The 56952-nt window shown below is 71.2% G+C and carries 52 protein-coding genes and 1 pseudogene (1 of these 53 running past the window's edge); 13 read left to right on the top strand and 40 right to left on the bottom strand.

Going from position 1 to position 56952, the window contains the following annotated elements; all coding sequences use genetic code 11:
• Positions 1–49: 49 nt before the first annotated feature.
• Complete coding sequence (gene metG, locus FHX80_RS12595; RefSeq protein WP_145764278.1) at positions 50–1771, bottom strand: methionine--tRNA ligase; 1722 nt, start codon at positions 1769–1771, stop codon at positions 50–52.
• Between the two features lie 648 nt (positions 1772–2419).
• Here metG and FHX80_RS12605 point away from each other — a divergent pair.
• Entirely contained in the window at positions 2420–4036 is a 1617-nt protein-coding gene (locus FHX80_RS12605; RefSeq protein ID WP_145764279.1) for an adenosine deaminase family protein, read from the top strand.
• A 287-nt stretch (positions 4037–4323) separates the two neighbouring features.
• On the opposite strand, the pseudogene FHX80_RS12610 reads toward FHX80_RS12605, so the two are convergent.
• Positions 4324–4905, bottom strand: a pseudogene (locus tag FHX80_RS12610) (NUDIX domain-containing protein); the annotation flags it as partial.
• A 231-nt stretch (positions 4906–5136) separates the two neighbouring features.
• Between FHX80_RS12610 and FHX80_RS12615 the strand changes: the two are divergent.
• Positions 5137–5763 (top strand): precorrin-8X methylmutase, encoded by a 627-nt coding sequence (locus tag FHX80_RS12615; protein WP_145764280.1) that lies wholly within the window; start codon positions 5137–5139, stop codon positions 5761–5763.
• Positions 5764–5778: 15 nt separating this feature from the next.
• Here FHX80_RS12615 and FHX80_RS12620 read toward each other — a convergent pair whose 3' ends face one another.
• Positions 5779–6534 (bottom strand): cobalt-precorrin-6A reductase, encoded by a 756-nt coding sequence (locus FHX80_RS12620; RefSeq protein WP_145764281.1) that lies wholly within the window; start codon positions 6532–6534, stop codon positions 5779–5781.
• Between the two features lie 11 nt (positions 6535–6545).
• On the opposite strand from FHX80_RS12620, the gene FHX80_RS12625 reads away from it, so the two are divergent.
• Both FHX80_RS12625 and FHX80_RS12630 read left to right on the top strand, forming a co-directional pair.
• A complete protein-coding gene (locus FHX80_RS12625; protein WP_145764282.1) occupies positions 6546–7661 on the top strand; it encodes a cobalt-precorrin-5B (C(1))-methyltransferase in 1116 nt (371 codons plus the stop codon).
• 279 nt (positions 7662–7940) lie between these two features.
• Positions 7941–8735: an SGNH/GDSL hydrolase family protein gene (locus FHX80_RS12630; RefSeq protein WP_145764283.1), complete on the top strand. Its 795-nt coding sequence runs from the start codon at positions 7941–7943 to the stop codon at positions 8733–8735.
• Positions 8736–8880: 145 nt separating this feature from the next.
• Here the strand turns inward: FHX80_RS12630 and FHX80_RS12635 are convergent, their stop codons facing one another.
• Positions 8881–9720 carry a class I SAM-dependent methyltransferase gene (locus FHX80_RS12635; protein WP_145764284.1) on the bottom strand — a complete coding sequence of 280 codons (840 nt, stop codon included), beginning with the start codon at positions 9718–9720 and terminating at the stop codon, positions 8881–8883.
• Between the two features lie 62 nt (positions 9721–9782).
• On the opposite strand from FHX80_RS12635, the gene FHX80_RS12640 reads away from it, so the two are divergent.
• Positions 9783–11648, top strand: a complete 1866-nt coding sequence (locus tag FHX80_RS12640) for a S9 family peptidase (protein ID WP_425281682.1) — start codon at positions 9783–9785, stop codon at positions 11646–11648.
• A gap of 125 nt (positions 11649–11773) precedes the next feature.
• Positions 11774–12733 carry an SURF1 family protein gene (locus FHX80_RS12645; protein WP_145764285.1) on the top strand — a complete coding sequence of 320 codons (960 nt, stop codon included), beginning with the start codon at positions 11774–11776 and terminating at the stop codon, positions 12731–12733.
• A gap of 138 nt (positions 12734–12871) precedes the next feature.
• Here the strand turns inward: FHX80_RS12645 and FHX80_RS12650 are convergent, their stop codons facing one another.
• The 7 genes from FHX80_RS12650 to FHX80_RS12680 form a co-directional block, all read right to left on the bottom strand.
• The gene (locus FHX80_RS12650; protein ID WP_244318237.1) at positions 12872–14281 is read right to left on the bottom strand and encodes a hypothetical protein; all 1410 of its coding nucleotides are present in this window, start codon (positions 14279–14281) and stop codon (positions 12872–12874) included.
• 185 nt (positions 14282–14466) lie between these two features.
• Entirely contained in the window at positions 14467–15042 is a 576-nt protein-coding gene (locus FHX80_RS12655; protein WP_145767258.1) for a SigE family RNA polymerase sigma factor, read from the bottom strand.
• 359 nt (positions 15043–15401) lie between these two features.
• The gene (locus FHX80_RS12660; protein ID WP_145764286.1) at positions 15402–16466 is read right to left on the bottom strand and encodes an aspartate-semialdehyde dehydrogenase; all 1065 of its coding nucleotides are present in this window, start codon (positions 16464–16466) and stop codon (positions 15402–15404) included.
• The gene (locus tag FHX80_RS12665) at positions 16463–17734 is read right to left on the bottom strand and encodes an aspartate kinase (protein WP_145764287.1); all 1272 of its coding nucleotides are present in this window, start codon (positions 17732–17734) and stop codon (positions 16463–16465) included. The genes FHX80_RS12660 and FHX80_RS12665 overlap by 4 nt, the downstream gene beginning before the upstream one ends.
• A 283-nt stretch (positions 17735–18017) precedes the next feature.
• Entirely contained in the window at positions 18018–18989 is a 972-nt protein-coding gene (locus FHX80_RS12670) for a hypothetical protein (RefSeq protein WP_167523515.1), read from the bottom strand.
• Between the two features lie 267 nt (positions 18990–19256).
• A complete protein-coding gene (locus FHX80_RS12675; RefSeq protein WP_145764288.1) occupies positions 19257–19502 on the bottom strand; it encodes a DUF397 domain-containing protein in 246 nt (81 codons plus the stop codon).
• The gene (locus tag FHX80_RS12680; protein WP_244318239.1) at positions 19499–20299 is read right to left on the bottom strand and encodes a helix-turn-helix domain-containing protein; all 801 of its coding nucleotides are present in this window, start codon (positions 20297–20299) and stop codon (positions 19499–19501) included. The genes FHX80_RS12675 and FHX80_RS12680 overlap by 4 nt, the downstream gene beginning before the upstream one ends.
• Before the next feature lie 84 nt (positions 20300–20383).
• Between FHX80_RS12680 and FHX80_RS12685 the strand changes: the two genes are divergently transcribed.
• Positions 20384–20788 (top strand): hypothetical protein, encoded by a 405-nt coding sequence (locus FHX80_RS12685; RefSeq protein WP_145764290.1) that lies wholly within the window; start codon positions 20384–20386, stop codon positions 20786–20788.
• Here the strand turns inward: FHX80_RS12685 and FHX80_RS12690 are convergent.
• The 3 genes from FHX80_RS12690 to FHX80_RS12700 form a co-directional block, all read right to left on the bottom strand.
• Positions 20781–21440: a DUF5063 domain-containing protein gene (locus tag FHX80_RS12690; protein ID WP_145764291.1), complete on the bottom strand. Its 660-nt coding sequence runs from the start codon at positions 21438–21440 to the stop codon at positions 20781–20783. The genes FHX80_RS12685 and FHX80_RS12690 overlap by 8 nt on opposite strands.
• Before the next feature lie 125 nt (positions 21441–21565).
• Positions 21566–22165, bottom strand: coding sequence for a recombination mediator RecR (recR, locus tag FHX80_RS12695; RefSeq protein ID WP_123460165.1), 600 nt, complete (start codon positions 22163–22165; stop codon positions 21566–21568).
• A 93-nt stretch (positions 22166–22258) separates the two neighbouring features.
• Positions 22259–22594 (bottom strand): YbaB/EbfC family nucleoid-associated protein, encoded by a 336-nt coding sequence (locus tag FHX80_RS12700; protein WP_145767260.1) that lies wholly within the window; start codon positions 22592–22594, stop codon positions 22259–22261.
• Between the two features lie 382 nt (positions 22595–22976).
• Here FHX80_RS12700 and FHX80_RS12705 point away from each other — a divergent pair, with 382 nt between their 5' ends.
• Positions 22977–23750: an SLATT domain-containing protein gene (locus tag FHX80_RS12705; protein WP_145767261.1), complete on the top strand. Its 774-nt coding sequence runs from the start codon at positions 22977–22979 to the stop codon at positions 23748–23750.
• Between the two features lie 154 nt (positions 23751–23904).
• On the opposite strand, the gene FHX80_RS12710 is transcribed toward FHX80_RS12705, so the two are convergent.
• From FHX80_RS12710 to FHX80_RS12725, 4 genes are all read right to left on the bottom strand, one after another.
• Positions 23905–24555: a hypothetical protein gene (locus FHX80_RS12710; RefSeq protein WP_145764292.1), complete on the bottom strand. Its 651-nt coding sequence runs from the start codon at positions 24553–24555 to the stop codon at positions 23905–23907.
• A 152-nt stretch (positions 24556–24707) separates the two neighbouring features.
• Complete coding sequence (locus tag FHX80_RS12715) at positions 24708–25475, bottom strand: GntR family transcriptional regulator (RefSeq protein ID WP_145764293.1); 768 nt, start codon at positions 25473–25475, stop codon at positions 24708–24710.
• 90 nt (positions 25476–25565) lie between these two features.
• Positions 25566–26921: an aspartate aminotransferase family protein gene (locus FHX80_RS12720; protein WP_145764294.1), complete on the bottom strand. Its 1356-nt coding sequence runs from the start codon at positions 26919–26921 to the stop codon at positions 25566–25568.
• A 105-nt stretch (positions 26922–27026) separates the two neighbouring features.
• Positions 27027–27494, bottom strand: coding sequence for an NUDIX hydrolase (locus FHX80_RS12725; protein ID WP_167523517.1), 468 nt, complete (start codon positions 27492–27494; stop codon positions 27027–27029).
• A 288-nt stretch (positions 27495–27782) separates the two neighbouring features.
• On the opposite strand from FHX80_RS12725, the gene FHX80_RS12730 reads away from it, so the two are divergent.
• Positions 27783–29942, top strand: a complete 2160-nt coding sequence (locus FHX80_RS12730) for a serine/threonine-protein kinase (protein WP_145764296.1) — start codon at positions 27783–27785, stop codon at positions 29940–29942.
• A gap of 189 nt (positions 29943–30131) precedes the next feature.
• Here the strand turns inward: FHX80_RS12730 and dnaN are convergent, their stop codons facing one another.
• The 6 genes from dnaN to FHX80_RS12765 form a co-directional block, all read right to left on the bottom strand.
• Positions 30132–31271, bottom strand: coding sequence for a DNA polymerase III subunit beta (dnaN, locus tag FHX80_RS12735; protein WP_145767262.1), 1140 nt, complete (start codon positions 31269–31271; stop codon positions 30132–30134).
• 546 nt (positions 31272–31817) lie between these two features.
• A complete protein-coding gene (locus tag FHX80_RS12745) occupies positions 31818–32711 on the bottom strand; it encodes a glycoside hydrolase family 19 protein (RefSeq protein ID WP_145764298.1) in 894 nt (297 codons plus the stop codon).
• A 326-nt stretch (positions 32712–33037) separates the two neighbouring features.
• On the bottom strand, positions 33038–33739 hold the full coding sequence (locus FHX80_RS12750; RefSeq protein WP_425281702.1) for a chitinase: 702 nt from the start codon (positions 33737–33739) through the stop codon (positions 33038–33040).
• A complete protein-coding gene (locus FHX80_RS12755) occupies positions 33718–34278 on the bottom strand; it encodes an RICIN domain-containing protein (RefSeq protein ID WP_145764300.1) in 561 nt (186 codons plus the stop codon). The genes FHX80_RS12750 and FHX80_RS12755 overlap by 22 nt, the downstream gene beginning before the upstream one ends.
• Positions 34279–34466: 188 nt before the next feature.
• Positions 34467–34727, bottom strand: coding sequence for a helix-turn-helix domain-containing protein (locus FHX80_RS12760; RefSeq protein ID WP_341874017.1), 261 nt, complete (start codon positions 34725–34727; stop codon positions 34467–34469).
• A 226-nt stretch (positions 34728–34953) separates the two neighbouring features.
• Entirely contained in the window at positions 34954–36237 is a 1284-nt protein-coding gene (locus FHX80_RS12765) for an adenylosuccinate synthase (RefSeq protein WP_145764301.1), read from the bottom strand.
• Positions 36238–36423: 186 nt separating this feature from the next.
• On the opposite strand from FHX80_RS12765, the gene FHX80_RS12770 reads away from it, so the two are divergent.
• Entirely contained in the window at positions 36424–37284 is an 861-nt protein-coding gene (locus tag FHX80_RS12770; protein ID WP_145764302.1) for a diacylglycerol kinase family protein, read from the top strand.
• Between the two features lie 97 nt (positions 37285–37381).
• Here the strand turns inward: FHX80_RS12770 and FHX80_RS12775 are convergent, their stop codons facing one another.
• The gene (locus tag FHX80_RS12775) at positions 37382–38005 is read right to left on the bottom strand and encodes a GbsR/MarR family transcriptional regulator (RefSeq protein ID WP_145764303.1); all 624 of its coding nucleotides are present in this window, start codon (positions 38003–38005) and stop codon (positions 37382–37384) included.
• 101 nt (positions 38006–38106) lie between these two features.
• Between FHX80_RS12775 and FHX80_RS12780 the strand changes: the two genes are divergently transcribed.
• The 3 genes from FHX80_RS12780 to FHX80_RS12790 are packed head-to-tail and all read left to right on the top strand — an operon-like array spanning position 38107 to position 41027.
• Positions 38107–39021 (top strand): ABC transporter ATP-binding protein, encoded by a 915-nt coding sequence (locus tag FHX80_RS12780; protein WP_145764304.1) that lies wholly within the window; start codon positions 38107–38109, stop codon positions 39019–39021.
• On the top strand, positions 39018–40649 hold the full coding sequence (locus tag FHX80_RS12785) for an ABC transporter permease (RefSeq protein ID WP_145764305.1): 1632 nt from the start codon (positions 39018–39020) through the stop codon (positions 40647–40649). Before FHX80_RS12780 ends, FHX80_RS12785 begins: the two co-directional genes overlap by 4 nt.
• Positions 40650–40697: 48 nt before the next feature.
• Positions 40698–41027, top strand: a complete 330-nt coding sequence (locus FHX80_RS12790; RefSeq protein ID WP_145764306.1) for a hypothetical protein — start codon at positions 40698–40700, stop codon at positions 41025–41027.
• Between the two features lie 45 nt (positions 41028–41072).
• Here the strand turns inward: FHX80_RS12790 and FHX80_RS12795 are convergent, their stop codons facing one another.
• The 15 genes from FHX80_RS12795 to FHX80_RS12865 form a co-directional block, all read right to left on the bottom strand.
• On the bottom strand, positions 41073–42308 hold the full coding sequence (locus tag FHX80_RS12795; protein WP_145764307.1) for a cytochrome P450: 1236 nt from the start codon (positions 42306–42308) through the stop codon (positions 41073–41075).
• Between the two features lie 255 nt (positions 42309–42563).
• A complete protein-coding gene (locus tag FHX80_RS12800) occupies positions 42564–43241 on the bottom strand; it encodes a response regulator (RefSeq protein WP_145764308.1) in 678 nt (225 codons plus the stop codon).
• Positions 43238–44539: a sensor histidine kinase gene (locus FHX80_RS12805; protein ID WP_145764309.1), complete on the bottom strand. Its 1302-nt coding sequence runs from the start codon at positions 44537–44539 to the stop codon at positions 43238–43240. Before FHX80_RS12805 ends, FHX80_RS12800 begins: the two co-directional genes overlap by 4 nt.
• A 332-nt stretch (positions 44540–44871) precedes the next feature.
• Positions 44872–45747 carry an alpha/beta hydrolase family protein gene (locus FHX80_RS12810; RefSeq protein WP_145764310.1) on the bottom strand — a complete coding sequence of 292 codons (876 nt, stop codon included), beginning with the start codon at positions 45745–45747 and terminating at the stop codon, positions 44872–44874.
• Between the two features lie 150 nt (positions 45748–45897).
• Complete coding sequence (locus FHX80_RS12815) at positions 45898–46485, bottom strand: SUKH-4 family immunity protein (protein WP_167523519.1); 588 nt, start codon at positions 46483–46485, stop codon at positions 45898–45900.
• 103 nt (positions 46486–46588) lie between these two features.
• On the bottom strand, positions 46589–47785 hold the full coding sequence (kynU, locus tag FHX80_RS12820; protein ID WP_145764312.1) for a kynureninase: 1197 nt from the start codon (positions 47783–47785) through the stop codon (positions 46589–46591).
• On the bottom strand, positions 47778–48626 hold the full coding sequence (locus FHX80_RS12825) for a tryptophan 2,3-dioxygenase family protein (RefSeq protein ID WP_145764313.1): 849 nt from the start codon (positions 48624–48626) through the stop codon (positions 47778–47780). Before FHX80_RS12825 ends, kynU begins: the two co-directional genes overlap by 8 nt.
• A 184-nt stretch (positions 48627–48810) precedes the next feature.
• Positions 48811–49224, bottom strand: coding sequence for a DUF3151 domain-containing protein (locus FHX80_RS12830; RefSeq protein WP_145764314.1), 414 nt, complete (start codon positions 49222–49224; stop codon positions 48811–48813).
• Between the two features lie 164 nt (positions 49225–49388).
• Entirely contained in the window at positions 49389–50912 is a 1524-nt protein-coding gene (locus FHX80_RS12835) for an MFS transporter (protein WP_145764315.1), read from the bottom strand.
• Positions 50913–51111: 199 nt separating this feature from the next.
• A complete protein-coding gene (locus tag FHX80_RS12840) occupies positions 51112–52281 on the bottom strand; it encodes a MalY/PatB family protein (RefSeq protein WP_145764316.1) in 1170 nt (389 codons plus the stop codon).
• A 93-nt stretch (positions 52282–52374) separates the two neighbouring features.
• Complete coding sequence (fbaA, locus tag FHX80_RS12845) at positions 52375–53406, bottom strand: class II fructose-bisphosphate aldolase (protein WP_145764317.1); 1032 nt, start codon at positions 53404–53406, stop codon at positions 52375–52377.
• A gap of 200 nt (positions 53407–53606) precedes the next feature.
• Positions 53607–54146: an orotate phosphoribosyltransferase gene (gene pyrE, locus FHX80_RS12850; RefSeq protein WP_145764318.1), complete on the bottom strand. Its 540-nt coding sequence runs from the start codon at positions 54144–54146 to the stop codon at positions 53607–53609.
• A 154-nt stretch (positions 54147–54300) separates the two neighbouring features.
• Complete coding sequence (locus FHX80_RS12855; protein WP_145764319.1) at positions 54301–55095, bottom strand: aldose epimerase family protein; 795 nt, start codon at positions 55093–55095, stop codon at positions 54301–54303.
• 21 nt (positions 55096–55116) lie between these two features.
• Positions 55117–56136, bottom strand: a complete 1020-nt coding sequence (locus FHX80_RS12860; protein ID WP_208764644.1) for an SRPBCC domain-containing protein — start codon at positions 56134–56136, stop codon at positions 55117–55119.
• 94 nt (positions 56137–56230) lie between these two features.
• Positions 56231–56952, bottom strand: partial view of a polyamine aminopropyltransferase gene (locus FHX80_RS12865; RefSeq protein WP_145764320.1) — the end only. 877 nt of this gene lie beyond the right edge of the window; the window shows 722 of its 1599 coding nt (coding positions 878–1599); the start codon falls outside the window, past its right edge; its stop codon occupies positions 56231–56233.

Genomic DNA, 56952 nt, shown 5'->3' on the forward strand with positions numbered 1-56952 from the left:
CCGCACCGCCGACCCCAGGCCGCCGTCGGTACGGGCGCGGAAGGCGCTGTCAGGTGTCGGCTCCGCCGAAGCGTTCGCGGTAGGACTCCAGATCCTCTTCCGTGATCTTCGCGAAGAGCACCGGCGGCACGGTGAACGCCGTACCGGCCGGAACAGCGTCCAGGGACTTGGCCTGTTCGGCGGTCACCCAGGTCGCGGTGTCGGCTTCCAGGGTAAAGGCACCCCGCATGGCGGCGGCCGAGGCCGGGATGAACGGTTCGGAGACGACCGCGTAGAGGTGGATGAGGTTCATCGCCGTACGCAGGGTCAGGGCCGCGCCCTCCGGGTCGGTCTTGATCTCCAGCCAGGGGGCCTTCTCCTCCAGGTAGGAGTTGCCCGCCGACCACAGGGCGCGCAGCGCCGCCCCGGCCTTGCGGTACTGGAGGGCCTCCATGTGCTCCTCGTACTCGGCCAGGAGCCGCGCGATGTCCTCGCCCAGCCGTGTCTCCACCGCGCCGGGTGCCGCGCCCGCGGGGACGTCGTCGCCGAAGCGTTTGCGGGAGAAGGACAGCACGCGGTTGACGAAGTTGCCGAGCGTGTCGGCCAGGTCCTTGTTGACCGTGGCGGCGAAGTGCTCCCAGGTGAAGGAGGAGTCGTCGGACTCGGGGGCGTTGGCGATCAGGAAGTAGCGCCAGTAGTCGGCCGGCAGGGTTTCCAGGGCGGCGTCGGTGAAGATGCCGCGCTTCTGAGAGGTGGAGAACTTGCCGCCGTAGTACGTGAGCCAGTTGAAGCCCTTGACGACGTCGACCTTCTTCCACGGCTCCCGGACGCCGAGTTCCGTGGCCGGGAACATCACCGTGTGGAACGGAACGTTGTCCTTGGCCATGAACTGGGTGTAGCGGACGGTGTCGTCGGCCTCGTACCACCACGACTTCCAGTCGCGGGTCTCGTCGCCCTGTGCGGCGTCCGACCACTCCTTCGTCGCGCCGATGTACTCGATCGGGGCGTCGAACCAGACGTAGAAGACCTTGCCGTCGGCCGCGAGTTCCGGCCAGGTGTCGGCCGGGACGGGGACGCCCCAGTCGAGGTCACGGGTGATGGCGCGGTCGTGCAGGCCCTCGGTCAGCCACTTGCGGGCGATGGACGAGGACAGCTGCGGCCACTGCTCCTCGTGCCGGGCCACCCAGGCTTCCACCTCGTGCTGAAGCCTGGACTGCAGCAGGAACAGGTGCTTGGTCTCGCGGACCTCCAGCTCCGTGGAGCCGCTGATCGCTGAACGCGGGTTCAGCAGGTCGGTCGGGTCCAGGACGCGGGTGCAGTTCTCGCACTGGTCCCCGCGGGCCTTGTCGTAGCCGCAGTGCGGGCAGGTGCCCTCGACGTACCGGTCCGGCAGGAAGCGGCCGTCGACCGGCGAGTACACCTGGCGGATCGCCCGCTCCTCGATGAACCCGTTCTCGTGCAGCCTGCGCGCGAAGTGCTGGGTGATCTCGACGTTCTGGTGCGAGGAGCTGCGTCCGAAGTAGTCGAAGGCCAGCTGGAAGCCGTCGTACACGGCCTTCTGCGCGTCGTGGGCCTGCGCGCAGAACTCGGCCACTGACAGCCCGGCCGCCTTGGCCGCCAGTTCGGCCGGTGTCCCGTGCTCGTCGGTGGCGCAGATGTAGAGGACGTCGTGACCGCGCTGGCGGAGGTACCGGGAGTACACGTCCGCCGGAAGCATCGACCCGACCATGTTGCCCAGGTGCTTGATCCCGTTGATGTAGGGAAGCGCGCTGGTTACCAGGTGTCGAGTCATCCCTGGATGCTCCATTTCGTACGGCGCCGGTGGCAGTGCCACGGCGGGCCCCGGTCGGGAGGGTGCGGCGGGCGCGACCGTTCAGATCGGTCATCCGTGTCACGCGTGGTGACGGTCGGATCTGCGAGCCGCCGCAATCGTATGGCACCCGGGTGTCACCTCGGCGAGCCGTATCGCCCCTCGGCCGAGCCCGCACGGAGCGCGCCCGGCCGTCCTGGCAGCCGTTGGGCGAGGCTGTCTCGGCGCCGGAATCAACTGTTCGGCAGACCTGTACGCACGCGCCGCCAGACACCCGCCGCCTCCGGCGAGGGCGGCGGTGCCGGAGGTCGCGATGCCCGGGTCGTGGTGAGCCGTGACGGCGGTGACGACGGTGGCGAGCCGGGCGAGCCGCAGTGGGTGGGCGATGCCTGTGCGCCACGGGGTGCCGGGGCTGCCCGGCCTGGCTGCGGAGCTGGACGTCGCCGCCTCGGCCGCCACCTCCGCCGTCCGCGCGGATGCACGGATGCACGGATCCGCAGATCCGTAGATCCGCAGATCCACGGCCGCTGTGACCCATCGTGGTTGGTCAGCCACTCGATCGGGTGGAGATTTCAGGCTATATATGTGGTTTCGGGGAAAAATACTCCCCCCGGGCGCGATCATTCGGCCGTGATCACAACATTCCGGACGGAACACCATCCCAAGTCCCGCCTGCTGGCCGGGCTCGGCGCACTCACCGCATTGGCTCTGCTCCCGGCAGCCCCGGTCGCCGCCGCACCCGTGACCGACGCGTCGCCGCAGAGTGCCCGGCAGGTCGCGCCCCGTGTGGTGACCGCCGCAGAACGCAGGACCGCCGCGTACCTCGATTCGTTGCGGAACAGGCCCGCACGGCTGAAGGCCTTCTTCAAGGACCTGCCCAAGGGGGGTGACCTGCACAACCACCTGTCGGGCGCGGCCACCACCGAGTACCTGATCAAGCTCGCGGCCGAGAAGGGCCTCTGCATCGACGCCACGATGACGGCTGTGGCGCCGCCGTGCGGGCCGGGCACGCGGCCCGCCGCCGATGCGAGGACGGACGTCGCCTTCCGGGAGCAGATCGTCAGGGCCTGGTCCATGCAGGACTTCCCGGCCAATCAGTCCGGGCACGACCACTTCTTCGACACGTTCGGCAAGTTCGGCCTGGCGACCTGGGACCGCGGCAAGCTCCTCGCCAATGTGGCCAACACCGTGGTGAAGCAGAACCAGTTCTATCTGGAGACCATGGTCACCCCGGCGTCGGACAGCGCGAAGCAGCTCGCGGACAAGGTGGGTTACGACGCCGACTTTGCCGCGTTCCACCGCAAGCTCCTGGCCGGCGGGCAGCTCGACCATGTCGTGGACGAGGCGGTCAAAGAGGCCGACGACGGCGACGCCGACTTCCGGGCGACCGCGCACTGCGGCACCGCGCGCCCCGAACCGGGCTGCCGGCTGCCCGTCAGGTGGATCTCCCAGGTCTCCCGGGGCGGCACCCCGGCACGCGTGTTCACGCAGATCGCGGTCGGGATGCGGCTGGCGGAGCGCGACCCGAGGTTCGTCGCGGTCAACCTCGTGCAGCCCGAGGACTGGGACACCTCGCTGGCCAACTACAGCCTCCAGATGCGGATGCTGAAGTACCTGCGCAGCCAGTACCCGGGTGCCCACGTCACCCTGCACGCCGGTGAGCTGGCCCCCGGCCTGGTCAAGCCCGAGGACCTGACCTTCCACATCCGCGAGGCCGTACTCGTCGCCGGTGCCGAGCGCATCGGGCACGGCGTGGACCTGGTCCACGAGGACAACTGGCGGCAGCTCGCCCGGACGATGGCGAAGCGCAAGATCGCCGTCGAGGTGCCGTTCACCAGCAACAAGCAGATCCTCGGCATCTCGGGCGCCGCCCACCCGTTCAACGCCTACCGCCGCTACGGCGTCCCGGTGGTCCTGGCCACCGACGACCCGGGGGTCTCGCGGATCAACATCAGCCACGAGTACCAGTACGCCGCCAAGACGTACGGCCTCAGCTACACCGAGTTGAAGGACCTGGCCCGCGCCTCGCTGGAGTACGCCTTCCGCGACGGCCGCAGCCTGTGGGCCGACGGCTCCACCCCCTCCGGGTACCACCTGGTCCCCGCCTGCCGCAGCGACCGGCCCGGCACCGGGCACCTGAGTTCGCGCTGCTCCCGCTACCTCGCCGACAGTCCGAAGGCGGCGACACAGTGGCGTCAGGAGACGGCCTTCGCCGCCTTCGAGCGTGACAACGGCGGCCGACGCTGACGTAACACCGACATACCCGGCACATAATCGTCCGGGTGCGGGGATCGGCCCCCGCACCCGGACGTTCTGCTGACCGCGTGCGGGGACCGCCCCGGCGGCGCAATCACCGGGGCCGCCCGCTTCGGCGGGGCCATGCCGCCGCCCTGCTCGGACGTGAACCCCTCACCATGAGCACGGTGCCGCGTGAGCGGCTCACGAGCGATGACGGACGCCGAGCGATGACGGATGCCGACCCGCCTACCCGAGGACGGGACGGGACGGGGAAGGGTGGAACGGGGTGGGGTCGTACTGAGCGGACCGTCGAGGGCTGCCCATTGGAGCAGCATGATGGTTTTGGCGTCGGCGATGTCCCCCGTGCGGACCATCGCGAGCGCCTCGTCGAAGGGCAGTTCCACGGTCGCGATGTCCTCGCTCTCCTCGGCCACCCCGTACCCGTCCCCTTCGGCCACGGTGGTCGCGGGATCGTAGGGAGCGGCGTAGAAGTGCAGGCGTTCGGTCACCGACCCCGGGCTCATGTAGACGGTGAAGACCGGCTCGGGGACGCCGATGACGTGTCCGGTCTCCTCGGCCGCCTCCCTGCGGATGGCCTCCTCCGGGGCGTCGCCGTCCAGGAGCCCGGCGGCGGCCTCGATCAGCATCCCGTCAGGATGCCCGTTCACGTACGCGGGCAGGCGGAACTGGCGGGTCAGCAGTACGGTGCGGCGTTCGGTGTTGTGGAGCAGGATCGTCGCGCCGTCGCCCCGGTCGTACGTCTCGCGCTGCTCCCGGCTCGCGGCGCAGCTCGTCGGCCACCTCCTCGTAGAGATTGCGGTCCTCGCACGGACCGGCCCTCCACGCGGCAGTGAGGTGGTGCGCTCGATGTCTGGAACCGTTCCCGCGTCAGTTCACGAGGTGGGCAACCGTGCCGCAGAGGTCCGCGACGGTGGGCAGGGCTGCGGTCCGGAGGGTGGCTGCGGGCAGCGTGCCGCCGTCGGGGCGGGCGCAGGACTTCGGGTTCGTGCCGACAGACGCTCCGGAGATACTGACGGTGCGTCGTCCCGCGCAAGCAACGAACGACGAAGCCACGAAGCGACGAAGCGGCAAGAGAGAGCGAACGCACTGTGCACCAGTACGAGAAGGACGGACCGGCGATCTACCGCCAGTCCTTCGCCACGATCCGCGCGGAGACGGATCTGTCGGGACTGCCCGCCGATGTGAGCCAGGTCGCGGTCCGGATGATCCACGCGTGCGGCATGGTCGACCTCGTACGCGATCTCGCCTTCACCCCGGACGTGGTGAGCCGCGCCCGTGCGGCGCTGCGGGCCGGAGCGCCGGTCCTCTGTGACGTCTCCATGGTCGCCAGCGGCATCACGCGCAGGCGGCTGCCCGCGGACAACGAGGTGGTGTGCACCCTGTCCGACCCGGCGGTGCCCGGTCTCGCGGCGGAGCTCGGAACCACGCGCAGCGCGGCCGCCCTTGAGCTGTGGCGCGACCGGCTGGACGGTGCGGTCGTCGCCGTCGGCAACGCGCCCACCGCCCTGTTCCGGCTGCTCGAGATGATCGAGGAGGGCGCACCGCGGCCCGCCGCCGTCATCGGGGTCCCGGTCGGGTTCGTCGGCGCCGTCGAGTCCAAGGACGCCCTGGCCGCGCACCCGTCCGGGCTTGAGCATCTGATCGTGCGCGGCCGTCGCGGCGGCAGCGCCATCGCTGCCGCCGCGGTCAACGCGATCGCCTGCGAGGAGGAATGAGCGGGGCGGCGGCCCTCAGGCCCCGTGGCCCAGGCGTTCGCGCAGCAGGCTGACGGCGAGTTCCGGCGTCGCGGCCACCGTCACGCCCGCAGGGACCGGCGGGCGACGCACCACGACCACCGGGATCCGTGCCTCGCGGGCCGCGGCGAGCTTGGGGGCGGTGGCCGCGCCGCCGCTGTCCTTCGTGACGACGACGTCGATGTGGTGCCGGCGGATCAGCTCGCGCTCCCCGTCGAGGGTGAACGGACCGCGGTCCAGCAGGACCTCCAGCCGGGCCGGGTACGGCGGCTCCGGGGCCTCCACCGACCGCGCCAGGAACCACAGCGCGTCCAGCCCCGCGAAGGCGGCGAGTCCCGTCCGGCCCGTCGTGAGGAAGACCCGCGCGCCCAGCGGGGGAAGCGCCTCGGCCGCCTCGGCCAGGGAGGCGACCGGGTGCCAGTCGTCGCCGTCACCGGGCACCCAGTTCGGGCGGCGCAACGCGAGCAGAGGAACATGGGCGGCGGCGGCACCGGCGGCCGCGTGGAAACTGATCGTCCCGGCGAAAGGATGGGTGGCGTCGATGAGCGCGTCCACCTGGTGCGTCCGCAGCCATGCGGCCAGGCCCTCGACGCCGCCGAAGCCCCCGATGCGCACCTCGCCGGGCGGCAGCCTCGGGCCCGTCACACGGCCGGCCTGCGAACTGGTCACCCGGGCCCCGGCGGGCAGCGCCGCCACCAGGAGCCCGGCCAGCCGACGGGCCTCCGTCGTCCCGCCGAGTACGAGTACGTGCATCGGGTCCCTCCATGGGTGAGCCGTCGGGCGGGCGCGCCGCCCAACTCAAACACACCGGTTTGCGGCCCGGCTGGACCACCGGTGCCTGTGCGACCGCGGCCACCACCGCCGCGTACACGGCCCTGCTGACCGGCGACTTCCCCGACCCGGTGACGATCACCCTGCCCGGGGGGCAGACCCCCGCCTTCGCCCTCGCGGTGGAGAAGCTGGCCGCGGACCGGGCGACGGTCGGGGTGGTCAAGGACGCGGGCGACGACCCCGACGTGACGCACGGCGCTCTCGTACGGGCCACCGTGCGGATACTGCCGCCGGGCTCGGGTGTGGTGTTCCGGGCCGGGCCCGGTGTGGGTACGGTCACGCTGCCCGGCCTGCCGCTCGACGTCGGTGAGCCCGCGGTCAATCCGGTCCCCCGCCGCCTGATGCGCGAGCACATCGGGCGGGTCGCCGAGGCGCACGGGGGCCGGGGGGACGTGGAGATCACGCTTTCGGTGGACGACGGCGAGGAGATCGCCCGCTCCACCTGGAATCCGCGGCTCGGCATCCTGGGCGGTCTGTCGATCCTGGGGACGACCGGAGTGGTGGTGCCCTACTCCTGCTCGGCCTGGATCGACTCGATCCGCCGCGGCGTGGACGTGGCCCTGGCCGCCGGGCAGACACATGTGGCGGGTTGTACCGGATCGACCTCGGAGAAAACCGTGGTGTCCGAGTACGGGCTGCCGGAGATCGCCCTGCTGGACATGGGTGACTTCGCGGGCGCGGTGCTCAAGTACGTCCGCCGTCATCCGGTGGAACGGCTCACGGTCTGCGGGGGTTTCGCCAAACTGTCGAAGCTCGCCGCCGGCCATCTCGACCTGCACTCGGGCCGGTCGCAGGTCGATCCGTCCTTCCTCGCCGGGCTGGCCGGGCGAGGCGGTGCGGACGAGGCGCTGGTGGCCGAGGTGGCTGCCGCCAACACCGGTCTCGCGGCTCTGCGTTCCTGCCTCGCACGCGGAGTTCCGCTCGGCGACCTGGTGGCCGTGGCGGCGCGGGACGAGGCCTTGTCGGTGCTGCGAGGCGCACCGGTCGCCGTCGACGTCATCTGCATCGACCGGGCGGGCACGGTCGTCGGGCGCAGCGACGTGCGCTGAGGTCGCGGCCGGGATCTCGGTCCTCCCCTTCCCACTGATGAGCATGCGCCGAGCCCTCGCCCGGCTACCTGCGAAGTGACGACCGGATCACCGTAAACCCCTTGTTCTGGGTGGAGTTCAAGGATTATCTACGCGCGGAGCTACGGCCCCCGAACGATCATTCGGGCAATTCCGACAGGTTCTCTCCTGGCTATTACCGACTGGTACCCGCAGCTGCTAAAACAGGTGACGCTTCATCAACCCCCCACCCACCCCCCACACTTCGGAGGGCTGACAGCCATGTCAGTACGGAGATTCTGGGCGTCCGCATCCACTCTGCTCCTCGCCGCCGCGGCCGCTCTGGGCATGGCCCAGCCGGCCTCGGCCGCAGCCGGCGGGTACGTCGCCCTCGGCGACTCGTACTCGTCCGGCGTCGGCGCGGGGAGTTATCTCTCCGACAGCGGTGCCTGCCGGCGCAGCACCAATGCCTACCCCTACCTCTGGGCAGCGGCGAACTCGCCGTCCTCGTTCAACTTCGTCGCCTGTTCGGGCGCCACGACAAGCTCGGTGGCGAGCAGCCAGCTCGGCGCGCTGAGCTCGTCCACCTCGCTGGTCAGCGTGACCGCGGGCGGCAATGACGTCGGGTTCGCCGACGTCATGCAGGACTGCGTGCTGTCCGGCGAGGCCACTTGCCTCGCCGGCGTGAAATCGGCCGTCTCGCAGGTGAACAGCGCTCTGCCGTCCCGCCTGAGTTCGCTCTACGGGTCCATTCACGCGAAGGCCCCGCAGGCACATGTCGTGGTGCTCGGCTACCCGCGCTTCTACAAGATCAGCGGCAGCTGCTTCGCCGGGCTCACGGAGGCGGAGCGCTCGGCCATCAACAACGCGTCCGACGTGATGAACGGTGTGATCGCCAAGCAGGCGGCCAACGCCGGATTCACCTTCTCCGGCGTCGCGGACAAGTTCACCGGGCACGAGCTGTGCTCCGGCGACCCGTGGCTCCACAGCGTCTCGATCCCCGTCGAGAACTCGTACCACCCCAAGGCTGCCGGACAGTCGGGCGGCTACCTGCCCGCCTTCCGCTCAGCCGCGTAGGCGCCGCGGGACGGCAGAGGCGCGGCAACGGCACCGGAGCCCCGGCTCCTAGGCCCTGCCGCGCCTCTGCCGTGTCTCTGCCGTGTCTCTGCCCTGTCTCTGCCCTGGGCGAAGTCGTTCCGGGGACGCCGTCCCGGGGACGCGGTCAGGGAAGTCGTTGCGGCCGGCTCGCCCTGATCGAGTACATCAGCGGGATGCGCGGCCGCTCCGCCGGGAAGCGGTAGCAGCCGTCCGGCCGGCGCTCCAGTACGGGAAAGCGCGGGAAGAGCGAGACGTCGTGCTCGTGCAGGAACTCGATCCGCAGCCCGGCCGCGGCCAGTGCCGAGACCACGCTGCCCACCGGGTGCTGCCATTCGACGCTGCGGTTGTGGACGGTCGGCGCGTCGAAGTCCGCGTACGTACCCGGCGTCTCGTCCACCCAGGCGTCGCGGCTGAAGTAGTCGTGCACGATCCGCGAGCCGGTCGCGTCGTCGAGGCAGTCGGTGAACGGATGGAACTCCGCCAGGTAGAGGAAACCCCCGGGCGCGACGAGCGAGGCCGCGGTCTCGGCCCAGCGGTCGATGTCGGGCAGCCAGTTCAGCGCGCCGACGCCGGTGTAGACGATGTCGTACGAGGAGTCCGGGACGGCCTCCGCCGCATCGTGGACGTCGGCGACGACGAACGCCGCCCGGTCCGGGGCCAGACCGATGTCCCGGGCCATCGAGCGGGCGGTCTCGACGGCCGGTTCGGAGAAGTCGAGGCCGACGACCTGGGCGGCGCCGTGCCGGGCCCAGGACAGGGTGTCGAGTCCGATGTGGCACTGGAGGTGCAGCAGCGACCGGCCCGTCACGTCCCCGACCTCCGCCAGCTCGAAGGCCCGCAGGGAGTCCTTGCCCGCGCGGAAGGAGTCCAGGTCGTAGAAGTCACTGCCGGTATGGATGGGCACACGTTCATCCCACATCGCGCGGTTGGCTTCGCGCCAGTCGGCGGGTATCGGTGCATGCATGCCCGCGAGGTTATCCACAGGCTGCGGACGGGGCGAACGGATTGTCGGCTGCCCGGCGCAGAATGGGGGGCATGACTGAGAGCACTGGTTCGACACCTGATCCGACGACCGATTCCGTTCCGGAGTGGGAGCAGCGTTTCCGGGCTCCGCGGGTGTCCCTGCCCGACTGGGCGGAGGAAGCGCCGGACCGCTCCCTGTTCGTGTCCAACGCGACGGGGACGTACGAGCTGTACGCCTGGGACCGGGCGACCGGTGAGCAGCGCCAGGTGACCGACCGGCCCAACGGGACGACGGACGGCGTGCTGACCCCGGACGGCGAGGCCATCTGGTGGTTCAGCGACACCGACGGCGACGAGTTCGGGGTGTGGATGCGCCAGCCGTTCCGTGCCGGTGAGGACGAGGGTGCGAAGGACGAGCCGGCGGCGCCCGGTCTGGAGCCCTCCTATCCGGCCGGGCTGGCGATCGGCCGGGACGGTACGGCGGTGATAGGCCGTTCGACGGACGAGGACGGGACGACGGTCCATGTCGTACGGCCCGGCGCGGCGCCCGTCGAGATCTACCGCCACCGCGAGTCGGCCGGGGTCGGCGACCTGTCGCACGACGGGACGCTGATCGCGCTGGAGCACACCGAGCACGGTGACGCGATGCACTCCACGCTGCGTGTGGTGCGGCCGGACGGCACCACGGTCGCCGAGCTGGACGACACCGAAGGGGGCACGAAGGAGCTGGGGCTCACCGTTCTCGGCTTCGCCCCGGTGGCGGGGGACACCCGGCTGCTGGTCGGGCATCAGCGGCGTGGCCGCTGGGAGCCGATGATCTGGGACCCGGTGGCGGGCACGGAGACGGACCTCGCCATCGAGCTGCCCGGCGATGTGGGCGCCGAGTGGTATCCGGACGGCTCCGCGCTGCTGATCGAGCACGGCTTCGAGGCCCGCAGTGAGCTGTGGCGGTACGAGCCCGCGTCCGGCGACGGAACCCCGGTGCGGGTGGAGACGCCCACCGGTTCGGTCTCGGGGGCCACCGCCCGCCCGGACGGCACGGTGGAGTACCTCTGGTCGTCGGCCGCCGAGCCGCCCGTCGTGCGGTCCACGACCGGTGCGGTGGTGCTCGATCCGCCGGGTGCGAAGGCTCCGCGGTCCGTGCCGGTCGAGGACGTGTGGGTGGAGGGCCCCGGAGGCCGCGTCCACGCGCTCGTCCAGCGTCCCGCCGCCCCGGCCGAGGGACCGTTCCCGACCGTCTTCGAGATCCACGGCGGCCCGACCTGGCACGACAGCGACGCGTTCGCGGGCGGGCCCGCCGCCTGGGTGGACCACGGCTATGCGGTCGTCCGGGTCAACTACCGCGGCTCGACCGGCTACGGGCGGGCCTGGACGGACGCGCTCAAGCACCGGGTCGGCCTGATCGAGCTGGAGGACATCGCGGCGGTGCGGGAGTGGGCGGTGAAGTCCGGCCTCGCGGACCCGGAGAAGCTGGTCCTGGCCGGCGGTTCGTGGGGCGGCTACCTGACGCTGCTCGGCCTCGGTACGCAGCCCGACGACTGGGCCCTGGGCCTGGCCGCGGTCCCGGTCGCGGACTACGTCACGGCGTATCACGACGAGATGGAGGCCCTGAAGGCGATGGACCGCACCCTGCTGGGCGGGACGCCGGAGGAGGTGCCCGAGCGCTTCGAGGCCTCGTCGCCCCTGACGTACGTGGACGCCGTGCGCGCCCCGGTCTACATCTCGGCGGGCGTCAACGATCCGCGCTGCCCGATCCGCCAGGTGGAGAACTACGTGGACCGGCTGAAGGACCGCGACGCGGTGCACGAGGTCTACCGGTACGACGCGGGTCACGGCTCGCTCGTCGTGGAGGAGCGGATCAAGCAGGTGCGCCTGGAGCTCGACTTCGCCGCACGCCACTTGGGAGCGCCGGACGGCCCCGCCGAGTAGGAGCGCGTCCGGGCCACGTGTCGGGCTGTAGCGGGCTGTACCGGGCCGCGTAGGGGGCGGATAAAGGGCGGCTCCACGGGTGCCCCCGCTCCGGGCGGCCGGAGCGGGGACCGTACCGTGGAGGGGTGTACCGGTTCCTGCTGACCCCGCGATGGTGGGGGATCAACCTCTTCGTCGTGCTGGCCATCCCGTTCTGCGTGTTCATGGGCACCTGGCAGCTCGGCCGCTTCGAGGACCGCGTGCAGACGCACGAGGCCGCCGACAAGCAGCCCGCTCCGGGCACGAGGGCCGCCGAGCCGCTCGATGATCTGCTGCCCGTCGACACGGTGACCTCCGGCCGCCCCGCCACCGCGACCGGCCGGTACGCCGACCAGTTCCTGGTGCCCGGCCGGAAGCTGGACGACCGGGACGGCTTCTACGTCGTCGGCATGCTGCGCACCGACAGCGGCAAGGCGCTGCCCGTGGTGCGGGGCTGGCTGCCCGGGAAGGCCGGACACACCTCGGTGCCGGCCGCACCGACCGGCACCGTCACCGTGACCGGCGACCTCCAGGCCTCGGAGAACCCGGGCACCGCGGGGGTCGACGCGAAGGGCGGGCTCCCCGACGGCCAGGTCGGCATGATCAGCGCCGCGTCACTCGTCAACCTCGTGCCGTACGACGTGTACGACGCGTGGGTCACGCTCCAGCAGACCGACGCCCGCTCGGGCGGCACGTCCTCCGCGGAGGCAACGGACTCGGCGGAGGCAACGGACTCGGCGGACAGAACTGATGCGGCCGCTGGTGCGGCGAAGGGCGCCGCTGCCCTGCGCCCCGTACCGGCCGCCGCGGCACAGGGCACCGGGCTCGACCTGAAGGCCTTCCAGAATCTCGGCTATCTGTGCGAGTGGTTCGTCTTCGCGGCGTTCGTGCTCTTCATGTGGTTCCGGCTGGTCCGGCGTGAGGCCGAGGCAGTCCGGGACGTGCGGCTGGGCCTCGTCACCGCCACCGACGCACCCCCGTCCACGGGAACGACCCCGGGGACGGCCCCGGCCTCGACCTCCGCCCCGGAAACGGACAAGGCCCCGGACACACCCACGGGCCCCTGAACGCCAAGCCGAACCACGCCAAGCCGAGCCGAACCACGCCAAGCCGAACCAAGCCGAGCCACACGCGCCACAACACGTCTCAGCACGCCAAGTCCGGGGCGGACCCGTAGGGCCCGCCCCGCTCCTGCGACGCGGGCCCTACGACGTGGGCTCCAGCGCGCCTGTCCGGTAGATCGTGCCCGCGCAGGCGTTGGCGATCTCCGTCTCGGCGACCGGCGCTCCCGGTTCCGGGGTGTGCATCACGGAGATACTGCCCGGCGCCGTGCCGGGGCCGTCCTCGCTGCCGAACTGCGTCTCCGTATTCGCTTCGGTGTCCCCGGTTCCGCTGCCCGTGTCGGTCCCGGCCGGGCCGCCGACGCCGGTCGCCGCACCGTCCGTCGGCGACGGTGAAGGTGAACCGCCGGATGCCGGACAGGTGTCCTTCGGCACCCAGGCGAACTGCACCTCGTAGGTCATGGCCGGCTTCAGCAGCACCGTCGCCTCCTCGCTGGCGGGATCGGGCAGTCCGGACGCCGCGTCCCCCTGGGTGTGCCGGACGACCACGATCTTGGTCGGGTCCGCCGCGCCCATCGCCTCGAAGCCCACCGTGCCGCCGCTGCTCACCGTGCAGTTCGTGCTGGAGACGTTGGCGATCCGGAACGTTCCGTACACCGTGCCGTCGGCACCGGCCGCGCCGGTCGTGGCCGAGGCGACACCGAGCTGGTCGGGGTTGCAGACCGGCATACCGGCCGCAGCGCTGGCGGCCGGGCCGGCCGAACCGCCGGTCGCCGCGCCCTCCAGGCCCTGGCCCCTGCTGGCGCTCGGGCTGGCCGAGCTGTCGGGAACACCGTCGCCGAAGTCCTCCCGCCCGTCGCTCCCACCCGCGCCGCTCACGCCGCCGGAGCCCGGACCGGGCTCCTCGCCGTTGCCGCCCTGCGCCCGCTCGCCGTGACCGGCGATCGCGGGGCTGGCGACGTTCGAACCCTCGGAGTGGGCGACGTGGACGAAGGCGGGGATCGCGGTGCCGATGAGCAGCGCCGCCGCAGCCGCGCCCACGAGCGCCTGCCGCCGCCGGGCCCGCCGGGCGGGCACCGCACGGCACAGATGGTCGAGGCTGCCGTCGCGGGGTTCAAGGCCCTGCACGGCGCCGCGCATCATCCGGCGCAGCATCTCCTCGTCGACGCCCGCACCATCGCCGGAGTCGGAGCCGGAGCCGCTACCACTGCCACTGCCACTGCCGAAGCCGAAGCCGGAGCCGCTGCCACTACCGGAGCCGAAGCCGCTGCCGGGGCCGAAGAGGTCGGCCGGCCGCTCGGCTGCCAGGGTGTCGGCGGTCCCGCCGCCACCACCCCCCAGGGGCGTCGGCCCCCCGACCGCGCCCAGCCGCACACGCGGTCCCGCGTCGCGGTCCGCGTCGCGGTCCGTGTCGCGGTCCGTACCCTGTTCCGTTTCGCGGTCCGCGCCCTGTTCCGTTTCGCGGTCCGTGCGCGGTTCCGTTTCGCGGTCCGTGCGCGGTTCCATGTCGCGGTCCGCGCCCTGTTCCGTTTCGCGGTCCGTGCGCGGTTCCATGTCGCGTTCCGTGCGCGGTTCCGCTTCGCGGTCCGTGCCCGGGGTGCTGTCCGGCCCGTGGTTCACAATTCCGTTTCCAGTCCGGTCAATTCCGTTTTCAGTCCGGTCAATCCGATGCCCGATCGAGGGCCCGCGCCGGTGTCCGTCCCCGCCCTCTTGCCCGTGCTCGTGGCCGTCGCGCCGCCTCATGCCTGCGCCTCCATCACCACGCGCAGCGCCGCGATACCGCGGGAGCCGTACGCCTTCACCGAGCCCAGGGATATCCCCAGGGTCGTGGCGACCTGTGCCTCGGTCATGTCCGCGAAGTAGCGCAGCACCAGTACCTCCCGCTGACGCCGTTGCAGCCCCCGCATCGCCTTGATCAGCGCGTCCCGCTCCAGCTGGTCGTACGCCCCCTCCTCCGCGCTCGCCATGTCCGGCATGGGCTTGGAGAGCAGCTTCAGCCCGAGGATGCGGCGACGCAGGGCGGAGCGGGAGAGGTTGACGACGGTCTGGCGCAGATACGCGAGTGTCTTCTCCGGCTCCCGTACCCGGTTGCGCGCCGAGTGCACGCGGATGAACGCCTCCTGCACGACGTCCTCACAGGACGCCGTGTCGTCCAGGAGCAGGGCCGCGAGGCCGAGCAGTGAACGGTAGTGGGCGCGATAGGTCTCGGTGAGATGGTCGACGGTAGTTCCGGCTGCCACGCTGTCGTCAGCGCCCTCGCGCTGTGACGGCAGCCCTGTCGGGCGCGCAGCGGGCATGGGCGCGATCACCGGCATACCGCCGGGCGCGCGGGGCCGTCTGAGCGGTCGCATCGAAGCGCCGCGCAAGGGGCCCACCACTGTGATATCGAGTACCTCTGCCACGCCAGTTGGACACGTTTCCCCCCGTCAGGGTTGTACGCATACGGCACCGCGTTTGACACCATGCGATATGCCTTCATACGTAACCGCTCTTCCCCAAATGCCCTGAATATGCGCCCCGTCGCGCAAGAAGTGACGGCTTAGACGCGTGCGGCCCGACTTGCGGTTGCAACGGACCGAAAGGTCATCGTCGGACACCGCGACACCCCAGCTCAAGAGGTTCAGACCAGCAACTTGATCACAGGGTATTCACAGAGCGCACAAATCAGGTTCGATCAGGACCGGGGAAATTCGGCAGCCACCGATTCGGCGATCTGCGCCACGTTCAGCGCGGCGCCCTTGCGGAGGTTGTCGCCGCAGACGAAGAGTTCCAGTGCCCTCGGGTCGTCCATCGAACGGCGGACCCGGCCGACCCAGGTCGGATCGGTGCCCACTACATCGGCCGGGGTCGGGAAGTCGCCGGCCCCGGGGCTGTCGTACAGCACCACACCGGGCGCGGTCGCCAGGATCTCGTGCGCCCGGTCGACCGTGACCTCGTTCTCGAACCGGACGTGCACGGACATCGAGTGGGTGGCGATCACGGGTACGTACACACAGGTCGCCGACACCCGCAGGCTCGGCAGATCGAGGATCTTGCGGCACTCGTCGCGGATCGCCAGTTCCTCGGACGACCAGCCGTCACCGGCGTCCGTCCCAGCCCACGGCACGACGTTGAGGGCGACGGGTGCGGCGAACGGGCCGCCGTGCATGTCCCCCACGACCCGGCGTACGTCGCCCGGCTTCGTACCCAGTTCGGTACCGGCCACCATCGACAGCTGCTCGCGCAGCGCGGTGACGCCGTCGCGCCCGGCTCCGCTCACGGCCTGGTACGAGGACACGACGAGTTCCCGCAGCCCGAACTCGGCGTGCAGTGCTCCGACCGCGACGATCAGCGCCAGCGTCGTGCAGTTCGGGCTCGCGATGATGCCGCGCGGTCTGATCCGGGAGGCATGGGGGTTGATCTCGGGGACGACGAGCGGGACGTCGCCGTCCGTCCGGAACGCCGCGGAGTCGTCGATGACGACCGCGCCCCTGGACGCGGCGAGCGGCGCCCAGCGCCGGGACACCTCGTCGGACGCCAGGAACAGCGCCACGTCCACGTCGTCGAAGACGTCCTCGGAGATTTCGAGGACCTCGGTCTCCTCACCGCGTACGACCAGCTTGCCGCCGGCCGAACGCGGCGAGGAGATCAGCTTCACCTCGCCCCAGACATCCGCGTGTTCCGAAAGGATCTGGAGCATTACGCCGCCGATCGCCCCGGTCGCGCCGACGACCGCGAGCGAAGGGCGGCGTGCGGTCATCGGCCGGTGCCCCCGTACACGACTGCCTCGTCGGCGTCGCTGTCGAGTCCGAAGGCGGTGTGCACGGCACGCACGGCCTCGACGACGTCATCCGCACGGGTGACCACTGAGATGCGGATCTCGGAGGTCGAGATCAGCTCGATGTTCACGCCCGCGTCGGACAGCGCCTCGAAGAAGCCCGCGGTGACGCCCGGGTTGGTCTTCATACCGGCGCCGACCAGGGAGATCTTGGCGATCTGGTCGTCGTAGCGCAGCGATTCGAAGCCGATGGAGCCGCGGTTGCGCTCCAGGGCGTCGATGGCCTTGCGGCCCTCGGACTTCGGGAGCGTGAACGAGATGTCGGTCAGACCGGTCGACGCGGCGGAGACGTTCTGCACCACCATGTCGATGTTGACCTCGGCGTTCGCGATCGTACGGAAGATCGCGGCGGCCTCGCCCGGCTTGTCGGGCACGCCGACGACGGTGATCTTGGCCTCGGAGACGTCATGGGCGACTCCGGAGATGATCGCGTGCTCCACCTGCTGGTCCCCTTGCGGCTCGTTGCTGACCCAGGTTCCGCGCAGTCCCGAGAAGGACGAGCGGACGTGGATCGGAATGTTGTAACGGCGTGCGTATTCCACGCACCGGTGCAGCAGCACCTTGGAACCGGACGCGGCCAGCTCCAGCATGTCCTCGAAGGAGATCCAGTCGATCTTCTGGGCCTTCTTGACGACCCGCGGGTCGGCGGTGAAGACACCGTCCACATCGGTGTAGATCTCACAGACCTCGGCATCCAGCGCGGCCGCGAGGGCGACAGCGGTGGTGTCGGACCCGCCGCGACCCAGGGTGGTGATGTTCTTGCCCTCCTGGCTCACCCCCTGGAACCCGGCGACGATGGCGATGTTGCCCTCGTCGATCGAGGTCCGGATGCGGCCCGGCGTGACATCGATGATCCGCGCTTTGTTGTGGACCGAGTCGGTGATGACTCCGGCCTGGCTGCCCGTGAACGACTGGGCCTCGTGGCCCAGGTTCTTGATCGCCATGGCCAGCAGCGCCATGGAGATCCGCTCTCCCGCGGTCAGCAGCATGTCGAACTCGCGCCCGGCAGGCATCGGGGACACCTGCTCCGCGAGATCGATCAACTCGTCCGTCGTGTCGCCCATCGCTGACACCACGACAACCACCTGGTTGCCGTTCTTCTTGGCATCGACGATTCGCTTGGCGACACGCTTGATGCCCTCGGCATCGGATACGGAGGACCCTCCGTACTTCTGCACGACCAGGCCCACGTGCGCTCCTCGCTCAATCCATTGCTGTCGGCTCAGTTTAACGAGCAGTCCGGAAACGCCTCGCTGATATCACATGCTGAGATGTCCCGCTCACCAAATGATCATCGTCGTGCCGTTCCGAACTGCTCGTACGAGGCTGCTTCCCGTCGATCGCCCCAGCACTCCCTTATGTGTCCCAGGCCACACGCATGCCAGGCCGCGGCGCCGAGGGCGACGCTCCAGTCCTACCGTCGGCCCTCGGTGCGCGCGAAGGTGCGGCATGACGGCGCCGACAACGGTGCGCTCAGCGCGCCCTCGGCCCCGGTACGGCCCGGCGTCCCGCCGCCGCCCGCAGCCCGGCCACCCTGGCCGCGACGTCCGTACGCTGCCGGGGGCGGGCCAGGAACGTGTCCGGGACGTCGCCCGTCGCCCCGTTCGCCTCGTCGCGGTCGATGTCCGCCCGGCACTCCACGCAGACCCCGTCCACGAGCGTGCCGGTGCTCTCGTCCTCGTCGCAGAAGGCGCACATCTCCAGCGCCCCCACGATCTCTTCCCGGATCTCGTTCTTCTTCGGCTGCGGTGCGGGCGGCATCTTGTTCTCCAGTCGGGTACGAAGGAAGGCCCCGGCGGAATGCACGGAGGCCGGCAGTCCTGACACCAGCGCCTGGCTGACCTGTTCACGGCCCACCCCGCGCACCAGCCACTCCTGCACCAGCTGTTCCAGCGCGACGCATTCGCCCTCGGAGAGCTGGAGCCTCGGCTCCCTGCCCCCGAGCCCGGCAAGCACCGCGTACGCCTCCGAGCGCGCGGCCGGTACGCCCGGCTCGGGCTGGGAGGACGGCACCTCGTCGGGCGCCGCGGGCTGTCCCGGCGCGTCCACGCCCCGGATGAACCGGATGTACCGCGCCCACCAGTCCGCGCTGCGGGCGGCGCGGGAGAAGAACGTCCGCGTCACCCAGCGCAGCCCGCTGCCCTCCACGGTGATCTGCACCTTGATCCGGCGCAGGTGCCCGGCCCGGGTCAGCCGGTCCAGCGCACTGCGGCACGCCTGCTGCCCGTAGTCCGGCAGCTCCTCGGCCAGCACCTTGTAGCCGATCGCGGCCCCTTCGGGCAGCCGGTCGATGTACGCGGCGATCGCCGCTTCCCGCACGGGCAGATGGACGAAGTCGGCCGCACCGCGCGGGGCTTCGTCGGGGACGTGCCGCTTGCCGAAACCGGCTTTGGCCATGCGGTGGGCGGGCGCGCGCAGGGCAGCACTAATGTGGGCAGAAGTCATGTGGATCGAGTCTCTTTCGATCTATCAGGACGAGATCCCGGTTGGTGTTGGCGCACCGCCGGGATCGTCCTTTTTGAGGACTGTTACGCCGAACCTAGAGCGTGCACACGCTGTGACGCAACCCGATCACCGAAAGTCATCCGCGCAGGTGTGCGCGGGACTTGGGAGGGTGGGTGGGTTCAGCCTCACCACCCATTCCTACAAAATGAGGCTCGGACTTCGAGGCTCGCGGCTCGGGGCTTGAGCCTCGGGCGGACCTGCGGAGATTCAGCCCCTAGCCACCGCGAAGGCGACGAACGCCGCCCAGGGCGCGGCGGGAACCGTCAGCTCGGGGCCGTCGGTCAGCTTGGAGTCGCGGATGTGTATCGCGGTGGGGCAGGGGGCGACCTGGACGCAGTTGCCGCCCTCGGAGTCGCTGTACGTGGACGTGCGCCAGCTCAGGGCGGCCTCAAGGCAGTTGCCGCCTTCGCCATCGCTGTAGCTGGACTTGAACCACTGCCGCCTGCTGCTCATTGGTCAACCACCATCTGCTTAATAAAATCGGACGACTCGGCCGGGCTGAGAGCCCCTGCGCGAATCATGCCAAGCCGTTCCGTACACAGGGCCACGGCCTTAGGATCGCCAGTCAGCTGGCTGATCGTCTGCGTCTCCTCGAAAGCGAGACGTTCGTGGTCGGCGGTCTCCAGAAGGACCATGGGGCCGCTGAGCGCTGCGGTAAAACCCCTCTCGAAGGGGAGCACTTGCACAGAGACATTGCGCAACAACGCCGCAGACAGCAAATGGTTCAGTTGCTCCTTGTCGACATACCGTCCACGCAGCGCCGCCTCGTACAGCACAAAGCTGAGCGATACGAGAGGCTTGCGCGTGAGCAGGCTGGCCCGCTCCAGCCTGGCCGCGACTCGCTCATTAACCGTCTCCTCAACCAGCGGCGGCGAGAATCCGCTGATCACGGCCCGCGCATACGCATCCGTCTGCAACAGGCCCGGTATGAAGGCCGCTTCGTACGACCACAGGCTGATCGCCTCCCGCTCGCGCGCCATGAAGTCCTGCGCCCGCGCAGGAAACCGCTCTCGCTGCACATAGTGCTTGGCCGCACTCAGCAGCCCATCCGCCCGAAGTAACACATCCGCCGCATCCAGCAGTTGCGGCGTCGGCATCCGCACGCCCTGCTCCATGGACTTGATCGTGTCCGGGGCGTACTTCGCCGCCGCACCAAGCTCCTCCCGGCTGACGCCCGCCCGCGTGCGCCAGCGTTTCAGCTGGTCACCGCAGTAGCGCCAAGCCGCGGGGGGCGGGTCCTGAGCTGACACAGCAGCCACCTCCAATGGATACACAGCACCGCGTATCGCAGCAGTCACTACCGAGCGTAGCCACTTCGCCGTCACCGTGTAACCATGACGCGAGCAATTCACCACCCAGACTGGGTCCCCACCTACGGGCACCAACTCCGCATGAGCGGAATCCACTTCGACACCCTGCGCATCCAGGGCCTCCGCGGCGAAGAGGTCGCGACCCGGCTGGGGCGGCTCACGGGGGACGACGCCGGGCCGATCGTGTGGCAGGGGACCGGGCTGCGCTGGATGTACTTCCTGCTGCCGCCGCGCACCGCGGGCGACCGCGCCTGGCCGCTGGACGTCGAGCGGTTCGGGACCCGGCACCAGGTCAGCTACGTCGGCGTACCCGCGCTGAACGGGCACACCTGGCCGCTGATGTGGCAGTCCTGGCCCACAGCGACGGCGCCCTTCGTGGACGCGGACCGGCTGTACGCCGCGCTCGGGGCCGACCGGTCCGCTACGTGACCGGGCGCAGCCCCAGCGGGCCCGCGATCTCCTCGACCATCACGCGGCCGGCCTCCTCGGCCAGGTCGTCGTCTCCGGCGTGCTGGTCGGTGTCCAGGCCGTCGAGTGCCTGGAGGGGCTGGTTCAGACGGATGTGGGCGATCAGCGACTGGAGGGCGCGCAGGGCGGCGGAGGCGGTGGAGCCCCAGTTGGAGAAGTAGGAGAACTGCCACCACCACAGGGCCTCGGTGGTACGGCCCTCCTCGTAGTGGGCCAGGCCGTGGCGCAGGTCCGTGACCAGGTCGGCCAGATCGTCGGAGATACGGGCCGGGACCGGGGCCTTGCGGGGCTCGTACGGGTCGAAGACCTCGGAGTAGACGTCGATCGGCTCCAGCAGGACCGCGAAGCGCTCGCGCAGGCCGTCCGCGTCCGGTTCGGCGCCGAGGTCCGGCTCGTAGCGCTCGTCCGGGAGGATGTCCTCGTAGGCGCCCAGCCGGCCGCCGGCGAGGAGGAGCTGGGAGACCTGGAGCAGCAGCACCGGAACGGCTTCTTCCGGCTCCTCGACCCTGGACACCTCGGTGACCGCGACGATGAACGTCTTGATCTGGTCGGCGATCTGGACCGCGAAGTCGTCGGGGTCCTGGGTGACAGTGTTCAGCGTGGCGTCAGACATCGAGAGGACCTCCCGTGGGCACGGTCGCGAACGGCGAGTAGAAGATAGCTGCGCTGAACGTAAAGCCGCCGTGAGGCCTCGGAAAAGAGGCCGGAGGCGGGGCCGGGAGGGAGACCGGCAGCGGGTCAGACATCGAGCAGGCGCCTCCCCTCGAAGGCGCGGCCGAGCGTGACCTCGTCCGCGTACTCCAGGTCGCCGCCCACCGGCAGACCGCTGGCCAGCCGGGTGACCCGCAGGCCCATCGGCTTGACCATCCGCGCCAGGTACGTCGCGGTGGCCTCGCCCTCCAGGTTGGGGTCGGTCGCCAGGATCAGCTCCGTGATGGAGCCGTCGGCCAGCCGGGCCAGCAGTTCGCGGATGCGCAGATCGTCCGGACCGACGCCCTCGATGGGGCTGATCGCCCCGCCCAGTACGTGGTAACGGCCCCGGAACTCGCGGGTCCGCTCGATCGCGACGACGTCCTTCGGCTCCTCGACGACACAGATGACCGTCAGATCGCGGCGCGGGTCGCGGCAGATCCCGCACTGCTCCTGCTGGGCCACGTTGCCGCAGATCGCGCAGAAGCGGACCTTGTCCTTGACCTCCAGGAGGGCATGCGCCAGGCGGCGCACATCCGTGGGTTCGGCCTGGAGGATGTGGAAGGCGATCCGCTGCGCGCTCTTGGGACCGACGCCGGGCAGCCTGCCCAACTCGTCGATGAGGTCCTGAACCACGCCTTCGTACAACGGAAAGCCTTTCCTGCCGCCTGGTCGGCCGCGTCGTGGTACGTACCGTAGGGGGTCCGTACCGTCTTGGGTATGCCCTTGCCGTGACCTTGGTCAGAAGGGGAGGCCGGGCATGCCGCCCAGGCCCTGGGCCAGCGGGCCCAGCTTCTGCTGCTGGAGCGTCTGGGCGTTCTCGTTCGCCGCCTGGACGGCCGCGACGACGAGGTCCGCGAGCGTCTCGGTGTCCTCGGGGTCCACCGCCTTCGGGTCGATCACCAGGGCGCGCAGCTCACCGGAGCCGGTGACGGTCGCCTTGACCAGACCACCGCCCGCCTGTCCGTCCACCTCGGTCCTCGCCAGCTCCTCCTGGGCCTCCGCGAGGTCCTGCTGCATCTTCTGGGCCTGCTGCAGCAACTGCTGCATATTGGGCTGACCACCACCGGGAATCACGGTCACTCCAGGCATTTCGACGACAAATGTTTCGGTAAGCCGAGCCTACGTGGTCCCCGGGCAGCGCGCCCCACCCACTGGCGAGCAACTCTTTCGAGTGAGATCGAGTAAGCGATGGCGGGACTCCTATACCTGATCACAGGCCCTGCGCACCCGGGAATACCGCGATTTCGACCCCGCGGCCCACCATTCGGCGGTAGGAAGGGCATGCGTCCCGGTACGCGCACGTGCACCAACCGTCACGCAAGGTTACGCACGCGGTACTGCCGGTCGCCACGAGTGCCAGGGAACAGAGGGCAGAGATCCCGCCCATCGTCGAGGACGCGGACCACGCGCGTCGCAATGCACCATGCAGAGGAGTACCCCGGTGAGTCAGCCGGAGATGCAGCCCGAAGGGCTGCCCCGCAACGATTCCGGTGTGCCCGGTCCGGCCGGTTCCGCCGCTCATTCCGGTACGGGCTCCGGCGCGCAGGGCCGGGATCTGACCGGAACGCCCTTCCCGCTCGGCGACTGGGGCGACCCCGCCCAGCGGCTCGACGAGCTGTACCGCTGGGTCGAGGCCGACGCGCTGCGCACCGCCGACTGGTATCTGGGCGACCGGGTGGGGAAGCGGCGTGGGGCCAGGGTGCTGCGGATGGGGACCGCGGCCGGCGCCGTCGCGGGCGCCGCGCTGCCGCTGTTCGACCTGACGGGAGCGCTCCACGGCACGGCGGGCTGGGGCTATCTGTCGCTGCTGATGGGTGCCGCGTGCATGGCGTGCGACCGGTACTTCGGCCTGACGTCGGGCTGGATAAGGAATCTCGCGACGGCCCAGGCCGTACAGCGGCGGCTCCAGGTGCTCCAGTTCGACTGGGCCTCGGAGTGCGTACGCGAGGTGCTCGGACCGACCGAGGGGACGGCGAGCGAGGCGACCGAGCGGTGCCTCGGCGTGCTGCGGCGGTTCTCGGAGGACGTCACGGAGCTCGTACGGTCGGAGACCGCGGACTGGATGGTGGAGTTCCGGGCGGGCCCCGCGCCGATGGGGATGCAGGCGCTGGTGTCCGGCGGCACGGGCGGTGGGCGTACGGACCAGGGCGCGCAGCCGGGACGGTTCCCGTTGCAGTCGATGGGCCGGCCGAACATGCCGCGGCAGCGACCGCCGGAGTCCCCGCGATGACCGGTGACGGTCAGTAGCGATCGGTGACCGGTGGCCGGTGATCACCGCGGGGTTCCGGCGGGCGCCTTGTCCGTCGGCTCGCCCGTCGGCTCGTCGTCGGTCTGCCCTCGGCTCGTCCTCGGCTTGCCCGTCAGCTCGCCCGTCGGCTTGACCGTCAGCTGAAAATGATCATTGAGCCCTGGGCGAGGCTGCGGGTGGCCGCCGCGTGCAGGCCGAGCCAGACGTGGCGTTCCCGGGCGAACGGGTTGTCGTCGTACAGGAACGGGACCGCCGGTTCCTCCAGCGTGGTGGGCGCGGCGGGCGGGAGCGGGGCGGCCGGCGGGTTGGCCGGGTTGATGCCGATGGACGCGGCGACGAACTCCAGCTCCCTCAGCAGCCCGTGCGAGGAGCCGAGCGGGCCGCCGCCCTGGAGCAGGTCGTCGGTGGAGAGCGGTGCCGCGAAGTCCAGCGGGACGTACGCCCCCGCGTGGTCGTAGTGCCACACCAGGTGCGACTGCTGGGCCGTCGACTCGAACATCTCCAGCAACTGCTCGTAGTCCCCGCCCAGTTCGTCCACGGGTGTGACGGCGAGGCCGCTGAGCTGGAGCAGGTAGGCGCGGCGCAGGAAGTGCAGGGCGTCGTAGTCGAAGCCCGCGACCGGGGCCACGTCGCCGGTCAGGCCGGGCATGTAGGCGTAGACGGGTACGGGCGGCAGCCCTGCCTCGCCCAGCGCCTTGTCGAAGACGGCTATCTCTTCGGCGAAGGGGTTGTCGGGGCTGTGGCACAGCACATCGACGAGGGGGACCAGCCACAGGTCACAGGCCACGAAGTCTCGCTCTCCAACAGGTGCGTGCGATGGTCGGGACAGCGTAATGCGGCCGGCACGTCGCGGACAGTGGTCCCCCATGACCGGCTTCGGGGACCCGCGCCGGTCAGGCTTCCGGCCGCGTACCGGCCGGGCTTCCGGACGGGCGGCGGTCAGGCCGCTCCCGGATGCGTCGGCCCCGCGAGTTCGTCCGCCGCGGGCGGCTGCGGCTCGGGGCCGGGGCGGGCCGGGCCTCTGGCCACGAGCCGGTCCGCCCAGCTCCTCGCGTGGGAGTAGTACTCGTCGATCACCACACGCAGCGCTTCGCGGTCCCGGTCCGCTACAGCGGCGACGAGGTCGGCGTGCCCCTTCCAGAGCCAGTCCCGTGCGTCCACGTCGCCACGCAGGTACGGCACGGCGAACATCCAGGCCTGGACGCGCAGCCGGTGCAGGAAGTCGCTGATGTACGCGTTCCCGGTGAGCGCGCCCAACTCGCGCCAGAAGCGCAGGTCGTAGCCGATGAGGATGTCCAGGTCACCGCCGCGCGCCGCGCGGGTGGCCTCCTCGGCCCGGCGGTGTACGGAGACGAGCGCCTCCCGGTACTTCGACTGCCGTTCCGGGGACGGGGACTGATCGCGGAAAACGTCCCGGATCACCCCGTCGATGACCAGGGTGCGGGCCTCGACCATCGCCCGGTAGTCCGCGACGGTGAACTGGTGCACCCGGAATCCGCGGTGCTGATCGGATTCGAGCAGGCCCTGCGCGGAGAGATCGAACAGCGCTTCCCGGACGGGCGTCGCGGAGACGCCGTACTGCTCGGCGATCTGCTTGACGGTGAACTCGCACCCCGGCTGAAGACGCCCCGCGAGCACCTCGTCACGCAGCGCGTCCGCGATCTGCTGGCGCAGCGTACTGCGGGTGACAGCTCCGCGCGCGGGCATGGCGCCCCTCCCCTGTTTCGGTTTCGGCCACCTTAGACCGATCGGGCCGTTCCGGCCTGTGAGGGGAGGGGCGCTGTGCGCGGAGGGTGCTTAAACGGTGTGCTCGTCGGCCACCGACAGTGCGATGTCCAGCGCCGCCAGGCCTTCCTTGGCCTCGGCCTCGGTGACGTTGCAGGCCGGAACGGCATGGGTGCGGTTCATGTTGATGAAGGGCCACAGGCCGTTCTTCTTCGCCGCCGCCCCGAAGGCCGCCATCGGGGCGTTGGCCTCGGCCGTCGCGTTGTACGGGACCAGCGGCTCGCGGGTCTCCTTGTTGCGGACCAGCTCCAGCGCCCAGAACGCGCCGAGGCCGCGGACCTCGCCGACCGACGGGTGGTTCTCGGCGAGCTCGCGCAGACCGGGGCCGAGGACCGTCTCGCCGATGCGGGTGGCGTTCTCGATGACCTTCTCGTCCTCCATCACGTGGATGGTGGCGACGGCGGCCGCGCAGGCCAGCGGGTGGCCGGAGTACGTGAGTCCGCCCGGGTAGGGGCGGGTGTCGAAGGTGGCGGCGATCTCGGCGGAGATGGCGACGCCGCCGAGCGGTACGTAACCGGAGTTGACGCCCTTGGCGAAGGTCATCAGGTCCGGCACCACGTCGAAGTGGTCGGCGGCGAACCACTTGCCGGTGCGCCCGAATCCGGCCATCACCTCGTCGAGGACGAAGACGATGCCGTAGCGGTCGCAGATCTCGCGGACACCGGCGAGATAGCCGGGCGGCGGCGTCATGATGCCGGCCGTGCCCGGGATGGTCTCCAGGATGATCGCGGCGACGGTCGCGGGGCCCTCGAAGGCGAGGGTGTCCTCCAGGTGCTGGAGCGCGCGGGCGCACTCCTCCGCCTCGGTCTCGGCGTGGAACGGCGAGCGGTAGAGGAACGGGGCCCAGAACCGGACGACGCCTGCCGAGCCGTTGTCGGACGGCCAGCGGCGCGGGTCACCGGTCAGGTTGATCGCGGTGGAGGTGGCGCCGTGGTAGGAGCGGTAGGCGGAGAGCACCTTCGTGCGGCCGGTGTGCAGCCGGGCCATCCGGACGGCGTTCTCGACGGCCTCGGCGCCGCCGTTGGTGAAGAAGATCTTGTCCAGGTCGCCGGGGGTGCGCTCGGCGATGAGGCGTGCGGCCTCGGAGCGCGACTCGATCGCGAAGGCGGGCGCGAAGGTCGTCATCTTCCCCGCCTGCTCCTGGATCGCGGCGACGACGGTGGGGTGCTGATAACCGATGTTGGTGTAGACGAGACCGCTGGTGAAGTCCAGGTAGCGGTTGCCGTCGTAGTCCCAGAAGTACGCCCCCTCGGCGCCGGCGACGGCGAGCGGGTCGATCAGGCCCTGGGCGGACCAGGAGTGGAACACGTGCGCGCGGTCGGCGGCCTTCACGGCTGCCCCGGCGGCGGCGTCGGGGTGAGGGGTCATAGGGCGAGCGTAGGACGCGGCGGGCGCGGACCGGTATGGCCACCTTGTATGGAGTGGGGCGCGTGGTTCGGCAGGGTGTCGGGTCGGCGCCTCGTGGGCGGACCTCTACGCCGCGGCGATGACGACCGGAGGGCCCTGCGGACCGTCGGGCCACAGCCACAGCGCGCCGGGCGGCGCCGTGCCGGTCAGGCACGCGATGAGCGGTTCCCGACGCAGGCGCGACGGGTGTGCGGCCAGGCGGGACAGGGCCTCGTCGATCGGAACCCAGGCGGCTTCCAGCACCAGCTCGTCCGGATCGAGCGAGCCCAGTGTCCCCGTCGGCTGCCCGGCACGGAAGGTCATGACGGTCCAGGTGCCGTCCCAGCCCGGGTCGTCGATGACCACGTGCTGCGAGACGCAGGCCAGGCTCGTCGGCCCGGACACACTCAGCCCGGTCTCCTCGTGGACCTCGCGCACGAGGGCGTCGTGCGCGAGTTCGCCCGGCTCGACCACGCCACCGGGAAGAACCCACTGCTCCGGCTCTCCCGGGAGGCGCTCGCGAACCATCAGCAGGCATCCATCGTGCTCGACCATGGCGGACACGATCGTTCTTGACTCGCCGGACATCCGGCCGGTCTCCCCTCGACCTGTCTCGACGGCGCGGGCATGCGACCGTCGAGATCGCCGAATTCGGTTCTGTCGTACGCGCATTGGCGATCACGCAGCCGTACAGGGACGGTACACCCGCGGCACGATCGGGCCCGTCCGGCGTTTGAGGACAAGCCCCGGGCACCGACCCGCCACCGCACAGCGTCACCGCACAACCGCGCCGCTATTCTCGACCCGTCCGGCGTGTCGTCGTACGGGGGAGGACTGCACACCATGGAGAAGCTCGGCTCGGTGGAACCGCAACGCATCGGCGGATACCGCCTGTTGGGCCGACTCGGTGCGGGTGGGATGGGTCAGGTGTACCTGGCCCGCTCCGACCGCGGACGCACGGTCGCGATCAAGCTGGTACGCGCGGAACTCGCCGAACAGCAGATGTTCCGCGACCGGTTCAGGCAGGAGGTCATGGCCGCGCGCCGCCTCGGCTCCACCTGGACCGCCCCCGTGCTGGACGCCGACACCGACGCCGATGTGCCCTGGGTCGCCACCGGTTACGTTGCCGGACCCTCCCTCCAGGCCACCGTCTCGGGGCGCGCGAGCACCTCGTCCGGCCCTGCCCCCGGCGCGTACGGGCCGCTGCCCGAACGCTCGGTCCACATCCTGGGCAGCGGTCTCGCGCACGCGCTGCGGGCCATCCACGCCGCCGGGCTCATCCACCGCGACCTCAAGCCGTCCAACATCCTGCTGACGATCGACGGCCCGCGCGTCATCGACTTCGGTATAGCCCGGGCCCTGGACACCGTCACCGACGGCGGCCTCACCCGCACCGGCGCCCTGGTCGGCTCGCCCGGCTTCATGTCGCCCGAGCAGGTGCGGGGCGAGCGCGTGACCACGGCGTGCGACGTGTTCTGTCTGGGCTCGGTGCTGGCGTACGCGTCGACCGGTCGGCTCCCGTTCGGGGCGGCGGCCAGTGGGGTGCACGCGCTGCTGTTCCGGATCGCGCAGGAGGACCCGGACCTGACGGGGGTGCCGGTGGATCTCGTGGAGCTGATCCAGGACTGCCTGCGCAAGGACCCGGGGGCCCGGCCGACGACCGACGAGATCCTGGACCGGCTGGCCGAGGACAACACGTCGGAACCCTGGCTTCCGGGGGCGCTCATCGCCCAACTCGGCCGCCACGCGGTGGAACTGCTCGACTCGGAGGACCCGCAGGACCCACGGGACCCGCAGGCCGCACAGGCCGCACAGGGCCCGCAGTCCGCACAGGCCACGCAGGCCACGCAGGCCACGCAGGCCACGCAGGACCTTCAGGACCCTCAGCGTCCGCAGGACCCGAGGTCCGCGCAGGACCCTGCGTCCGCCGAGGTCCCGGAGGCCCCCGGCACCCCCGAAGCCCCCGAGACCCCCGAGACCCCTGCGGACGCGGTCCCTCAGGGCACCCCGCCCCCGCTCCCCGCCGAACCGCCCACGCCACCGGGGCACCCCGCACCGGACGGCGCCCACGCCGTCCCCACCGTGGTCGGCACCCAGCGACCCGCCGCCCAGCAACCCGGCACCCAGCCACCCGCCGCCCCGGCGGCCGGCCCGCCGCCGCCCGGAACTACCGCTCCCGGGTACGGACACCCGCAGCAGCCCGCCCAGCCGTACCCGGGCCCGTACCCGACCGCTGGCCCGGCCCCGGCCCCGGGCTACGGCTACCCGCAACAGCAGAACCCCGGCCCGCACCAGAACCCCAACCAGGGCTACGCGTACGGCTATCCGCAGCAGCCCGGGTTCGGCACCACACCCCCGTACGGCCCGCCGTATCCGACCGGCACCCAGTTCCCCGAGCCCGCCCGCCGGAGAACAGGCTCGACCGTCGCCCTCGTCGCGATCGCAGTCCTCGTCGCCATAGGGGCGGGCGGCTCCGTCTACGCGCTGATGAGCGACGGCGGCACCCCCGACCCGTCCCCCAGCCGCTCGGCCACCGCATCCCCGTCGGACGGCTCCTCCGACTCGGCCTCCCCCACGGGCCCGCAGGACCCGTCGCCCACCGACGACGGGAAGAACATCGACGACGGGAAGAACGGCGACCAGGACGGCGTCCCCGAGGCCTATCTGGGCACCTGGTCCAGCGGTATCGACAACGCCTCCGGCCACTCCACCCGCGAACTCGTCATCCAGCAGGGCGGGCCCGGCGACACCGTCCTCAGCCTCACCGCGGAGGGCCCGACCGACACCGGCGGCACCTACCGCTGCGTCTTCCAGGCGGATCTGACGGACAAGGCCACCGGCGACGAGCCGCTCCGCGTCAGCCCCTCCACGGTGACGCTCGGCCAACCCATGTCGTCCTGCACACCGGGCGGCCCGACCACTCTCACCCTGCTCCCGGACGGCACCCTGAGCCGCGAGAACACGGACACCGGCGAGAAGCTCACGTACACGAAATCCGACTGAACCGACTCGGTCCCGTCCCCAGGCCCAAGCCCCGCCCGAGGTCCAGGCCCCACCCAAGGCCCAAGCCCCGCCCCGGGCCCGCCGTCTCCCGTGCGGCCACCTCGCTGACCCTGAACCGCAACAAGGCGCTGTACGACGGGCATCGACAGCCCGGCCGCCGCCCCCTCCCCGGTTCGGCGCCGCGAGGCCCTAGACCAGGGGTTTGACCGACATCAGCAGGTGCTGGTGCGGCGGCGTCGGCCCGGACCCTTCCGCCGTGCCCAGCGCGTCCCTGTGGGTGTCGTGTCCGGTGACCATGGCGCGCTGCCCCGGGCCCATCAGCCGGAAACGGACGACCGGCTCGTCGAACGACGCCAGCGCGTCCATCAGGTAGGAGGGGTTGAAGGCGACCGCCATCTCCTCGGCGCCCACCAGACCGGCGGGCAGCCGCTGGGACGCCACGTCGTCCTCGTAACCGGCCTGGAGCAGCACCGAGCCGCTGCGGAAGGCGAGTTGGAGCGGGCTGTCGTTGTCCGCCACCACCGAGACCCGTTTCACCGCCTCGACCAGGGGCTCGCGGTCGGTGACCGCCGTGACCGGGTCCGCCATCGCGAACAGCTTGTCGTGGCGTGGCAGTCGGCCGTCCAGGAGCCGGACCGTGGTGCGCATCCCGGCCAGCTCGAAGCCCGCCGACCCGCTGTCCAGCGCGAGGCTGACCAGGCCCGCGCGGCCGAAGGAGCGGGCGATCTCGGAGAGCCGGCGGGCCGAGACGACGACATCGGCCGACACGTCCGCCGCTGCGGGCTTCCAGCCGAGCGTACGGACGGCGAAGCGGTACCGGTCCGTGGCCGCCAGCGTCATCCGGTCGCCGTCCAGCCCCAGCCTGATCCCGGTGAGCGTCGGCAGGGTGTCGTCCCGGCCCGCCGCCACCGTCACCTCCGCGACGGCCGCCGCGAACTCCCGGCAGTCCACGGCCCCGAGGACCTCCGGCAGCGGCGGCAGCGAGGGGTAGTCGTCAAGGGGCAGCACCGAGAGGCCGAATCCGGCGCCGCTGCCCGTCACCGTGAACCGGGAACCCTCCACCGCGCACTCCACCGCCCCCTCGGGCAGCACCTTGCAGACGTCCAGCAGCCGGCGGCCCATGACCAGCACCTTGCCGGGCCGTACGGTCTCGGCGTCCACCTCGATACGGGCGGACGCCTCGTAGTCGAGGCCGGAGATGCACAACTGCCCGTCCGCAGCCTCCAGCAGCAGCCCGCCCAGTACGGGAACGGGTGACCGGGTGGGCAGCACCCGGGCCGCCCAGGCGACGGCGTCGGCCAGGGCGCCGCGCTCGATCCGGAACTCCATGGTGGTGACCTCTCCTCGCACGCCGAAGACCATCTCTGGTCCCGACGCTAAGGGTCACCACTGACAACGCGACGAAAAGGCGGTTGCGGCCGACGCCGGCGGACACCCCCGTGAGCCGCTGCCGTCGTCCCCCGTGCGTCTCCCCAGAGAGGCCCGCAACCGCGTTCGGACTCTAGGTCGCGGGGTAGGAGCCGGTAAAGATTCAGATCGCACTGTGTGGCCGCTCAGAGGTATCAGTCCGCACAACCAGACCGGTACGCTTCGCTCCGGTTTCTGCGAGGAGCGGGGGAGACGTGCACGCGCGCGGACGGGCCGACGACGTCATCCGGATGCACGGACTCGCCCGCTCCGGCGGCTCGCAGGAGCTGCTGCGCTGGGTGTCCGGCCGTGCCGACGGCTGGGCGGGACTGCTCGGCGGTGACGGCACCGTCCTGCGCGGCGTCGCCCGGGTCCCCGGACGGCGTACAGCCGGACGGGGAGCGCCTCCGGCAGTGAAGCCGGACGCGCCCCCCGTCCGCGGGAGCCCCGTCCAGGGGGCTCAGCCGGTCAGCAGCCCAGGTTCGATCCGGGCGTGGTGCCGAGGATCGACACGAAGGCCTGGTACCTGTCGATCCGGCTCTGGACCTGGGCGGGGTTGCCGCCGTTGCACTCGATGGAGCCGTTGATCGAGCGGATCGTCTGACCGAACCCGGCACCGTTCACCATGGCGTTGTGGGCCGTCATGCTGCCGGGGCCGTTCTGGGTGTTCCAGTACCAGAGGCCGGTCTTCCAGGCCACGGCGGCGTTCTGCTCGACCAGGTAGGGGTTGCCCAGCAGGTCGATGCCGAGCGCGTCACCGGCGGCCTTGTAGTTGAAGTTCCAGCTGAGCTGGATCGGGCCGCGGCCGTAGTACGAGGCCTGGCCCGCGGGGCAGCCGTAGGGCTGGCTGCTGTCGCAGTAGTGGGGGTAGTTGGCCGTGTTCTGCTCGACCACGTACACCAGGCCGCCCGTCTCATGGCTGACGTTGGCGAGGAACGCGGCCGCCTCCTGCTTCTTCACGGTGTCGCTGCCGGTGTTGGCGAAGCCCGGGTAGGCGCTCAGCGCGGCGGTGAGACCGCTGTAGGTGTAGAAGGAACTCCGGCTCGGGAACATCTGGTTGAACTGTGCCTCGCTGACGACGAAGCCGTCGGACGAACCGGGACCGCCCGGGTCCGTACCGCCGCCGCCGCAACTGCCCTGGTCGGCCCAGACGTCGGAGCGGCCCGGCGTCTCGTTCTGGGTCCACCACTTGGCGGTCCAGTTGTGCCCGTTGTACGAGGCGGCGCCGCCACCCGTGTAGACGGACGAGGAGTTCCAGGCAGCCGCGCAGTCGGCCGCGGAGGCGGTGGTGGCGGGGAGGATGACCAGCGTCGCGACGACCGCACTGATCGCGGCGAGTACGCCCATGATGCGTTTGATCATGTGAAGACTCCTTCGGCGCGGCGCACCGAGCTCATCGGTGCGCCGCCATGGGGGGTGCCGACACTCAAGCGCTACTGGTCTGAACCTGTCAAGGTCTAGACCAACGCGAGGAGCCCTCCCAACGCGCCGCCGACACAGGGACACAACACCGCCCCGCCCCTCCGCAGGCGCCTCAACAGGGCCGATCCCGGCCTCGGCCACTTTACGACCGCGCCCGGAACGGCACCGGACCCGAAGGTAAAACCTTCGGGCCCGTCCGGCATGCGGGACGCCATACTGTCCGGCCGGTCAGCCGCGCATCCCGTAGCACCGTGCCTGTCGAACCGTCAGCAGGTGAGCCCGGAACCCGGATTCGTATCGATGATGCCGGTGATCCGCTCGTACTTGGCGACCCGCGCCCGCACCGAAGCGGGGTTGCCGCCGTCGCACTCCAGCGCCCCGTTGAGCGAGCGGATCGTCTCGCCGAACCCGGCGCCGCCGACCATGGCCTCGTGCGAGGTCATGGTGCCGGGGCCGTTCTGGGTGTTCCAGTACCAGAGCGCGGTCTGCCAGGCGACCGACGGGTCCTGCTCGACCAGCCACGGGTTGTTCAGCAGGTCGAGGCCGAGCGCGTCACCGGCGGCCTTGTAGTTGAAGTTCCAGCTGAACATGATCGGGCCGCGGCCGTAGTACGCGGACTGACCGGCCGGGCAGCCGAAGGGCCGGCTGTAGTCGCACTTGATCCAGTAGTTGGCCTCGTTGATCTCCTTCACGTACTGGAGGCCGACCGACTCGAAGTCGGCGTGCGTCAGGAACGCCGCCGCCTCCCGGCTCCGCATCGCCTCGGTCCCGGTGTTCGCGAAGCGCGGGTAGGTGTGCAGGGCGTCGATCAGCCCCTGGTACGTGTAGCAGGAGTCGCGGTCCGGGAAGATCCGGTCGAACTCCGCCTCGCTGATGACGAAGTCGGACACCCCGCCCGCACAGGCCCCGCCGCCGGCCGACCCGTTCCCCTCATCCGGCTCGGGACTCAGATCGTGAGGGGTTCCCAGACCGGCAGCCAGACGTCGTTGGCCACCCCACGCGGGGTGCAGACGTACTGGATCAGATCGTTCCCGACACCGACACCGCCGGCGACGTTGAGGCACTTGCCGCTGGACTTGGCGACGATCTGGTAGCCGATGCCCTTGGGCACAAACTTCCACAGCTCGTTGTCGGCGCTTCCACAGGTGTACTGGATGATCTGGGTACCGTTGGCGCTCCCGCCTCCGTTGACGTTGAGGCACTTGCCGCTGCCTACGCCCTTGAACCGGTAGTAGCCGCCCAGAGCCGCGTCCGCGTCCCAGCGCTCGTTGGTCGTGCCGGACCAGGGGTACTGGATGACCGGGGCACCGTTGTCCGTGGCCGCTCCCCGGACGTTGGCGACCTGACCCGGGTCACTGGCGAGCCTGAGAGTGAACTGCTGGGCGACGATGGACCGGAGAGCGGGGCTCTCGTCATCGGCAGCCGCCGTAACGGCCGTGCTGGACACGAGTGCGGCGGTGCATGCGAGAGCACCCGCGGCGGCAGCCCACTTCTGGTAAAGCTTCATACTTTGCTCCGGTTCTACTGATGCACCAGAAACGGAATCGTCTCTTTATGCAGTCACCTGACTACCGACAGTAGCTAGACGAGGGGCTGGGGCACAGAGGGCACACGAAGCACCCGGAGTGCCTGAAATGACCCCGCACGCCCGCGTTTGCGACCGGTGTCTCCGCCGTCAGATGTTTGACTCGACCCTCACGGGCGCACGCCGAGCCCGCAGTGACCTTCCGTCAGGGCGTTCGGCGCGTGGCGAGCGCGCCCTTGCTTGCTCGCCCACACCCTCACGCGGTCGCCGCTGACACCGGAACGAGCGGACTCGGTGTTGCTGACCGTGGTGCGGTCGGTCCGATGGAGCGTGGCGGCCTCGTCGATCGTCATCCCGACGTGCTCGCGCACCCTGCGCAGCTCGGCCCCGAGACGTCGCTGCCGCTCGGTGGACGGTTTCCGGACCGGCATGAGCCGTCTCTCCCTCACCATCCGGTTGATCAGACATGGGCCTGACGTATGGCCACATTGGTCAAACCATCCGGCCGAGTCGCCGGGGACGACGCACCTCGACGCACATCGACGCACATCGACGCACATCGACGCAGCCTCGCGTCCTGAGCTCCTGCTCGTCACGCAGAGAGCGGGTACGCGAAGGCGGCCGACGCGTCCTCTCCGTCGGCCGCCGTCACGGTGTCTACAGGAACGAGTTGATCTCGATCGTCTCGGTCCGGCCGGGGCCGACGCCGATCGCGGAGATCGGGGCGCCGGACATCTCCTCCAGCGCCTTCACGTAACCCTGCGCGTTCTTCGGCAGGTCGGCGAAGGTCTTCGCCTTGGTGATGTCCTCGGACCAGCCCGGCAGCATCTCGTAGATCGGCTTCGCGTGGTGGAAGTCGGTCTGGTTGTACGGGAGCTCCTCGACGCGCTTGCCGTCGATCTCGTACGCCACGCACACCGGGATCTGCTCCCAGCCGGTGAGGACGTCGAGCTTGGTGAGGAAGAAGTCGGTCAGGCCGTTGACCCGGGTCGCGTAGCGCGCGATCGGGGCGTCGAACCAGCCGCAGCGGCGGTCACGGCCGGTGGTGACACCGCGCTCGCCACCGATGCGGCGCAGCGCCTCGCCGTCCTCGTCGAGCAGCTCCGTCGGGAACGGACCGGCGCCGACGCGCGTCGTATAGGCCTTGAGGATGCCGATGACCCGGCTGATCTTCGTCGGGCCCACGCCGGAACCGGTGCAGGCGCCGCCCGCGGTCGGGTTCGACGAGGTGACGAAGGGATACGTACCGTGGTCGACGTCGAGCAGCGTGCCCTGACCGCCCTCGAAGAGGACGACCTTGCCCGCGTCGATGGCGTTGTTCAGGATCAGCGTCGTGTCGGCGACGAAGGGCTTGATCTGCTCCGCGTACTGGAGCATGTCCTCGACGACCTTGCCGGCCTCGATCGCGCGCCGGTTGAAGACCTTGGCCAGGAGCTGGTTCTTCTGCTCCAGGGCCGCCTCGACCTTCTGCTCCAGGATCGACTCGTCGTAGAGGTCCTGGATGCGGATGCCTACGCGGTTGATCTTGTCGGCGTACGTCGGGCCGATACCGCGCCCGGTCGTGCCGATCTTGCGCTTGCCGAGGAACCGTTCCGTCACCTTGTCGACCGTGACGTTGTACGGGGTGATCAAATGAGCGTTACCGCTGATCAGCAGCTTGGACGTGTCCACGCCGCGGTCGTTCAGTCCACTCAGCTCGGAGAGCAGGACGGCCGGGTCGACCACGACACCGTTCCCGATGACCGGGGTACACCCCGGTGACAGGATTCCGGAGGGGAGGAGATGCAGTGCGTACTTCTGGTCGCCGACGACGACCGTGTGGCCGGCATTGTTGCCGCCTTGGTAACGCACCACATAGTCCACGGATCCACCGAGGAGGTCGGTGGCCTTCCCCTTGCCCTCGTCACCCCACTGAGCACCGAGCAGCACAAGTGCGGGCACAGGCGTACACCCCTTCCGGGCGGGGCATGTCCAAGGTCAGGGGGCGTAAGTAAACGCCGTACATGCCGTACGTCGTTGTACGACAAAGCCTGAACCGTCGAACCGGGTGCCCCGGAATAGACCAAGCCCCTGGCGCAATAGCGCAAGGGGCTCTTGCACCAAGATGCTACCCGAGGAAGGACCGAGGTGTCGGCTGCCCAGCCCCCCGGTAACGGTGCGCCCCATCTGCTGGTGGTGATCGATCCGGTTGCCCGCCGCACGGACGGCGAGTCCGTCCGGATCGCGAAGGACGTGTTGAGCGCCGGTGCGCACGCCAAGATCTGCCTCCCCGACGGGCCCGAGGAATTCGCCCGGGCCCTCTCCCGCAGGGGTGGCCGACGGCCGGTGGTGGTCGGGGACGACCGGGCGCTGAGGCGCGCGGTGACCCTGCTGCACCGGGAGCGGGAACCGGCCGGAAGCGCCCTCTCGCTGATCCCGGTCGGCGCCGCGGCGGCGCTGGAACTCTCCCATTCACTCGGTGTGCCGACGGGTGCGGTGGCGGCGGCCCGCACCGCGCTCGACGGCGCGGTGCGACGGCTGGACCTGCTGGTCGACGACAGCGACGGCGTGGTCCTGGGCGCGCTGCGCATCCCGGCCCTGAGCGGCGCCGCACCGGGCACGGAGGCCTCCCACTCGGGCGTCACGGCGGTCTGGGACACCTGCCGCTCCCTGGTCCGGACCCTGGTGCACCCCGCGCCCTCGGTGCTGCCCGCCCCGCTGCGCACGCACCGGCTGCGGATCGAGGCGGACGGCGTCCTGCTGAACGATCTGGACCGCCCGGTCGAATCGGTGACGGTGACGTCGGGGCGCGGCGGAGGCGGCCTCGCGGAGGTGACGATCCACCCGCTGGACGGCGCCCCGGTCACCACGGAGGTCAAGGCCGTCACGGTCTCCGGGGCGGACTTCCGCTACCGCGCGGACATACAGGTCGGCGGGCCGGTCCGGACACGGACCTGGACGGTGCGGGCGGGCGCGTGGGGGCTGATGCTGCCGGTGCCGACGGGGTAGCTCCCCGCGCCGGGCCCGTGGTGCCAGGCCACGCGGCGCCGGGCCGCTGCGGTGCCGGGCCGCTGCAGCGCCCGTGGGCCCGTCGGCCGCAGGGTCGTCAGGCGCTCGCGGGCCCGTCGGCCGCCGACAGGTCGAGGGTCTTCCGGTGTTCGCGCCAGCGGTCCATCATGGCGGCCAGCTCGCCCTGCATGAACTCGAAGAACGCCGCCGTCTCGGCCAGCCGGGCGCCCGCCGGAGTGTGTTCGCCCAGGGCGCCGACACCGTCCTTGAGGGTCTGCTCCCACCGGGTTAGCACCCGGTCGCGGCTGGTGAAGGTGGTGTACCAGATCTCGTTGTGCAGGCGGTAGCGGTCGCGGCGGGAGCCCGGTTCGCGTTCGCGGCCGACCATGCTGACCTGAGTGAGGTAATTCACCGCGCCGGACACGGCGGCCGGGCTGATCTGCAGCGCCAGGGCGAGCTCGGCCGAGGTCATCGAGGCGTCGTCGTCGGCGAGCAGGGCGGCGAAGACCCGGGACGCCATCCGCTGCATCCCCGCCTCGGTCAGCTCGGACGCGAACCGCTCGACGAAGCGCGAGACCGCCTCCGCGTCCCGCTTCCCGGGCGTCCCGTCCGTATCCCGCTTCCCGGTCGCCCTGTCCGTCTCCCGCTTCGCAGAGGCATCGCCCGTGACCTGCCGACCCCCCTGCCGATCCCGTGCGTTCTCTCCGGATTCGCTGCTCATCGGCCCATCGTCTCCCCTGCGTCCCCGGCCCCCGTCACTCATCTGAGTTTATACACTTCCTTAACTTCACAAGTTTGTGAAAGTAGCGTACCTTCAAAATCATGACGAAGGCAATCACCGTGGCTGGACTGCACAAGTCGTTCGGCCGGACGCACGCACTGGACGGGCTCGACCTGACCGTCGAGTCAGGTGAGGTCCACGGCTTCCTCGGGCCCAACGGGTCCGGGAAGTCCACCACCATCCGGGTCCTGCTGGGCCTGCTGCGGGCCGACGCCGGCGCCGCCCAGCTGCTCGGCCGCGACCCGTGGCGCGACGCGGTGGAACTGCACCGGCGGGTGGCCTACGTCCCCGGTGACGTCACGCTGTGGCGCAACCTCTCCGGTGGCGAGGTGATCGATCTGTACGGGCGGCTGCGCGGCGGCCTGGACGCCGCGCGCCGCGCCGACCTCGTGGAGCGGTTCGAGCTCGACCCGACCAAGAAGGGGCGTACGTACTCCAAGGGCAACCGGCAGAAGGTCGCCCTCGTCGCCGCGTTCGCCTCCGATGTGGACCTGCTGATCCTGGACGAACCGACCAGCGGGCTGGACCCGTTGATGGAGGAGGTCTTCCAGAGCTGTGTCGCCGAGGAGCGCGACCGCGGGCGGACGATCCTGCTCTCCAGCCACATCCTCAGCGAGGTCGAGTCGCTCTGCGACCGGGTCAGCATCATCCGCCAGGGGCGGACGGTGGAGACCGGCTCGCTGGCCGGCATGCGCCATCTGACCCGTACGAACATCAGCGCCGAGCTGGCCGCCGAGCCCAACGGGCTCGCGGGGCTGCCCGGGGTGCACGACCTCGACATCCAGGGACACCAGGTCACGCTCCAGGTCGACACGGACAAGCTGGACGCCGTCCTCAAATCGCTCTCGGCGTCCGGGGTCCGCTCGCTGACCAGCACACCGCCCACGCTGGAGGAGCTCTTCCTGCGGCACTACACGGCGGACGCCGCCCCGGTGGCGGAGGTGGCGGCGCGATGACTGCCGTGACCATGACCGCACCGGCCGGAACCGGACGCCGGGCCGGGACCGGGACCGGGCAGCTCACGGGGACCTGGGCCCTGCTGAGGCTCGCCCTGCGGCGCGACCGGATCATCATGCCGCTCTGGGTGCTCGTGCTCGGCGGCTCGTTCTCCTCCGTCGGGAAGTCCATCTCCTCGCTCTACGGGACGGCCGCCCAGCGCGCCGATCTCGCTGCCTCGATGAACGGCAACAGCTCCCTGCGGGCGATGTACGGGCCAGTGTTCAACGACTCCGTGGGCGGGCTCGTCAGCTGGCGCATGATCGCCTTCGGTGCCGCGCTGGCCGCGGTGATGAGCCTGGTCGTCGTCGTGCGGCACACCCGGGAGGAAGAGGAGACCGGCCGTCAGGAGATGCTCTCCTCGGCCATGGTGGGGCGCAGAGCCCCCCTGACCGCCGCGTTGCTCGCCGCCGCGATCGCCAACGCCGCGCTGGCCCTGGTGATCATCGCCGGGATGGCCGGGTCGGGGGCGGGCGGCGCCGGCGCGGTGGCGATCGCGCTGGCCGTCGCCGGGGTCGGTGTGCTGTTCGCCTGCACCGCGGCGATCGCCGCGCAGTTCACCGAGAGCGCCCGGCTCGCGAAGGGGCTGTCGGCCGCGGTGGTCGGCGCCGCGTTCGTCCTGAAGGCGGCGGGCGACTCCGCGACGGACGACGGCTCGTCCGTGTTCACCTGGCTCTCCCCCATCGGCTGGGCGGAGAACGTCCGGCCGTACGCGTCCGAGCGGTGGTGGGTGCTCCTGGTGATCGTCGGGGCCGTGGTGGTGCAGTGCGCCGTCGCGTACGCGCTGACCGCGCGGCGCGATGTCGGCATGAGCTTCCTGGCGACGCGGCCGGGGCCCGCCCGGGGCCGGATCTCCACCGCGTTCGGGCTCGCCGTGCGGCTCCAGCGCGGTGCGCTGCTGGGGTGGACGGTGTCCTTCGCCGCGGTCGGTGTCGTCTTCGGCGGGCTGACCGGCGGAGCGGCCGACCTCGTGGGGGACAACGAGAAGACCAAGGAGATCTTCGAGCGAATGGGCGGACAGGCTGGTCTGACCGATGCGTTCCTCGCCTCGATGGTCTCCGTGCTCGGCACGGTGGCGGCGCTGTACATCGTCTCCTCGGTCCTGCGGCTGCACGGCGAGGAAACCGCCGGGCGGGCCGAACCGGTGCTGGCGGGCGGGGTAGGCCGGATCGGCTGGGCGGCCGGCCATCTGCTCATCGCCTTCGGCGGCGCGGCCCTGATCATGGTGGCCGGCGGTCTCGGCCTCGCCGCGGGGTACGGGCACGAGCTGCCTGCCGTGCTCGGCGCCTCCCTGATACAACTGCCCGCCATCTGGCTGCTCGGCGGGGTGACGGTCCTGCTGTACGGGGCGCTGCCGAAGGCCGCCGCGGCGGCCTGGGGCCTCGTGGGGCTCTGTCTGGCACTGGGCTGGATCGGTCCCGCCCTGAATCTGCCGCAGCCGGTGATGAACCTGTCGCCGTTCACGCACCTGCCGAAGCTGCCGGGGGCGGGGATGGAGTGGGGACCGGTGGCGCTGCTCACCGTGCTCGCGGTGGCGCTGGTGGCCGGCGGTCTCTCGTCGCTGCGGAGGCGTGACGTGCTGAACTGAGCGGGACGGCCTGCAACCCGTGGGCGGCCGGTGGGCGTCACCCCGGGTATGAACGATCGACGCGAAGCCCTGACCGGAATTGCCGGATACGCCGTGGCCGCGGCCGGGGCGGCCGCCGGAATGCTCGTCTGGGCGCCCTACGCCCGGCGCGGCCTCTTCAGCAGCCTGGAGGGCCACTCCGAGTGGGACGTGGTCTGGCACGGCCTGCCGGTCATGACCTTCGGCGGCATCGCGGCCGCGCTGGGCGCCATGTGCCTCGTACGTGGGATGTGGCGACGGGCCCTCGGCTTCGGGGCGATCCTCGCGGCCCTGGCCGTCGTCGGGGTGACGTTCCAGGTGCTCGACGGACCTCCGCCGCCCTGTGGGTCGGTCTGCTGAGAGCAGTCACCGGCCCGCAGCAGCCGTCACCGGGGCCCCGGCCCGTCACAGCTCGACGCGCAGCTCCTTCACTCCCCGGATCACGTACCCGGGGTTCCACTCCGGCTCCGCGACCAGCCGCATGCCGGGCGCCCGCCGCAGCAACTCCCCGAAGGAGGAGATCAGTTCCACCCGGGCCAGCGGGGCACCCAGACAGAAGTGAATGCCCGCGCCGAAGGTGATGTGCGGGTTCTCCTGCCGGGAGAGGTCCAGCGTGTCCGGGTCGGGGAAGCGGGCCGGGTCGCGGTTGGCCGAGCCGAAGAGCAGGGCCACCTCGGAACCGCGCGGAATGACCGTGCCGCCGATCTCGATGTCGTCCAGGACCCAGCGCTCGAACATCTGGAGCGGGGTGTCGTACCGCATCAGCTCCTCCACGGCGGACGGCAGCAGCCCGTGGTCGGCCCGCAGCGCGGCCAGCTGCTCGGGGTGGCGCAGCAGCGTCCACCAGCCGTTCACCGTGGTGTTGACGGTCGCCTCGTGTCCCGCGTTCAGGAGCAGCACACAGGTGGAGACCATCTCCTGTTCGGTCAGCCGCTCGCCCTCGTCGTGGGCGGCGATGAGCGCGGAGATCAGATCCGTGCCCGGGTTCCCCCGCCGCTCGGCGATCAGCCCGCGCAGATACGCGGAGAAGTCGAGCGAGGCGCGGACCGCCGCGCGGGCGGTCTCCTCCGACGGGTTCAGCTCGAACATCCCGCAGATCGCCGCCGACCAGGGCCGCAGCGGCGCACGGTCGGACTCCGGGATGCCGAGCATCTCGGCGATCACGGCGACGGGCAGCGGCTCGGCGACCGCCGTGAGCAGATCGCCGCCGCCCTGCGCGACGAAGTCGTCGACGAGCCCAGCCGCCAGCCGCCGCACGGTCGGCGCGAGCTGCTCGACGGTACGCGGGGTGAACGCCTTGGACACCAGCCGCCGGATCCGCGTGTGGTCCGGCGCCTCCAGGTCCAGCATCCCCTGCCCGTTCAGCGTCTCGAACGGCTCGTGCTCGGCGGGCGGAGCGGTGCGCCCGAACTCCTCGTGCGTGAAGCGGTGCAGATACGTCCGCCCCAGCCGCCGGTCACGCAGCAGCGCGGACACATCGGCGTGGTGCGGGATGAGCCACTGGTCGGTTGGCTCGAAGTAGTGCGCCCGGCCGGTGGCACGCAGCTCGGCATAGGCGGGGTACGGATCGGCGACGAACGCCGCTGACCACGGGTCGAAGGGGGCGGAGGATCCGGAGGCGGCACGCGAGGGCTGTTCCATGAACCGACGCTAACCGGCCACCCGCCACCGGGCCAACCCCCTCCAGCCCCGCGCCCGACCACAGGACAGGAAGACGTGACCGGACCGACCGCACCTTCCCGCCCTGCCCTGCCCCGCCGCGTCCCTCCCCGCCCCGCACCTCCCCGCCCTGCCCTGCCCCGCCGTGTCCCTCCCCGCCCCGCACCTCCCCGCCCTGCCCTGCCCCGCCGCATCCCTCTCCTCCCCGCACCTCGCCTCCCCTGCCTGCCCCGCCCCTCAGGACGGTGAGACCAGCCGGGCCTCGTACGCGAAGACGGCCGCCTGGGTGCGGTCGCGCAGGCCCAGCTTGACCAGGATGCGGCTCACATGGGTCTTGACGGTGGACTCGGCGACGATGAGGTGCGAGGCGATCTCCGCGTTCGACAGGCCCTGCGCGATGAGGACCAGCACCTCAGTCTCGCGCTCGGTGAGGTCGCCGATCCGGGCCAGTGCGGGCGGGCGCGGGGCGGCCGCGAGCTTGGAGAACTCGTTGATCAGCCGCTTGGTGACGCTGGGCGCGAGCAGTGCCTCGCCGGAGGCCACCACCCTTACCCCGTCCGCGAGTTGCCGGGCCGAGGCGTCCTTGAGGAGGAAGCCGGAGGCGCCGGCGCGCAGCGCCTGGTAGACGTACTCGTCGAGGTCGAAGGTGGTCAGCACCAGCACCTTGGCGGTGGCGTCGGCGGCGACGATCTCGCGGGTCGCCTCGATGCCGTTGAGCTCCGGCATCCGGATGTCCATCAGCACCACGTCGGGGCGGAGCGCAGCGACCTGTGAGACGGCCTCGCGGCCGTTGACCGCCTCGCCGACGACCTCGATGCCCGGCATCGCGTTGAGCAGCACCGAGAAGCCCTCGCGGACCATCATCTGGTCGTCGACGATCAGTACCCGGATCGGAGCACCCACGTCGGTCGTCATGACTGCTCCACGGGTACGTCGGAGGTGGCCTGCTGGACGGGGATGAAGGCCGTGACCTCGTAGCCGCCGTCCGTGGTCGTCTCGGCGGTCATCTCACCGTTCAGCATCGTGACCCGTTCCCGCATGCCGGTGATCCCGTGTCCGGCGCCCGGCGAGGGTTTCACCGGGCCGGTCGGCGGGCCGTTGACGACGCGCAGTCCGAGCCCGCCCAGCACATAGCCGATCTCGACCTTCGCGGTGGCACCCGGTGCGTGCCGCAGGGTGTTGCTGAGGGCCTCCTGGATGATCCGGTACGCCGACAGTTCGACGCCCTGCGGCAGTTCGCGCACCGCGCCGGTCACCGTCTTCTCCGTCGGCAGGCCCGCCTCGCCGACATTGGTGAGGAGGCCGTCGAGCTCGGCCAGGGTGGGCTGCGGGGCGTCCGGTGCCTCGTAGCCCTCGGCCCGTACGACGCCGAGCACCCGGCGCAGTTCGGTGAGGGCCGCCACGGCGTTCTCCCGGATCGTGATGAAGGCCTGCTCCAGTTCGGGCGGCGGATTCTCCACCCGGTACGGGGCGGCCTCGGCCTGGATCGCGACGACCGACATGTGGTGGGCGACCACGTCGTGGAGTTCGCGGGCGATGGTGGTGCGCTCCTCCAGCAGCGTGCGCCGGTCGCGTTCGACGGCGGTGACGGTGCGCTGCACGGTGACCTCGCGCTCCGCCTCCCGGCGGATCTGCACCAGGCTCACGATGAGCAGGGCGAACGCGGAGGTCACGGCCATGGCCGTGGTGTTCGACGAGGTGTGCCAGCCCGCGACGTTCTCCAGGATCGTGCCGAACAGCAGGGTCAGGCCCCACATCCAGGCGGCGGTGCGCGGCCGGGTCCGTGCCGCGACGACGATCAGCACGACCAGGTTGGCGAAGAAGGCGCTCGGCGCCCATGGCCCGTCGACACCGACGAAGACCGCGAACACCGGGGTCAGCGTCATCGACATCCAGAACGCCCCGACCGGCCTGATCAGCGTCATCGCGACGCAGACGGCGGGCAGCAGCCCGGACAGCAGGACGCCGGCGTTGCCGGTGTCGGCGAACCCCGCCATGAACGTGATCAGCGCGGCCCCCAACACCACCGCGTGCGGAGTCCACCCGGCACGCGCCCGGAGCCGCCGCGGCAGCCGCCGGGTCAGCGGCCCGTCGGTCCGCATCGGTGGCAGCGGGCGGTAGGCGAACGCGTCATCGATGAGGTCCTGCCGCAGGCCGCTTATGGCCCCTGCGGCCGCCCGGTGCTCCGGGCTTCTGGTCTTGGTCTCGGTCACGCTTCCAAGGTAGGCGGCACGGCGGGCGGGGTCGTCAGCACAGATACGGATCCTGGAGCGTCCGTCGCAAGTACTACCCGGGCCGGCCCCGTTCACGTACCGCGGGTTTCACGAGCCCGGCCTGACAGTCTCCTCGGCCACCGACCACGGGTTTCACGAGCCCGGCCTGACAGTCTCCTCAGCCACCGACCACGGGTTTCACGAGCCCGGCCTGACAGTCTCCTCAGCCACCGACCACGGGTTTCACGAGCCCGGCCTGACGATCACTCAGCCACCACCAACGGCTCTCACCAGCCCGGCCGGACGATCCCCTCAGCCACCACCAACGGCTCTCACCAGGCCAGCTGGGCGATCTCCTCGGCCACCACCGCGCACGCGTCGGCCGCCGGGTCGATCAGCGGGAAGTGCCCGACGTCCGGCAGCAGGGTCAGACCCACGGTCTCCCCCTCCTTCGCCGCCGCGTCGACGAACGCCTCCACGACGGCCTGCGGCACCGTCAGGTCCGTGGTGCCCTGCACCACGGCGGTCGCGATGCCGGTGGGCAGCAGCAGTGCCGGGTCGGCGTGCGCGCTGCGTACGCCGAAGTCCTCGTCGGTCCCCAGGAACTCGCCGATCGCGCCGGAGCACACACCTAGCTCGACCGCGGAGCCGAAGTCCGCGATCGGTGCGAGGGCCACCACACCGCGCAGCGCGGGCGGGCGCGGCAGCCGCCACGGTGACCCCTCCGGCAGTACGTGCCGGGCGGCGGCCCACAGCGCCAACTGCCCGCCCGCGGAGTGCCCGGTGACGACGATCCGCCGGGCGTCCGCCTCGGGCAGTTCCCGCGCCAGCAGCTCCGGCAGCGCGTCCATCGCCGCCGCGACGTCGTCGAAGGTCTCCGGCCAGCGGCCGGCGACCGGACCCGAGCCGCGCTGCTGCGGGATCTCGCTGCCCCGCCGGTACTCGACGCTGGCGACGGCGAACCCGCGCCGGGCCAGGAAGCCCGCGAACGGTGACATGTGGAGCCGGTCGTACGGCGCCCGCCACGCCCCGCCGTGCAGGACGACCACCACAGGAGCCCCGGTACGCCCGTCGTGCGGGGCGTAGAAGTCGATCACCTGGTCCGGGTGGCTGCCGTAGGCGGCGGAGGCATCGGGGGCGAGAACCGGATGCGAGAACGCTGACTCGGTCTCGGCTGCGTCCCGATCACGCGCGGCAGAATCCGACATGCTGCTCCAACCGTCCCTGACAATGCCCAACTGGGCTGACCTGCGGGGACGGTATCAGTATGGAGGCGTTCCCTGCCCCGGTGGTGGGCAGGGCGGCCTCACGTCCGGCGGGGCCGGTAGTAGTACGTGCCGTACAGCCCGTCCCGGAGGTCACTGAAGAAATAGTTCCAGGGGCTTCCCTCGGAGAAGGCCACCGGGTCGACGCGGCCGAACTCCTCCTCCATCGTCGGCGAAACGGCGGACCCCGCTGTACGACAGGGGCTGGTCGTGGCCCGTCCCCTCACGTTCCACCTGCCGCTCTTTCCGGTGCAGCAGTACCAGCATGCGCCGGAGCGGGGAGAGGTCCGTGTGCATCGGACGGATGTCCCCGGCGAAGAGCGCCCGCTCGTCGGGAAAGGCGTACACCGTGCCATTGCCCAGGTGGAGGAAGAGGTACCAGCCCTGGACAGCGCCGAAGAGCAGCAGTGTGCCGAACTCCTCCTCGACGGTCACCACCTCGTCGTCGAGGTCCACCATGCTGGACTGCTGGACGAAGCAGTCGTCCGCGGCGATGGGCGGGGCCATCTGGAAGGGGCCCTGCGGCAGGCCCGCCTCGCACAGCACCCGGAGATCGTCCGGGCGGCTCACCACATCGGCGAGGACCGTGCGCGAGGCCCGCACAAAGCCGGTCCGGCCGCTCCCGCCGCCGAAGCCGGACTCGCTGTCGGTGTCGTCCATGTCGAAGATCACGCGGTGCACCCCCGCACCGTCGGCTGTCGCCGCACCCGTTCCGCTCGCCCCCGGGCGGCCCCGAACCCGTCCGGCGACCGGGGCGAGCCGGTCGCCGGACTGACCTGGCAGCCTACGCCGCCTGACGGGCCAACACGTCGGAGAGCGCCCGCGCCGCGCGTTCCGCGTCGGCGAACCCCACGTACAGCGGTGTGAATCCGAACCGCAGTACGTCCGGACGGCGCAGGTCCCCGACGACACCGCGCGCGATGAGCGCGCTCATCACCGGTTCGGCGTCCTCGCACCGCAGCGCGACCTGGCTGCCGCGTTCCGTGTGGGCGGCCGGGGTGACCGAGGTGACCCGGCCCTCGGGGACGTACGCCGCGACGCACTCCAGGAAGAAGTCCGTCAGCGCCAGGGACTTGGCCCGCACCGCCTCCACACCGACCCCGTCCCAGACGTCGAGGGACGCCTCCAGGGCCAGCATGGACAGGATGTCGGGGGTCCCGACCCGGCCCCGTACGGCGCCGTCGGCGGGCGCGTACCCGGGGGTCATCGCGAACGGGTCGGCGTGCGAGGTCCACCCCGGCAGGGGCGAGTCGAAGTCCGCCTGGTGCCGCTCGGCGACGTACAGGTAGGCGGGCGAACCGGGGCCGCCGTTGAGGTACTTGTACGTGCAGCCGACCGCCAGGTCCACCCCGTGCCGGTCCAGGCCGACGGGCAGCGCGCCCGCGCTGTGGCACAGGTCCCAGACCGCGATCCCGCCCGCCGCGTGCACGGCGGCGGTGAGTCCGGGCAGGTCGTGGAGCCTGCCGCTGCGGTAGTCGACGTGGTTGAGCAGGGCGACCGCGGTACGCGGGCCGAGGGCGTCCGGCACGTCGGCGGGGGCCACGGGGACGATCCGGTGACCGGTCATCCGGGCGGCCGACTCGGCGATGTACCCGTCGGTGGGGAAGGTGTCCGCGTCCACCAGGATCTCGTCGCGGCCCTCCGGCGCCAGCCGGGTCGCGGCGACGACGGCCTTGAAGACGTTGACGCTGGTGGAGTCCCCGACGACGATCTGCCCGGCGGCGGCCCCGACGATCGGGGCGATCCGGTCGCCGACACGCTCCGGCGCGGTCCACCAGCCGCTCTCGTCCCAGGACCGGATGCGCAGCTCGCCCCACTCGCGGGTGAGGACCTCCTGCAACCGGGCGGGTACGTGGCGGGGCAGCGCGCCCAGCGAGTTGCCGTCCAGGTAGACGGTGTCGTCGAGCGTGAACAGGGCGCGCAGCGGCGCCAGTTCGTCTGCGGTGTCGAGCGCCTTTGCGCGCTCCTGAAGATCAGACATGGCTGCGGGCCGTCCAGAGTTCGGGGAACACGTTCTTGGTGGCGCGCTTCTCCAGCCAGGCGACCCCGGCCGAACCGCCGGTCCCGGTCTTGGAGCCCATGGCCCGCCGGGTGGCGACGAGGTGGTCGTTGCGCCAGCGCCACACCAGTTCGCCGACATCGGTGAGCGCCTCGCCGAGCCGGACCAGCTCGTCGTGCTGGTCGGGGTTGGCGTATATCTCCGCCCAGACGGCCTCGACCTCGGGCGACGGCTCGTACTTCTGGGTGAGGTCGCGGCCGAGCACGGCCTTGGGCACGGCGTGGCCGCGCCGGGCGAGCAGGGCGAGCGTCTCGTCGTACAGACCCGGTTCGCCGAGCGCCTTCTCCAGCTCCGCGTGGACCCGCGGGGCGCCCCGGTGCGGCACGAGCATGGACGCGGACTTGTCGCCGAGCAGGAACTCCATCCGCCGGTACATCGCCGACTGGAAGCCGGATCCCTCGCCGAGCGCGGCCCGGTAGGAGTTGAACTGGGCGGGGGTGAGCTGGGCGAGCGGCGTCCACGAGGCGTTCAGTGCCTCCAGTTCCCGCACCGACCGCTTCAGCGCGTCGCGCGCGACCGGCAGCCGGTCCTCGCGCAGGGCGTGCGCGGCGGTCTCCCACTCATGGACGATGACGGTGAACCACAGCTCCATGACCTGGGTGGTGACCAGGAAGACCATCTCGCCCGGGTCGTCGGAGCGCAGGTGCTGGAGGTGGGTCAGGACATCCGCCTGGACATAGTCCTCGTACGGAGTCGTTCCCGCGAAGTCGAGGTGCGGGGTCTGCGCACCGGTGGCTTCGGGGTCGGGGTGAATCGTCGACATTACTGTCTCCTCGACACGAGCTTCCGGGTAGCGGTCCGCCCCTTCCGTGAGGTGATGGAGCTCCGGTCCCCTGCCCGCATACTAAACGCCGCTCCCGTGGACGCGCAGACCCCGCAGGCAGTGGTACGTCTGCGGGGTCTACGGGGTCTGCGGGATACGGGACGCCCGTGGGGCCCCGGGAGTGCTAGCCGAGCGTCTCGGCGGCGGTCGGCGAGGAGTCGCGGAGGAACTCCGAGCAGCGCTCGTACTCCGCCTCCTCGCCGATCGACTGGGCGGCGCGCGCGAGGGCGTGCAGGGCGCGCAGGAAACCGCGGTTCGGCTCGTGCTCGAACGGTACGGGGCCGTGGCCCTTCCAGCCGGCCCGGCGCAGCGCGTCCAGGCCGCGGTGGTAGCCGGTGCGGGCGTACGCGTACGACTCGATGACCCGGCCGCCGTCGAACGCCTCGTCGGCGAGCTGCGCCCAGGCCAGGGAGGAGGTCGGGTACTTCGCGGCGACATCGGTGGGCACGACGTCCGCCGCGAGCAGTTCGCGCGGTCCCGGGTCGTCGGGCAGGTAGGTCGGGGCAGGGCCCCCGAGCAGGTTCTCGTGGATCGACATGGGTCCAAGTGTGCCTGGCAACCGGCGCCGCCGGGGCACCAAGGGCGCACAATGACCCGCACCCGGGCGCACCCGGGTACTCATGGGCGCTCAGAGCGTACCCCCGCGCCTCACGGGTCGTCTGCCTGAGGCGCCGCTTCCGGGTCGTCCGCCCGGCGTACCGCTCACGGGTCGTCCGCCTGGCGTGCCGCTTCCGGGGCCGGTTCCAGTGGCGGGGCGGCGACGCCGCAGTGCACCGTGCACTCGGGCCGTGCGGTGTCCCGTACGGCCACCGAGGGTGTGCGTACGGCCGCCCAGGCGATCAGGGCGCCCAGCACCAGCAGCCCGGCGCACATCGGCATGGCGCGCCGGAAGGTCGCGGCGAACTCCCCGGGGTCCCGGTAGGCCTCCGGCCCCATCCCGGCGAGCAGTGGCAGCGCGGCCACCGCGATCAGCCCGGCGGCGCGGGCCGCGGCGTTGTTGATCCCGCTGGCGAGGCCGGCCCGGCCGGTGTCCACGGAGGCCAGGACGGTCGCGGTGAGCGGGGCCACCAGGGTGACGAGCCCGACGCCGAGGACGGCGACGGCCGGCAGCACGTCGGTCAGGTAGCCGTGGACGGTGCTCGACCCCGGCCCCACACGCAGCATCAGCAGCATGCCGGTGGCGGCGATCAGCGGGCCCACGGTGAGCGGGATGCGGGGGCCGATGCGCTGGCCGAGCTCGCCCGATCTGGCCGAGAACAGCAGCATCAGGACGGTCGTCGGCAGCAGCGCGGTGCCCGCGCCGAGCGCCGAGTACCCGGCCACGACCTGGAGCTGGATCGCGGAGAGGAAGAAGTAGCCGCCCAGCGCCGCGTACACGCACAGGGTGACGATGTTGACGACGGTGAACTGCCGGGACTCGAACACCGACGGCGGCAACATGGGGTGGGCGCGTCGCCGCTCGACCTGGACGAACGCGACACCGAGCAGCACTCCGCCCACCGCCGCCCCGATCACGGCCGGGGACGCGCCCATCCCCGGCGCCTCGATCAGCGCATACGTGACCAGCGCCAGAGCGAGCGCGCCGAGCACCGCACCGAGTACGTCGAAGCGGCCGTGCGCGTAGGGATCCCGGGACTCCGGTACGTGGCGCAGGGCGACGGGCACGCAGACGGCGGCGAGCGGCAGGTTCAGCAGGAACACCCACCGCCAGCCGGGCCCGTCGACGAGCCAGCCGCCCACGAACGGCCCGACGGCGGCCCCGATCCCGCCGAACCCGGACCACAGCCCGACCGCGCGGGCCCGGTCGTCCGGATGGAAGCTCGCCTGGATCAGGGCCAGAGACCCGGGGGTGAGGAGCGCCCCGCCGACGCCCTGGAGGGCGCGGGCGGCGATGAGCACGAAGGAGTTGGGGGCGATGCCGCAGAGCAGTGAGGCGAGGGCGAACCACACGACTCCGACGACGAAGACCTTCCGCCGCCCGTACCGGTCACCGAGCGCTCCGCCGAGCAGGATCAGCCCGGCGAGCGTCAGCATGTAGGCGTTGACGGTCCACTGCAGTGCGGCCAGGTCGGTGCCGAGGTCCTTGCCGATGCGGGGCAGGGCGACGTTGATGACGGTGGAGTCGAGCATGGCCATGCTCGACCCGAGCACGGTCGTGAGGACGACCCAGCGCCCGACCGGGGAGCCGACGCGGATACCGGTGGGGTCAGCTGCTCTCTCCGCCATGCCCTCAGCATCGACGCCGGTCTGCCACGGGGCCACCGGAAGTCCTCAAGTCCCTCCGGCGATCGAGGAGCGGGGGGTCACGTTCCGGGGGCAGCACCCCGGAACGTCAACAGCACCCCAGAACAGGAGCAGCGCCCCGAAACCGAAGCAGCGCCACCGAAGCAGCGCCCCCGGAACCGGACCCGCCGCAGGCATCCGCCTACGCGCGAGCCGCCCGCACCGCCCGGATCCCCCGGATCAGCGCCTCCACGCCCGCCTCCGCCTTGCTCCGCGGGCACCCCACGTTCAGCCGCACGAAGCCCTCAGCGCCGTACACGCTCCCCGGCATCACCGCGACCCGCTCCTGCTCTATCAGCACCCGCTGGAGCGCCTCGTCGTCCTCGACGCCCGCCTTCCGTACGTCGATCCATGCCAGGTAGCCGGCCTGCGGCGGCTCCCACCCCAGCCCGGGGAACTCCGCGTTCAGGCGTTCCGCGACCAGTGCCAGGTTCCCGGTGACGTACGCGCGCAGCGCGTCCAGCCACGCCCCGCCCTCCCGGTACGCGGCGATGTGCGCGGTCAGCGAGAACACCGCCGGTGAGGCGAGCCCCTCCGCGGTCTGCATCCGGCGCAGGAACTCCGTCCGGTCCGCCGGCCGGCCGATGATCCCGTACGAACCCGTCAGGGCCGGGAAGTTGAACGACTTCGACGCCGAGGTGATGACCGCCCAGCGCCCGTCACCCGCGACGCGCGGCCACGGCACGTGCCGGTGCCCGTCGTGCACGAAGTCCGCGTGGATCTCGTCGCTGATCACCGCGACCCCGTACCGGGTGGCGAACAGGGCCATCTCCGCGAGCTCCGCCTCCGTCCACACCCGCCCCGTCGGGTTGTGCGGGGAGCAGATCAGGAGGACCTTGCTGTCCTGCCGTGCGAGCTCCCGCTCCAGCGCGGCCGTGTCCCCCAGCGGCACCCCCCGCAGCTCCCGCCCGAGCCCGGTGACCGCCTTGCGGAAGCCGTCGTAGGTGGGGGTGTGGACGACGACGCCGTCCCCGTCCGACGTCCACATCTGGAGCAGCTGTGACAACTGGCTCAGTACGGACGGCGCGTACACCAGCCGGCCGGTGTCGATCGTGGTGCCGTACCGGGTCGTGTACCAGTGGGCGATCGCCGAGGTGAAGTCGTCCTGCTGCCAGTCGGTGTAGCCGAACACGCCGTGGTCGAGGCGGGTCCGCAGGGCGGCCAGTACCTCGGGTGCCGTCTCGAAGTCCATGTCCGAGATGGTGAACGGCAGCAGCCCGTCCACCCCGAACCGGTCCGCGACCCCGTCCCACTGGACGCACCAGGTGCCGCGGCGGTCGGTGACGGTGTCGAAGTCGTAGGACGTGCTCACAGCTGTTCCCTCATATCGTTCCTGCCGGGTACGGACATGGCGTGGGCCCGGCACCCCAAGGGATACCGGGCCCACGCAGACATCCGTGCGGGACTACTTCAGCTTGGTGCCGGTCGACCGCAGGTCGGCGCAGGCCGCCGTGACGCGCTTGGCCATGCCCGCCTCGGCGGACTTGCCCCAGGTGCGCGGGTCGTAGACCTTCTTGTTGCCGACCTCGCCGTCGACCTTCAGCACACCGTCGTAGTTGCGGAACATGTGGTCCGCGACCGGGCGGGTGAAGGCGTACTGGGTGTCGGTGTCGAGGTTCATCTTCACGACGCCGTTCTCCAGCGCGGTGGCGATCTCCTCGGCGGTGGAGCCGGAGCCGCCGTGGAAGACGAAGTCGAACGGCTGGCTGCCGGCCGGCTTGCTGTACTTGTCGGCGACACCCACCTGGAGGTCCTTCAGGAGCTCGGGGCGGAGCACGACGTTGCCCGGCTTGTAGACGCCGTGCACGTTGCCGAAGGACGCGGCCAGCAGGTAGCGGCCCTTCTCGCCCAGACCGAGCGCCTCGGCGGTGCGCAGCGCGTCGTCGACGGTCGTGTACAGCTCGTCGTTGATCTCGTGCGTGACGCCGTCCTCCTCACCGCCGGTCGGGGTGATCTCGACCTCAAGAATGATCTTGGCGGCGGCGGCCTTGGCCAGCAGCTCCTGGCCGATGGCGAGGTTGTCGGCCAGCGTCTCGGCCGAACCGTCCCACATGTGCGACTGGAACAGCGGGTTCAGACCCTTGGCGACGCGCTCCGCGGAGACCTCGATCAGCGGACGCACATACGTGTCCAGCTTGTCCTTGGGGCAGTGGTCGGTGTGCAGCGCGACCGTGACGTCGTACTTGGCGGCGACGATGTGCGCGAACTCGGCCAGGGCGACAGCGCCCGTGACCATGTCCTTGTTGTACTGGCCGCCCAGGAACTCCGCCCCACCGGTGGACATCTGGATGATGCCGTCGCTCTCGGCCTCCGCGAAACCGCGCAGCGCAGCGTGCAGGGTCTGGGTCGAGGTCACGTTGATGGCCGGGTAGGCGAACTTGCCTGCCTTCGCCCGGTCGAGCATCTCGGCGTAGACCTCGGGGGTTGCGATGGGCATCTGTCCGCTCCTTGGGATGTGCGGGTGTGCGGTGCTGGTTCCCTGACCTGGGGCGACGTCATCGTCGCCCCCATCTTCCCAGACTCTGGCTTCGGCTCCACCCGGCACACTCCCCCAAAGGTCGAAGCCTGCGGTTTCGGGGATGCGACAAGGGCGGTCGGTTTCACGTGAAACCGACCGCCCTCGAAGAAAACCGCAGGTCAGGACAGGTCGAGGTCCGCGACCGAGTACACGTGGACATACGGGAGACCCGCCTCGGCGATGGCCGGAGCCGCGCCCCGCTCCACGATCACGGCGACGGCGACGACCTCGCCGCCCGCCTCACGCACCGCCTCGACGGCGGTCAGCGGCGAGCCACCCGTCGTCGAGGTGTCCTCGACGACCAGGCAGCGCCGGCCCTTGACGTCGGTGCCCTCGATCCGGCGCTGCATCCCGTGGGCCTTCTGCGCCTTGCGGACGACGAACGCGTCCAGCCGCTGACCACGGGCGGCGGAGGCGTGCAGCATCGAGGTGGCGACCGGGTCGGCACCCAGCGTCAGCCCGCCCACGCAGTCGTAGTCCAGCTCCGTGGTCGCGTCGAGCATGACCTGGCCGACCATCGGAGCAGCTTTGCCGTCCAGCGTGATGCGACGCAGGTCGATGTACCAGTCGGCCTCCAGGCCGGAGGAGAGCGTCACCTTGCCGTGTACAACGGCCTTGTCCTTGATCTGCTGCAGCAGCTCAGCGCGTACGTCTGTCATGGCTACGAGGATAAGGCGCCTGGCCGCGGCCCATACGCGCGCCTTCACCAGCTCAGAGGCCATGCCGGCTCACCGCCCTCGCCGGCTCACCACCTTCACCGGCTCGGAGACCGTGCCGGCTCAGCACCCTCGCCGGCTCGGAGACCGTGCCGGCTCAGAGGCTGCGCCAGCTCCAGGTCGTCGCGATCTCCAGGGGCTCGATCGGGGTGACGTACTGGGGCGCGGTGTTCAGCCCGTTCGGCGGACCCGACTGCGGCTCCACACAGACCGCCTCGGCCTGCTCGTCGTAGACCACGACCCACTCGGTCCGGCTCTTCACCGTCAGCTCCAGCTGCTCCGGCCAGGTGAGGGTCACGTGGACGCCGTCGGGCATCCCGAAGGCGTCGTCCCACGGGCCGGCCAGAGGCGGGATGCGGCGGCCGGTCGGCAGGTGGTCCTCGCCCCGCTCCTCCTGCCAGGCCGGATCGAAGTCGATCCGGACGTCCTCGCCGCCGAGGTTGCGCCGGAACCACGGGTGCCAGCCGGCCTGCGCCGGGAAGGAGTCCCCGTACGTCTCGATGCCGAACGCCAACGTGAGTGAGTCATCGGCCAGTTCGAAGGTCTGCGTCACCCGGCCCGGGTACGGCCAGGGATCGGCCAGGTCGTAGTAGAACGAGGCCTCCGTCCCGGTCTCCCGGGCGGTCTTCCAGGCCGTGTCACGGCCCGTGCCGTGGATGGCGTGCGGCGGGGCGGTCAGCGGCATCCGGTGCAGGACACCGCCGTTGCGGAACTGCCCGTTCTCCGTGCGCCCGCACCACGGCACCATCGGGAAGCAGCCGTACCGCTCCCCCTGCCGCAGCAGTTCGGTACCACCGATCCGCAGGCTACTGATACGGCAGCCGTTGGCGGGGTTCACGGTCAACTCTGCGTCGCCGACGGACAGCCGGACGTCCTTCTCGCTGCTGCTCACACGACGACCCTACTGGCGCCGCTACCTCCGGCGCCGCAGCGCCCGGCCCACCACCACGGCGGAGGCGATGGCGAGGGCGGCCGCCGGGGCCACCCAGCGAAGCGTGGCGCCCGCTCCGGTCGAGTCGGGCGACGGCACGGGTGCGTACCGTCCGCGCGGCGGGGCGTGGTCGACCTCTTCGGCGCTGCGCCCGATCATGGTGCGCCGGGCATGCGCGGCCTCGGCCGGCGGCCCGTCCGGAACGGCGAACTCGATCCCGGCCACCGGGTCCAGCGACGGCGGCGGCACCGGGGCGTCGAAGACCGAGTCCTTGTCCGGCGACTGCTCCCCGGCCGGCTCCTCGTCGGCGGCGGCGTCATGCGTGGGCGGGGTCTCCTCGGCGTCGCTCTCGTCCGCCGCCTCGGCAGCCTCCTCGATGGCCCTCTCCACCGCGTCGCCGACGGACCGCTCCTCGGAACCGGCCACGGGCACATCCGCCCCGCCGTCCACGGAGTCGTCCCCCGAGTCGCGCGAGTCCTCCGAGTCTCCCGAGCCCCCCGCCGCGTCGCGCGCCCCGCCGTACGCGGAGTCATGCGCGGAGTCATGCGCGGCGAGCGCCTCCGTCACCAGTTGCTGCGCGAACCGGCCCAGCAGCCGGTGGGCCGCCGCGAGCGTGACCGCCGCGTCCAGCTCCAGCAGGCGGCCGTCGCCGCCCGCCGTGCCGTCGAACGTGATCGCCGTACCGCCGTCCCGTTCCGCCAGGCGGACGGTCAGGGCCAGCTTCACCGAGCCGGTGCCGCGCGCCTCCACCCCCTCGCCCGCCACGACGAGGCCGTACGCGGAGTCCCCCGCCGGGCCGTCCGTCAGCGGGGTGAGCCGCAGCGCGCCCCGGTAGGTGATGGTGTGGCCGCCGACCCGTACCTTCAGCCGGCCGGCCAGCGGGCCCGCGGACGCGTCGGCGTCCTGCTGGAGCCCCGGCACACAGCGCGCGACCCGGGCAGGATCGCCCAGCGTCCGCCGAAGGACAGGGACCGGAACCGGAACGAACACCTCATGCTCCATGGAAACCGAGCCTACTCAGCCCCGGCCGTCACGTCATCGCTTCCGCTCCTGCGGAGCCACCCGCCACGTACGGCCCACGGCTCCCCGCCCCCGCTCACGGCTCGTCCCAGTACCTCGGATGCACCAGGGTCGAGGGCGCCTGCCCCGGCAGCCTCCCGGACTCCGCCCGCCGCCCCGCCTCCCGGAGCGCCGGTTCCGTCAGGGACTTCAGCTCCGGGGCCCCCGGGTCCAGACCGAGTGCCGGGGCCCGGCCGAGTGCGGCCAGCACGAACCCCCAGCCGTGCACGACCGTGGCCCGGCTCTTCGTACGGTCCGGGCCCGCGGTGAAACCGGCGTACCGGCCACTGACCCGGTAGGGGCGGGTACGCAGCCCCGCCGCCCGCATCGACGCCTCGACCGTCCAGAACGTGTGCGCCCGGCCGACCGGCGGGCCGCCGTGCACCACCAGCCGGCCGCCCGGTGCGAGGGCCTCGGCGACCAGACCGTAGAACTCCGCCGAGTAGAGCTTCGTACTGGCCGAGATCCCCGGATCCGGCAGGTCCGAGATCACCGCGTCGTAGTGGCCGTGCGCCGCCCGCAGCCAGGTGAACGCGTCCCCGGTCACGGCCGTCAGCCGCGGGTCCCGGTACACGTGCGCGTTCAGCGCGGAGAGCGCCTGGTCCGTACGGGCCAACCGGGTGACCGCGGGGTCCAGCTCCACCAGCGTGACGCTCCGCACGCCGGGGTAGCGCAGCACCTCGCGGGCCGCCAGACCGTCGCCGCCGCCCAGGATCAGCACCCGCGCGTGCGGCCCGTTCATCACCGGGTGCACCAGCG

The sequence above is a fragment of the Streptomyces brevispora genome (assembly GCF_007829885.1).
GTDB lineage: Bacteria > Actinomycetota > Actinomycetes > Streptomycetales > Streptomycetaceae > Streptomyces > Streptomyces brevispora.

Excerpts from the sequence above, each read along its gene's own strand:
- metG (WP_145764278.1), bottom strand. The coding sequence starts at position 1,771 with ATGACTCGACACCTGGTAACCAGCGCGCTTCCCTACATCAACGGGATC.
- FHX80_RS12620 (WP_145764281.1), bottom strand. The coding sequence starts at position 6,534 with ATGCACGTACTCGTACTCGGCGGGACGACGGAGGCCCGTCGGCTGGCC.
- FHX80_RS12625 (WP_145764282.1), top strand. The coding sequence starts at position 6,546 with ATGGGTGAGCCGTCGGGCGGGCGCGCCGCCCAACTCAAACACACCGGT.
- FHX80_RS12630 (WP_145764283.1), top strand. The coding sequence starts at position 7,941 with ATGTCAGTACGGAGATTCTGGGCGTCCGCATCCACTCTGCTCCTCGCC.
- FHX80_RS12635 (WP_145764284.1), bottom strand. The coding sequence starts at position 9,720 with ATGCATGCACCGATACCCGCCGACTGGCGCGAAGCCAACCGCGCGATG.
- FHX80_RS12640 (WP_425281682.1), top strand. The coding sequence starts at position 9,783 with ATGGGGGGCATGACTGAGAGCACTGGTTCGACACCTGATCCGACGACC.
- FHX80_RS12650 (WP_244318237.1), bottom strand. The coding sequence starts at position 14,281 with ATGGAACCGCGCACGGACCGCGAAACGGAACAGGGCGCGGACCGCGAC.
- FHX80_RS12655 (WP_145767258.1), bottom strand. The coding sequence starts at position 15,042 with ATGCCGGTGATCGCGCCCATGCCCGCTGCGCGCCCGACAGGGCTGCCG.
- FHX80_RS12660 (WP_145764286.1), bottom strand. The coding sequence starts at position 16,466 with ATGACCGCACGCCGCCCTTCGCTCGCGGTCGTCGGCGCGACCGGGGCG.
- FHX80_RS12670 (WP_167523515.1), bottom strand. The coding sequence starts at position 18,989 with ATGACTTCTGCCCACATTAGTGCTGCCCTGCGCGCGCCCGCCCACCGC.
- FHX80_RS12675 (WP_145764288.1), bottom strand. The coding sequence starts at position 19,502 with ATGAGCAGCAGGCGGCAGTGGTTCAAGTCCAGCTACAGCGATGGCGAA.
- FHX80_RS12685 (WP_145764290.1), top strand. The coding sequence starts at position 20,384 with ATGACGCGAGCAATTCACCACCCAGACTGGGTCCCCACCTACGGGCAC.
- FHX80_RS12690 (WP_145764291.1), bottom strand. The coding sequence starts at position 21,440 with ATGTCTGACGCCACGCTGAACACTGTCACCCAGGACCCCGACGACTTC.
- FHX80_RS12705 (WP_145767261.1), top strand. The coding sequence starts at position 22,977 with ATGCAGCCCGAAGGGCTGCCCCGCAACGATTCCGGTGTGCCCGGTCCG.
- FHX80_RS12715 (WP_145764293.1), bottom strand. The coding sequence starts at position 25,475 with ATGCCCGCGCGCGGAGCTGTCACCCGCAGTACGCTGCGCCAGCAGATC.
- FHX80_RS12720 (WP_145764294.1), bottom strand. The coding sequence starts at position 26,921 with ATGACCCCTCACCCCGACGCCGCCGCCGGGGCAGCCGTGAAGGCCGCC.
- FHX80_RS12725 (WP_167523517.1), bottom strand. The coding sequence starts at position 27,494 with ATGGTCGAGCACGATGGATGCCTGCTGATGGTTCGCGAGCGCCTCCCG.
- FHX80_RS12730 (WP_145764296.1), top strand. The coding sequence starts at position 27,783 with ATGGAGAAGCTCGGCTCGGTGGAACCGCAACGCATCGGCGGATACCGC.
- dnaN (WP_145767262.1), bottom strand. The coding sequence starts at position 31,271 with ATGGAGTTCCGGATCGAGCGCGGCGCCCTGGCCGACGCCGTCGCCTGG.
- FHX80_RS12745 (WP_145764298.1), bottom strand. The coding sequence starts at position 32,711 with ATGATCAAACGCATCATGGGCGTACTCGCCGCGATCAGTGCGGTCGTC.
- FHX80_RS12755 (WP_145764300.1), bottom strand. The coding sequence starts at position 34,278 with ATGAAGCTTTACCAGAAGTGGGCTGCCGCCGCGGGTGCTCTCGCATGC.
- FHX80_RS12760 (WP_341874017.1), bottom strand. The coding sequence starts at position 34,727 with ATGCCGGTCCGGAAACCGTCCACCGAGCGGCAGCGACGTCTCGGGGCC.
- FHX80_RS12775 (WP_145764303.1), bottom strand. The coding sequence starts at position 38,005 with ATGAGCAGCGAATCCGGAGAGAACGCACGGGATCGGCAGGGGGGTCGG.
- FHX80_RS12780 (WP_145764304.1), top strand. The coding sequence starts at position 38,107 with ATGACGAAGGCAATCACCGTGGCTGGACTGCACAAGTCGTTCGGCCGG.
- FHX80_RS12785 (WP_145764305.1), top strand. The coding sequence starts at position 39,018 with ATGACTGCCGTGACCATGACCGCACCGGCCGGAACCGGACGCCGGGCC.
- FHX80_RS12790 (WP_145764306.1), top strand. The coding sequence starts at position 40,698 with ATGAACGATCGACGCGAAGCCCTGACCGGAATTGCCGGATACGCCGTG.
- FHX80_RS12795 (WP_145764307.1), bottom strand. The coding sequence starts at position 42,308 with ATGGAACAGCCCTCGCGTGCCGCCTCCGGATCCTCCGCCCCCTTCGAC.
- FHX80_RS12800 (WP_145764308.1), bottom strand. The coding sequence starts at position 43,241 with ATGACGACCGACGTGGGTGCTCCGATCCGGGTACTGATCGTCGACGAC.
- FHX80_RS12810 (WP_145764310.1), bottom strand. The coding sequence starts at position 45,747 with ATGTCGGATTCTGCCGCGCGTGATCGGGACGCAGCCGAGACCGAGTCA.
- kynU (WP_145764312.1), bottom strand. The coding sequence starts at position 47,785 with ATGTCTGATCTTCAGGAGCGCGCAAAGGCGCTCGACACCGCAGACGAA.
- FHX80_RS12825 (WP_145764313.1), bottom strand. The coding sequence starts at position 48,626 with ATGTCGACGATTCACCCCGACCCCGAAGCCACCGGTGCGCAGACCCCG.
- FHX80_RS12830 (WP_145764314.1), bottom strand. The coding sequence starts at position 49,224 with ATGTCGATCCACGAGAACCTGCTCGGGGGCCCTGCCCCGACCTACCTG.
- FHX80_RS12835 (WP_145764315.1), bottom strand. The coding sequence starts at position 50,912 with ATGGCGGAGAGAGCAGCTGACCCCACCGGTATCCGCGTCGGCTCCCCG.
- fbaA (WP_145764317.1), bottom strand. The coding sequence starts at position 53,406 with ATGCCCATCGCAACCCCCGAGGTCTACGCCGAGATGCTCGACCGGGCG.
- pyrE (WP_145764318.1), bottom strand. The coding sequence starts at position 54,146 with ATGACAGACGTACGCGCTGAGCTGCTGCAGCAGATCAAGGACAAGGCC.
- FHX80_RS12860 (WP_208764644.1), bottom strand. The coding sequence starts at position 56,136 with ATGGAGCATGAGGTGTTCGTTCCGGTTCCGGTCCCTGTCCTTCGGCGG.